Genomic DNA, 57,671 nt, shown 5'->3' on the forward strand with positions numbered 1-57,671 from the left:
CGCCTGCGCTGTGACTGGAGTCGCAGCGTTTTCCGTTAGTAAGGGTTTTGTCCAGATGCATGAATCTATGAGCCCCGTCGCGGTAAACAACCCCAGAAAAACCCTACAATTTCAGGCAGTACATATTGGCTAAGGAGCAGTGATATGCGTGTTACTGGTTTAACCCCGCAAGATCTCAAGGCTTATGGTATTCACGACGTCCAGGAAATCGTCTACAACCCCGACTACGATACGCTGTATCAGGAAGAGCTCAATCCAGCACTGGAAGGATACGAGCGTGGTGTGTTGACGAATCTTGGTGCTATCGCCGTCGATACCGGTATCTTTACCGGTCGTTCGCCGAAAGATAAGTATATCGTCCGAGACGAAACCACCCGCGATACGCTGTGGTGGGCTGACAAGGGCAAAGGGAAGAACGACAATAAACCGCTCTCTCCGGAAACCTGGCAGCACCTGAAAGGGCTCGTCACCCATCAACTTTCCGGCAAGCGTTTGTTTATTGTCGACGCTTTCTGCGGCGCTAACGCCGACACCCGTCTCTCCGTACGTTTTATCACCGAAGTGGCCTGGCAGGCGCATTTCGTGAAAAACATGTTTATTCGTCCAACCGACGAAGAGCTGCAGGATTTCACCCCTGATTTCATCGTGATGAACGGTGCGAAATGCACCAACCCACAATGGAAAGAGCAGGGTCTGAACTCCGAAAACTTTGTTGCCTTCAACCTGACCGAGCGTATCCAGCTGATCGGCGGTACCTGGTACGGCGGCGAAATGAAGAAAGGGATGTTCTCGGTCATGAACTACCTGCTGCCGCTGCGGGGCATCGCCTCCATGCACTGCTCGGCGAACGTCGGTGAAAAAGGCGACGTGGCGGTCTTCTTCGGCCTGTCCGGCACCGGGAAAACGACTCTGTCCACCGATCCAAAACGTCGTCTGATTGGCGATGACGAACACGGCTGGGATGACGACGGCGTATTCAACTTTGAAGGCGGCTGCTACGCGAAGACCATTCGCCTGTCTGAAGAGGCCGAGCCGGATATCTTCCACGCGATCCGTCGCGATGCGCTGCTGGAAAACGTCACCGTGCGTGCCGACGGCTCCATCGACTTCGACGATGCGTCGAAAACGGAAAACACCCGCGTCTCTTACCCGATCTACCACATCGACAATATCGTGAAGCCGGTGTCAAAAGCGGGTCATGCCACGAAGGTTATTTTCCTGACGGCGGATGCGTTCGGCGTGTTGCCTCCGGTGTCTCGCCTGACGGCCAGCCAGACGCAGTACCACTTCCTCTCCGGTTTCACCGCCAAGCTGGCGGGTACCGAGCGCGGCGTGACGGAGCCAACCCCAACCTTCTCCGCCTGCTTCGGTGCGGCCTTCCTGTCGCTGCACCCGACGCAGTATGCTGAAGTGCTGGTGAAACGCATGCAGGCATCCGGCGCGCAGGCATACCTGGTGAACACCGGCTGGAACGGCACCGGCAAACGTATCTCCATCAAAGATACCCGCGCCATTATCGACGCCATTCTGGATGGTTCTCTGGACGACGCCGAAACCTTCACTCTGCCGATGTTTGACCTGGCGATCCCAACGTCGCTGCCGGGTGTGGATACGCATATCCTCGACCCGCGCAATACGTACGGTTCGCCGGAGCAGTGGCGTGAGAAAGCGGAATCGCTGGCGAAGCTGTTTATCGAGAACTTCGAGAAGTACACCGATACCCCGGCGGGTGCTGCGCTGGTGAGTGCGGGTCCAAAACTGTAGTCCATGTCGGGTGGCGGCTTCGCCTTACCCGACCTACAAAAAAGGGTGGCTCGTGCCACCCTTTTTTCAACTCTCTTTCACCTGCCCTCGCGTCACCGGAACCGGCAACCAGGCGCGAATGCTCAACCCACCCCGCTCGCTGGTACCAATCTCCAGCAACCCGTTATGGTTATCCACAATACGCTGCACAATCGCCAGGCCTAAGCCCGTACCGCTGGTGCTGCGCGCGCTGTCGCCGCGCACAAACGGCTGGAACAGATGCTTACGCTGCTCGGGCTTGATGCCCGGACCGTCGTCTTCCACCTGGAACCAGGCGCGGTTGAGCTCAGAGCCGCTGCTGACCTTAATCCAGCCGTTGCCGTAGCGCGCCGCATTAACCACCATGTTGGCCACCGCGCGCTTAATGGAGAGCGGGTGCATACGTACCTGGATCTCGCCCGCCTGAAGGTCGGTATCGATCTCGCGCTCGTAGCCGCTTTCCGCCGCCACCACTTCGCCCAGCACCGCGTTCAGATCCGCCATCTCCATCGGCATCTCCTGACCGGTGCGCAGGTAGTCGATGAACTGCTCGATGATGGCGTTACACTCTTCGATGTCCTTATTGATGGACTCGGCAAGATAACCGTCCTCTTCTCCCATCATTTCCGTCGCCAGACGGATACGCGTCAGGGGGGTGCGCAGGTCATGGCTCACGCCCGCCATCAGCAGCGTACGGTCATCCGCCAGCTGCTTCACGCCTGCCGCCATATGGTTAAACGCGCGCGTCACCGAGCGGACTTCCGAGGCGCCATACTCGCGTAGCGGAGGAGGAATAATCCCTTTACCGACCTGCAGCGCAGCGTGCTCCAGGTCGACCAGCGGTCGGTTCTGTATACGGATAAATAGCCACGCGCCGCCTATCGCCAGCAGCATAATCGCCAGGGTGTAGCGGAACAGCGGCGAGAAGTCGCCCTGATGGATTTCGGTCAGCGGGACGCGCACCCAGATATTGGGTGACAGCCAGGTTTTCAGCCAGACGACGGGCGAGCTCTTGTTGACCTCAACGCGCACTTCCGTCGGGCCGCCCAGCTGCTGCGCCATCTGCTGGCTGAGAAATTCATAGTGCTGTGCCCAGCGCAGGCCCGCATCTTCCGCCGCTTCATTCGAGTAGAGCGAAATACCCAGTTCACGGTAGATTTCACGGCGAAACGCCGGGGGAACGACGAGCTGCGTGCCGTCCTCCAGCTGCAGTTTATCGGTCATCAGCATACGGACTTCGTAGGCCAGGACCTTATTAAACTGCTGGAGGCTCGGCAGGATCGCAAAGTTCAGCACCACCAGATAGGTCGTCACCAGGCTGACGAACAGCAGGGTGACGATCAGTAACAGGGTGCGGGCAAACGAGCTACGCGGCGAGAAGCGCATTCGCCTCATGCTTTAGAGCCGTCCGGGACGAACACGTAGCCCAGACCCCATACGGTCTGAATATAACGAGGATGCGCCGGATCTTCTTCCACCATGCGGCGCAGGCGGGAGATCTGCACGTCAATAGAGCGTTCCATTGCGGAGTATTCGCGACCGCGCGCCAGGTTCATCAGCTTGTCACGGGAAAGCGGTTCACGCGGGTGGCTGACCAGCGCTTTCAGGACCGCAAACTCGCCGCTGGTGAGCGGCATTGGCTCGTCTTCACGGAACATCTCGCGCGTACCGAGGTTCAGCTTGAACTTGCCGAAGGCGATGACGGCTTCTTCCTGCGACGGCGCGCCAGGCAGTTCGTTCGCCTGACGACGCAGCACGGCGCGAATACGCGCCAGCAGTTCACGCGGGTTAAACGGTTTTGGAATATAGTCGTCGGCGCCGATTTCGAGGCCCACGATACGGTCAACTTCTTCTCCCTTCGCCGTCACCATGATGATCGGCATCGGGTTGCTCTGGCTGCGCAGACGGCGGCAGATAGAAAGCCCGTCTTCGCCAGGCAGCATCAGGTCGAGAACCATCAGATGGAAAGATTCACGGGTCAGCAGACGGTCCATCTGCTCAGCGTTCGCGACGCTACGAACCTGGAAGCCCTGCTCGGTCAGATAACGTTCCAGCAGCGCACGCAGGCGCATGTCGTCATCCACGACCAGAATTTTGTAGTTCTCTTGCATTGTGTGTACTCCCAAAGGTTCGGATAGTCTTTGTAACAGCGTATTCTAAAAAAGTGCACGTATTCGACCAGCTAATTCTGGTATAAATTCTAGTCGAAATTGTTACAAAGCATATTTAACAGCAGCTTATCTGCTCATTTCATCACATAAATCATTATTAATCCTGTCTGTTACACTGTGTGGTACGTATTGTGCGCAAGACAGAAAACCGGCAGCAAAGGCTTTACCATGAAAACGCCCCTGATCACCCGCGAAGGGTATGAGAAGCTCAAAAAAGAGATGGATTACCTCTGGCGCGAAGAGCGTCCTGAGGTGACCAAAAAAGTGACCTGGGCCGCGAGCCTGGGCGATCGCAGCGAAAACGCTGACTACCAGTACAACAAAAAGCGGCTGCGCGAAATTGACCGCCGGGTTCGCTATCTGACGAAGTGCCTCGAGAATCTCAAAATTGTCGATTACTCCCCGCAGCAGGAGGGCAAAGTGTTCTTCGGCGCGTGGGTGGAGATTGAAAACGACGACGGTGACACCCTGCGCTTTCGCATTGTCGGCTACGATGAAATTTTTGGTCGTAAGGATTACATCTCCATCGACTCGCCGATGGCTCGCGCGCTGTTGAAAAAGGAAGTGGGCGATCTGGCCGTCGTGCAGACCCCAGCCGGCGAAGCCAGCTGGTACGTCAATGAGATCGTCTACGTAAAATAGTCCGAGAGCGCCCTCCCCGGCTGGCATTTTGCCGTGTCAGCCCGTATAACTATCCCCTGATTTTTGACCCACAAGATGATAAAGCCATGATGAAAGATTCGCTCTGCCGCATTATTGCGGGTGATATTCAGGCCAGAGCCGAACAGGTAGAAGCTGCCGTTCGCCTGCTTGATGAAGGGAACACCGTGCCATTTATTGCGCGCTATCGTAAGGAAGTCACCGGCGGTCTGGATGACACGCAGCTGCGTAACCTGGAAACCCGTCTCGGTTATCTGCGCGAACTGGAAGAACGTCGTCAGGCGATCCTTAAGTCCATCGGCGAACAGGGCAAGCTGACCAGCGAACTGGAAAGCGCCATCAACGGCACCCTGAGCAAAACCGAACTCGAAGACCTCTATCTGCCGTATAAACCGAAGCGCCGCACGCGCGGACAGATTGCGATTGAAGCGGGTCTTGAGCCGCTGGCCGACCTGCTGTGGAACGAACCGTCCCACGATCCGGATACCGAAGCGGCGAAATTCATCGACGCCGACAAAGGCGTAGCGGATACCAAGGCCGCCCTCGACGGCGCGCGCTATATTCTGATGGAGCGCTTCGCCGAAGACGCCGCCCTGCTCGCCAAAGTGCGTGATTACCTGTGGAAGAATGCCCACATCGTCTCTACCGTCGTCGCGGGTAAAGAGGAAGAAGGCGCGAAATTCCGCGACTACTTCGATCACCACGAACCGATCTCTACCGCCCCTTCCCACCGCGCGCTGGCGATGTTCCGCGGCCGCAACGAAGGCGTGCTGCAGCTCTCCCTGAACGCCGACCCGCAGTTTGACGAGCCGCCGAAAGAGAGCCACTGCGAGCAGATTATCATCGACCATCTTGGCCTGCGCCTGAACAACGCCCCGGCGGACAGTTGGCGCAAAGGCGTGGTGAGCTGGACCTGGCGCATCAAGGTGCTGATGCACCTCGAAACCGAGCTGATGGGCACCGTGCGCGAGCGCGCCGAAGATGAAGCGATCAACGTCTTCGCCCGTAACCTGCACGACCTGCTGATGGCCGCCCCTGCTGGCCTGCGCGCCACCATGGGTCTCGATCCGGGTCTGCGCACCGGTGTAAAAGTCGCTGTGGTTGACGGCACCGGCAAGCTGGTGGCGACCGATACCATTTATCCGCACACTGGCCAGGCAGCGAAAGCGGCCGTGGTAGTAGCGGCGCTGTGCGAAAAATACAACGTAGAGCTGGTTGCCATCGGCAACGGTACGGCCTCACGTGAGACCGAGCGTTTCTACCTCGACGTGCAGAAGCAGTTCCCGAAAGTGACGGCGCAGAAAGTGATCGTCAGCGAAGCGGGGGCATCCGTCTATTCCGCATCCGAGCTGGCGGCACAGGAGTTCCCGGACCTGGACGTTTCCCTGCGCGGCGCGGTCTCGATCGCTCGCCGCCTGCAGGATCCGCTGGCGGAGCTGGTGAAGATCGACCCGAAATCCATCGGCGTGGGCCAGTATCAGCACGACGTGAGCCAGACTCAGCTGGCACGCAAGCTGGATGCTGTCGTGGAAGACTGCGTTAACGCCGTCGGCGTTGACCTGAACACCGCCTCCGTTCCGCTGCTGACCCGCGTGGCGGGCTTAACCCGCATGATGGCGCAGAACATCGTCGCCTGGCGCGACGAGAACGGCCAGTTCCAGAACCGTCAGCAGCTGCTGAAGGTGAGCCGTCTGGGGCCAAAAGCCTTTGAGCAGTGCGCGGGCTTCCTGCGCATCAACCACGGCGATAACCCGCTGGATGCCTCTACCGTTCACCCGGAAGCGTACCCTGTGGTGGAGCGTATTCTGGCCGCCACCCAGCAGGCGCTGAAAGATCTCATGGGCGACAGCAGCGCCCTGCGCAATCTGAAAGCCGTTGATTTCACCGATGACAAATTTGGTGTCCCAACCGTTACCGACATTATCAAAGAGCTGGAAAAGCCGGGCCGCGATCCGCGTCCTGAGTTCAAAACGGCGACCTTTGCTGACGGCGTGGAAACCATGAACGACCTGCTGCCCGGCATGGTGCTGGAAGGCGCGGTGACCAACGTCACCAACTTTGGCGCGTTTGTGGATATCGGCGTGCATCAGGACGGTCTGGTCCATATCTCCTCCCTTGCCGACAAGTTCGTTGAAGACCCGCACACCGTGGTCAAAGCGGGCGACATCGTGAAGGTCAAAGTGCTGGAAGTGGACCTGCAGCGCAAGCGTATCGCCCTGACCATGCGTCTGGACGAACAGCCTGGCGACGCCAACGCGCGCCGTGGCGGAAACGGCGGTGGCCGCGAGCAGCAGCGTCCGGCCGCGAAAGCGGCAAAACCGCGCGGACGTGATGCCCAGCCTGCAGGCAACAGCGCGATGATGGATGCGCTGGCGGCAGCGATGGGTAAGAAACGCTAAACCCTCACCCTAACCCTCTCCCCACAGGGGAGAGGGAATAATAATATCGTGCCGTAATATATGAAACCGATTGCACATCCATATTTAAACCACCAATTATCACCCCGTTAACAAATCCTCTCCTTTTCGTTTTCCAGGCATTTCAGCAAATATTGAGCAAGGTCAAAAAGGCCGTAAATTAATATCGCAAACAACATTCCGTCACAGTTTTAATATTGCTGATAAAAACTATTCTCATTATCATCCCATAGTAGATAATTTAACCTTTCGTGGAATCAGGCGTTATGCAATTCACTCCAGACAGTGCATGGAAGATTACCGGTTTTACCCGCGAAATTAGCCCGGCCTATCGGCAAAAGCTGCTGTCGCTGGGCATGCTGCCCGGCTCGTCCTTTCAGGTCGTACGCGTGGCGCCGCTAGGTGACCCGGTTCATATCGAAACCCGCCGCGTGAATCTGGTGCTGCGTAAGAAAGACCTCGCGTTAATAGAAGTCGAAGCCTTATCCCGATAACAAGCCAGCGGTTTCAGTGAGTCTAAAAAATGAAAAAGTTAACTATTGGCTTAATTGGCAATCCTAATTCCGGCAAGACTACGCTTTTTAACCAGCTGACTGGAGCCCGCCAGCGCGTGGGCAACTGGGCGGGCGTGACGGTTGAGCGTAAAGAGGGCCAGTTCACGACAACGGACAATCAGGTAACGCTGGTCGACCTTCCCGGCACCTACTCCTTAACCACCATTTCGTCGCAAACCTCGCTCGATGAGCAGATTGCCTGCCACTATATTCTTGGCGGCGACGCGGACCTGCTGATCAACGTGGTCGATGCCTCCAATCTCGAGCGTAACCTTTATCTGACGCTGCAGCTGCTGGAGCTGGGGATCCCCTGCATCGTGGCGCTCAACATGCTCGACATTGCGGAGAAACAAAAGCTGCGCATCGACGTCGATGCCCTCTCCGCGCGCCTGGGGTGCCCGGTCGTTCCGCTGGTCTCGACGCGCGCTCGCGGTATTGATGCGCTGAAGCTGGCCATTGACCGTCACGCAGGAAATCGTGACATTGAGCTGGTGCATTACGCGCAGCCTCTCCTGCGCGAAGCCAATTTGCTGGCGCAGGAGATGGACAACAGCATGCCTGCGAAACAGCGCCTGTGGCTTGGACTGCAGATGCTGGAAGGGGATATCTACAGCCGCGCTTACGCCGGGCATGCGGCCGATAAGCTGGACGTGACGGTGGCCCGGCTTAGCGACGAGCTGGACGACCCGGCGCTGCACATTGCCGACGCCCGTTACCAGGCCATCGCCTCGATTTGCGACGTTGTCAGTAACGCGCTGACGGCGGAACCTAGCCGCTTTACGGCGGCGGTGGATAAGGTTGTGCTTAACCGCTTCCTAGGTTTGCCGATCTTCCTGCTGGTGATGTACGTGATGTTCCTGCTCGCCATTAACATCGGTGGCGCGCTGCAGCCGATTTTTGACGCCGGTTCCGTCGCGGTCTTCGTCCACGGGATCCAGTGGGTGGGTTACACCCTGCACTTCCCGGAATGGCTCACCATCTTCCTCGCGCAGGGGATCGGCGGCGGTATCAACACCGTTCTGCCGCTGGTGCCGCAGATCGGCATGATGTATCTGTTCCTCTCGTTCCTGGAAGATTCCGGCTACATGGCGCGCGCCGCGTTCGTGATGGATCGTCTGATGCAGGCGCTGGGCCTGCCGGGTAAATCCTTCGTCCCGCTGATTGTCGGCTTCGGCTGTAACGTGCCGTCGGTGATGGGCGCACGCACCCTGGATGCGCCGCGTGAACGTCTGATGACCATCATGATGGCGCCGTTTATGTCCTGCGGTGCCCGGCTGGCGATCTTTGCGGTCTTTGCGGCAGCCTTCTTTGGCCAGCAGGGCGCGCTGGCGGTCTTCTCGCTGTATGTGCTGGGCATCGTGATGGCGATCCTCACCGGTCTGATGCTGAAGCACACCATCATGCGCGGTGAAGCGTCACCGTTTGTGATGGAGCTGCCGGTGTACCACGTGCCGCATCTGAAAAGCCTGGCGATCCAGACCTGGCAGCGCCTGAAAGGCTTTGTGCTGCGCGCCGGTAAGGTAATTGTCATTGTCAGCATTTTCCTGAGCGCGCTGAACAGCTTCACCCTCAGCGGGCAGGCGGCAGATAACATCAACGACTCTGCCCTCGCTTCCGTCAGCCGCGTCATCACGCCGGTCTTCAAACCGATTGGCGTGCATGAGGATAACTGGCAGGCAACCGTCGGGCTGTTCACCGGCGCGATGGCAAAAGAGGTGGTTGTCGGTACCCTGAACACGCTTTACACCGCTGAGAACATTCAGGAACAGGAATTTAATCCAGCAGAGTTTCATCTCGGTCATGAGCTGCTGGGTGCCGTAGAGGAAACCTGGCAGAGCCTGAAGGACACCTTCAGCCTGAGCGTGCTGGCGAACCCGATTGAAGCGAGCAAAGGCGACGGCGAAATGGCGACGGGTGCCATGGGCGTGATGGGCGAGAAATTTGGCAGCGCGTCCGCGGCCTACAGCTACCTTATCTTCGTTCTGCTCTATATTCCGTGCATCTCGGTGATGGGGGCGATTGCCCGCGAGTCCAGCCGCGGCTGGATGGGTTTCTCCATCCTGTGGGGGTTAAACATTGCCTACTCGCTGGCGACGCTGTTTTATCAAACCGTTAACTTCAGCCAGCATCCGCGCTACAGCCTGGTCTGCATTCTCGCGGTTGTGCTGTTTAACGTGGTAGTGCTCGGTCTGCTGCGGCGGGCACGCAGCCGCGTCGATATCGACCTGCTGGCAAACCGTAAAACCGCCGCGACCTGCTGCAGCAGCCCGGCGGGCGACTGCCACTAAGGAGTACACCACATGGCATCGTTGATTCAGGTTCGTGACCTGCTGGCGCTACAGGGGCGGATGGAGGCGAAACAGTTGAGCCTCAGCCTGCATACGCCGCAGCCGATGATCGATGCCATGCTGGAAAGACTGGAAGCCATGGGGAAAGCCGTGCGGATTCAGGAAGACGCGGACGGCTGTCTCTCCGGCAGTTGTAAAAGCTGTCCGGAAGGAAAGGCCTGCCTCAGGGAGTGGTGGGCACTGCGCTAGTAAAGCCAGGCATCGCTGCCCGGCTTTATCGTATTACTTGTAGACGTCCGCCGTTGCGCGTACGTTCTTCGTGTCTTTGTTTGCACTGGTTACCACGTAGTACGTCCCACCCAGTTCATCCGCTTTCTTCGACAGCTCTCTGCGAGCATCCATCGGCGCGGTAGTATCAGACGTAGAGATCTCACCAACTTTGGTCAGATTCATGCCGGCAACTTTATCTTTTTCCAGCTCTTTTGCCGCAAAGACGCCAAATGAAAGTGACCCAATAACCAGAGAAGTGACAATACCTGTAACAAGTTTCATAACCTGACTCTCCATAGGATTGTTGTTTTGATTATCGTAAGCAGAACAACCGCAACGACATCTGGAGTATGGTTGCGGTGTGTAACTTTTTCCAGGCTGGATAGAAAATAATCAGTCGAAACGTTGACTTAACGCAATGAGCGCTGAACAAAACTCCGCCGGATGAGAGATGAACGGGGCATGTGCAGCTTTGGCAACGATCTGCGATTCGCTGTTCGGCCAAAGTGAATCCAGGAGTGGAACCACCTTGCGCGGCACAATTCCGTCGAGGTAACCGTAGATACGCAGGTGCGGCAGCGTCAGGGCGGCCAGCGGCTCTCGCAGGTCAACGGTTTTCAGGAGCTCAAGACCACCGTTAAGCACCTCAACCTCCGGCATCGGCAGCGACAGCACGGTCTGCTTCAGCGTGCGGGCATCCTTACGGGCGGTTTCAGTTCCCATCGTCTGCAGGGCGAGGAAGCGCTCTACGGTCCGCTGGAAATCTTCGCTCAGCTGCTGCTGGAATCCCGCCAGTACCTCGGGTTTTATCCCCGGCCACGCGTCCTGCGCGCTAAAACAGGGCGACGACGCCACCGTCACCAGCGCTTGTACGCGGTCTGGTCGCGACAGCGCAATCTGGCTTGCCACCAGCCCGCCCAGGCTCCAGCCCAGCCAGACAGCGTTTTGCGGCGCGGCGTCCAGAACCTGCTGCGCCATCTCATCAAGCGACAACGCGCCATATCCGCGGCTGCGGCCAAAGCCGGGTAAATCTACCAGATGCAGTGTGAAATGCGAGGCGAGTTCCTCACGTATGCAATGCCATATCTCCGCATTCAGGCCCCATCCGTGCAGCAGCACAAGATGGCAATTTCCTGTCCCTACAGTCTGCCACCACAGCGTCTTCATCAGTTACTGTTCTCTTTTTTTTCACATGGAGGTTGCACATGCTAACAGTACCTGGGTTGTGCTGGCTATGCCGAATGCCGCTGGCGCTCAGCGAGTGGGGCGTCTGCTCCGTCTGTACGCGTTCGCTGGAATGGCGTATCGGGATCTGTCCACAATGTGGTTTACCGGCCACAAATTCCTCTTTGCCCTGCGGCCGCTGCCTGAAGAAATCCCCGCCGTGGAGCGCGCTGGTGGCCGTAGATGATTATGTTCCACCGCTAAGCAGGCTGATTCACGCGCTGAAGTTTTCCGGGCAGAGCTCGCTTGCACCGCCCCTTGCCCGCCTGCTATTGCTGGCGGTTTTGCAGGCACGGCGTCATCGCGCACTGCCGAAAATTGACAGGGTGGTGAATGTCCCCTTATACCGACATCGGCACTGGCGGCGCGGCTATAACCAGAGTGACCTGATCTGCCGTCCCCTCGCACGGTGGCTCGGCTGTCGGTATGATGCCAGCGCGCTGACGCGTGTTCATGCCACCGCCATCCAGCATCAGCTCAGCGCGCGACTTCGCAAAAGAAACCTCAAAAATGCCTTTCGCCTTGAATTACCGGTCGACGGTCTCCATATCGCGATTGTGGATGATGTCGTCACCACGGGCAGTACTGTTGCTGAACTTTCCCGACTGCTTTTGCGAAGCGGCGCCGCGTCGGTTCAGGTATGGTGTCTGTGCCGTACCTTGTAGCCCTTCTTCAATGGGCGTATGATTATACCCAGGTAATTTAGTCAACTATTAGGCCAAAGCTATGATCCGTATTTCCGATTCTGCACAAGCGCACTTTGCCAAACTGCTGGCAAATCAGGAAGAAGGGACGCAGATCCGCGTGTTTGTGATTAATCCAGGCACTCCGAATGCAGAATGTGGTGTTTCTTATTGTCCTCCGGACGCTGTGGAAGCCACCGACACTGCCCTTAAATTTGAACAGCTCACCGCCTACGTTGATGAGCTGAGCGCACCGTATCTTGAAGATGCGGAGATCGACTTCGTCACCGATCAGCTGGGTTCTCAGCTGACCCTGAAAGCGCCGAACGCGAAAATGCGTAAAGTGTCTGACGATGCCCCGCTGATGGAGCGCGTCGAGTATCTGCTGCAATCCCAAATCAACCCACAGCTGGCGGGCCACGGCGGTCGTGTTTCCCTGATGGAAATCACGGAAGATGGCCTGGCGATCCTGCAGTTTGGCGGCGGTTGTAACGGTTGTTCAATGGTCGATGTCACCCTGAAAGAAGGGATCGAGAAGCAGCTGCTGAACGAGTTCCCGGAACTGAAAGGCGTGCGTGACCTGACCGAGCACCAGCGCGGCGAGCACTCCTACTACTGATTCAGTGCCCGTCTGTATTGCCCGGTGGCGCTGCGCTTACCGGGCCTACAAAACCCTGCTCCCCCTCTTCGTTCCCCTCTATATGTTGACCTGCGTCTCATAATTCACATTTTGCCTGCCAGGGTGATTCTCAATCACGTCATGTTACCCGTATCATTCTCATGGGCACTAAGCACACTCATAACAGCCGACTAAACTTAATGGTTTCCAAGGCATCAGTATTAGTGCCGTTACTTCTCTGTTCCCAGTTGGGGCAAACGGAATGTGTCGTTGAAACAATGACGTTACCCATAACAATTCAAAGGCCAGGTAAATCATGCCATTAGTCATCGTTGCTATCGGTGTTGTGTTATTACTGCTCTTGATGATCCGTTTCAAAATGAACGGATTTATCGCTCTGGTTCTGGTGGCACTTGCAGTCGGTCTGATGCAGGGTATGCCGCTGGTTAAAGTTATCAGTTCCATCAAAGCCGGTGTCGGCGGCACGCTCGGCAGCCTGGCGTTGATCATGGGCTTCGGCGCTATGCTCGGTAAAATGCTGGCGGACTGTGGTGGCGCCCAGCGTATTGCTACCACGCTTATCGACAAATTTGGTAAGAAGAATATTCAGTGGGCAGTGGTGTTAACCGGTTTTACCGTCGGTTTCGCGCTGTTCTACGAAGTGGGCTTCGTGCTGATGCTGCCGCTGGTGTTCACCATCGCGGCTGCCGCGAGCATCCCGCTGCTGTATGTTGGCGTGCCGATGGCTGCGGCGCTGTCCGTGACCCACGGCTTCCTGCCGCCGCACCCGGGTCCAACCGCTATCGCGACCATCTTCCACGCGGATATGGGTAAAACCCTGCTGTTCGGTACGATTCTGGCGATCCCGACGGTGATTCTGGCAGGCCCGGTTTATGCCCGCTTCCTGAAGGGCATTGATAAGCCAATCCCGGAAGGTCTGTACAGCGCCAAAACCTTCACCGAAGAAGAGATGCCTGGTTTTGGCGTCAGCGTCTGGACCTCTCTGGTACCGGTGATCCTGATGGCAATGCGTGCCGTGGCAGAGATGATCCTGCCGAAAGGTCATGCGTTCCTGTCCGTTGCGGAATTCCTGGGTGATCCGGTGATGGCAACGCTGATTGCCGTGCTGATCGCGATGTTCACCTTCGGTCTTAATCGCGGCCGTTCAATGGATCAGATCAACGACACGCTGACCTCGTCCATCAAAATCATTGCCATGATGCTCCTGATCATCGGCGGTGGCGGTGCATTCAAGCAGGTTCTGGTCGACAGCGGCGTGGACAAATACATCGCGGCCATGATGCATGAAACCAACGTGTCGCCGCTCCTGATGGCCTGGTCTATCGCTGCCGTGCTGCGTATTGCCCTAGGCTCTGCGACCGTTGCGGCGATTACCGCAGGCGGTATCGTTGCTCCGCTGATTGCTACCACGGGCGTGAGCCCTGAGCTGATGGTTATCGCCGTCGGTTCCGGTAGCGTGATTTTCTCTCACGTTAACGACCCGGGCTTCTGGCTGTTCAAGGAGTACTTCAACCTGACCATCGGTGAAACCATCAAGTCCTGGTCCGCGCTGGAAACCATTATTTCGGTGTGCGGTCTGGTCGGGGTGCTGCTGTTGAATATGGTGGTTTGATGTAAAAAAGCCGGGTGGCGCTGACGCTTACCCGGCCTACATTCTATTCCCTCTCCCCCTGGGAGAGGGTTAGGGTGAGGGTGAAACTACCGTTTCTTACCCACCGCCCTTCTGCGCTTGTCCAAATCCTTAATCAGCCTGTTCACCCCGTCATCGGCAAACATCTTCTCAAGCGTGGTGGACAGCTTGCGACGCCAGTTCTTGTACTGATAGCTGGTGCCCGGAATGTTCACCGGCTCCGCCATATCAATCCAGTCTTCCGGCTGCAGGCCCAGCAGGGCGCTGTTGCTGTCGGCAATATAGCGCTGCAAACCACGGTTGAGGGTCGCGGTCATCGACATCAACGACGCCTTATGCCCGGCGCGTTTCGGCAGACAGCCCTGCTTGTGCAGCGCATCCAGCAGCCCCTGCTTAGAAAGCTCGCGATCCTGATACAGGCCGCGCAGAACCTCTTCATCAGGATACAGTCCCAGCGTTTTGCCGAGCGTCAGATCGCCGCTTTCCCAATAGCCACGAAGCGTAGGAAGGTCATGCGTCGTCGCGACTGCCATTGACTGTTCAGGGTACGCTTTCGGCGCGCGGAAGGTTTTCTCATGGTCGTTTTCAAAATAGAGCACTTTATAGGAGTAGACGCCGCTGTCGCGGAGCTTGCTGACAATCTCCACCGGCACGGTACCGAGATCTTCACCGATCACCATGCACTGGTGACGCTTGCTTTCCAGCGCCAGGATCGACAGCAGATCGTCAACCGGGTACTGCACGTACGCCCCGTGATCCGCCGTTTCACCGTACGGGATCCACCACAGGCGCAGCACGGACATCACGTGGTCAATACGCAGCGCCCCGCAGTTCTGCATGTTAGCGCGCAGCAGGTCTATAAACGGCTCGTAGGCGCGCGCCGCCATGACGTGCGGATCCATTGGCGGCAATCCCCAGTTCTGACCGAGCGGGCCAAGGATATCCGGTGGCGCACCCACGGAGGCTTTCAGACAGTAAAGTTCACGATCGCACCAGGTTTCCGCGCCGCCTTCCGCCACGCCGACGGCCAGGTCACGATAGAGGCCGATCGGCATCTTATAGCCCTGGCTCACCTGCCAGCAGGCGGCAAACTGGCTGTACGCCAGCCACTGCAGCCACAGGTAGAAGTCCACCTCATCGGCATATTTTTTACAGAACGCTTTTACTTCCGGCGTGTCGACGGACTGATACGCTTCAGGCCAGACCGGCCAGCCCCAGCGCATTTCGTCCTCTTTCACCTGATACGCGTGCAGCGCATCAAACGCCGCCTGCCAGTACAGGCTCTCGCCCTCCTGCGTCACAAACTGACGGAACGCGGCCATCTGCTCGTCGTCACGCTGCGAAAAGCCTTTCCACGCCAGGCGCAGCGCGGCCATTTTCAGCGCCGTGACGGTGGAATAGTCCACCCAGTCTGCGTCGCGCGCCTGCTTCAGTGCCTGCTGCGTGGTGCTAAGTTTCCACCACGCCTGCGCCTCCTGGCTGTTTTTGAAGTCATCTAAGGCGTTAACGTCGATATAAATCACGTTCAGCCAGCGACGGGACGACGGGCTATACGGGCTGGCGCTCTCCGGGTTGGCGGGATAAAGCGCGTGGATCGGGTTGAGGCCGATAAACGCGCCGCCGCGCTCGCCCACGGATGCCAGCATGTTCTTCAGATCGCCAAAATCACCGATGCCCCAGTTGCTGTCGGAACGCAGGGTGTAGAGCTGCACGCAGGTGCCCCACAGCTTTTTGCCTTCAAGCAGCGCCTGCGGCTCGTAGCAGCGTTTTGGAGCGACGATCACCCGGCAGTGGAAACGCCGATCGTCCTGGGTGAGCGTGAGGGTGTGATAGCCCTCCGGCAGCTTCGCCGGAAGGTTTAACGTTTTGCCGCCGGTGGCGTGACCTTTGTGCTGATGCCCCTCTTCGGTGGTCAGCAGCCAGCTAAACTCGCCGCGCCCCTCCACCGCCAGCGGCATCTTTTTGCCTGCGGTGAATACCTTCACGTTCGGCACCGGCGCACCCGACGCTTTCGCGTCGGTTTTGTGCATAGCGTCCAGCAAACGTCTTTTGGTGTCGGCGCCAATAGACTGCGGTTTGCCGTGAGCATTAATGTAACTGAGGCTGATCCCCGCCGCCTGCGCGGCGCTGTCCAGACGTTTACTCTCCATCGCGCTTCCTTAGCGTTTTGCCTGCCAGATACGGGCCTGATAATCACGGATTGAACGGTCAGAGCTGAACATACCGCAGCGGGCGGTGTTCAGGATGCACGCCCGGGTCCACGCCTCCTGATCGCGATAGAGCACGTCGACCTGCTTTTGCGCTTCGACATAGGCCGTGAAGTCCGCCATCACCAGATACGGGTCACCGCCGTGTTTGTCCATGCTGTGCAGCATCTGGTCAAACGCGTGCTTGTCGCCGTCGCTGTATTTACCGCTTTCCAGCTCCTTCAGCACCGCATCAAGCACTTTGTCTTTCTTACGCCATTTCACCGGGTCATAGCCTTTGGCCTTGATGGCTTTCACCTCTTCCACGGTATGGCCGAAGATAAAGATATTCTCTTCCCCCACCTTCTCGGCGATTTCGACGTTGGCCCCGTCGAGCGTACCGACGGTAAGCGCGCCGTTCAGCGCCAGCTTCATGTTGCCGGTACCGGACGCTTCTTTCCCTGCGGTAGAGATCTGCTCGGAGATATCCGCCGCCGGGATCAGCATTTCAGCCGCCGAGACGCAGTAATCCGGCAGGAACACCACCTTCAGCTTGTCGCCCACTTTCGGATCGCTATTGATCGCCGCCGCCACTTTGTTGATGGCGAGGATGATGTTTTTCGCCAGGTAGTAACCCGGCGCCGCTTTCGCACCGAACAGGAACACGCGCGGCACGCGGTCAGCCTGCGGGTTCTCGCGGATCTCTTTGTACAGCGCCAGAATGTGCAGCAGGTTCAGGTGCTGGCGTTTGTACTCGTGCAGACGCTTGATCTGGATATCGAAAATCGCATTCGGGTTGATTTCAATCCCGGTACGCATTTTCACGAACTCCGCCAGGCGAACCTTGTTCTCCAGCTTGATCGCACGGTACTGCTCGCGGAATTTCGCGTCGTCGGCCTGTTTTTCCAGGTTGATGAGCTGGTCCAGATCGTTGGCCCACTCTTTCTTCAGGGTCTTATCCAGCAGGCTGGCCAGCAGCGGGTTGCACTGCTTGATCCAGCGACGCGGCGTGATGCCGTTGGTCACGTTGTGGAATTTGGTTGGCCACAGCTGGTGGTATTCAGGGAATAGATCTTTCACCACCAGATCTGAGTGCAGCGCCGCCACGCCGTTCACCGCAAAGCCGCTGACTACGCACATGTTTGCCATGCGCACCTGCTTATCGTGAACCACCGCCAGCTTCGCCCAGACCGCTTTGTTGCCCGGCCAGGTTTTATCCACGAGCTTTTTAAACTGGTCGTTAATCTTGTTGATGATCTGCATGTGGCGCGGCAGCAGCGCTTTCACCAGCTTCTCATCCCAGCACTCGAGCGCTTCCGGCATCAGGGTGTGGTTGGTGTAGGCAAAGGTACGGCTGGTGATGGCCCAGGCGTCATCCCAGCTCAGCTGATGCTCGTCGATCAGCACGCGCAGCAGTTCCGGGATCGCAATCGTCGGGTGCGTGTCGTTGAGCTGAATCACTTCGAAGTCCGGCAGCTGCGCCAGCTTGCGGCCCGCCAGGTGATGGCGACGCAGAATGTCCGCCACGGAGCAGGCGCACTGGAAGTACTGCTGCATCAGGCGCAGCTTTTTACCGGCCAGGTGGTTGTCGTTCGGATAGAGGACTTTGGTCAGCTTCTCGGCGTCGATACCCTGCTGCTCGGCGCGCAGGAAATCGCCGTCGTTGAATTTGGTCAGGTTAAACGGATGGGCGTGCTTCGCCTGCCACAGACGCAGCGGCTGCGCCACGCCGTTACGGTAGCCAAGCACCGGCAGATCCCAGGCTTCACCGGTGATGGTGAACGCTGGCTCCCAGAGCCCCTGCTTTGTCACTTTCCCGCCAATGCCAACCTGCACATCCAGCTGCGTGTTGTGGCGGAACCACGGATAGGTATTGCGATGCCAGTCGTCCGGCGCTTCCATCTGATGTCCGTCGGCAAACGACTGACGGAACAGGCCGTACTGGTAGTTCAGGCCGTAGCCAATCGCCGACTGGCCGACGGTCGCCATGGAGTCCAGGAAACAGGCCGCCAGACGTCCCAGGCCGCCGTTGCCCAGCGCCGGGTCAATCTCTTCTTCCAGCAGGTCGGTCAGGTTAATGTCGTGCTCTTTCAGCACATCACCGACTTCCTGATACCAGCCGAGGTTCAATAGGTTGTTGCCCGTCAGACGGCCAATCAGGAACTCCATTGAAATGTAGTTTACATGGCGCTGGCCTTTTACCGGTTTTGCCAGGGGTTGAGCATCCAGCTGCTCTGCGAGCGCACCGCTCACTGCCTGCCACCACTGGTGAGGCGTCATTTCGTTTGCAGCATGAAGGCCAAAACGCTGCCACTGACGCGTCAGGGCAGCCTGGAATTGAGCTTTGTTGAAGGTAGGCTGTGACATAGGGGATCGGCATCCTTTAGAAAGAAAACACAAGTTGGCGCTAGTGTGCCTGGCTCATTTCCCCTCTTCCTCCTCCCGTGGGGGATTAGACAGGGAGGAGTAGCGGGGATGAGCAGAAAAGTGTGATCGAGGCCACTCTCAGAGCATAGTTCGAGTGTGCCCGGAAGATAAAAAAGTAACCGAGGATAATGTCAAAGAAATGAAATGCAGTTTCGGGTGAAATCAAACCCCACCGAAATAATTACTTACGTAGAATAATATTTCTGCAATCGGGTAATCGCTAAGGAGATTATTAATCTCCCTTAACTTTACCAGCAGTATATTAAATTTGACGTCACTATCCCTTTCTGAAACCAGTTTCAGCGCAGCGGTAACCAGTACAGACAAGCCAGCAGTGACGCGGCGTCAAAGACCTTTCCAGAAAGTTCCATCTTCTTCCTGAATGTTTTGTGACAGAGTGCAAATTCACAGCCACCAAATCCAGACATAACTTGCAATAGTTAACTTATTGGCCGACCTTATATCCATTAATTACGAAGCGCAAAAAAAATAAAATCTCTCGTTCCCCACAGTGAAGTGAAACCTATGTTGATTCCGTCTAAATTAAGTCGCCCGGTTCGCCTTGACCATACAGTGGTCCGCGAACGTCTGTTGGCTAAACTTTCCGGCGCGCATAATTTCCGACTGGCGCTGGTTACGAGCCCTGCAGGTTATGGAAAAACAACGCTCATTTCGCAATGGGCCGCAGGTAAGAGCGATCTTGGCTGGTACTCCCTCGATGAGGGCGATAACCAGCAAGAGCGTTTTGCCAGCTATCTGATTGCTGCCATACAGCAAGCCACCCATGGACACTGCGTCGCCAGTGAGATGATGGTGCAAAAGCGCCAGTATGCCAGCTTGTCTTCCCTTTTCTCTCAGCTGTTTATCGAACTGGCCGAATGGCATCGCCCGCTTTACGTGGTGATTGATGATTATCATCTCATCACTAACCCGGTGATTCATGAATCGATGCGTTTCTTCCTGCGCCATCAGCCGGAAAACCTGACTTTAGTCGTGCTGTCACGCAACCTGCCGCAGCTGGGTATTGCCAACCTGCGCGTGCGCGATCAGCTTCTGGAAGTGGGCAGCCAGCAGTTGGCCTTTACCCACCAGGAAGCAAAACAGTTCTTTGACTGCCGCCTGACCTCACCGATTGAGGCCGCCGAAAGCAGCCGTCTGTGTGATGACGTTGCGGGCTGGGCCACGGCGCTGCAGCTTATCGCCCTCTCTGCCCGGCAAAACAACAGTCCGGCGCATCAGTCTGCGCGGCGTCTGGCGGGCATCAACGCCAGCCACCTTTCTGACTACCTGGTGGATGAGGTGCTGGACAGCGTCGATCCCTCGACGCGTAATTTCCTGCTGAAAAGCTCTCTGCTGCGTTCCATGAATGATGCGCTCATCGTGCGGGTGACGGGCTGTGAAAACGGTCAGCTGCAGCTCGAAGAGATTGAACGTCAGGGCCTTTTCCTGACGCGCATGGACGATCCGGGCGAGTGGTTTAGCTATCACCCGCTGTTTGGTAGCTTCCTGCGCCAGCGCTGTCAGTGGGAACTGGCGGTTGAACTCCCGGAGATTCACCGTGCCGCCGCTGAAGGCTGGATGGCACAAGGTTTCCCGAGCGAGGCCATCCACCACGCGCTGGCCGCCGGTGATGCCAGCATGCTGCGCGATATCCTCCTCAACCATGCATGGGGCCTGTTTAACCACAGCGAACTGACGCTGCTGGAAGAGTCCCTCAAAGCCCTGCCGTGGGAAAGCCTGCTGGAGAACCCGCGTCTGGTGCTGCTGCAGGCCTGGCTGATGCAGAGTCAGCATCGTTACAGCGAAGTGAACACCCTGCTGGCGCGCGCCGAGCAGGAGATGGAAAGCGAAATGGATACCACCCTGCACGGCGAGTTCAACGCGCTGCGCGCTCAGGTGGCCATTAACGACGGCGACCCGGACGAAGCTGAACGGCTGGCGATGGTCGCGCTGGATGAACTGCCGCTGGCTAACTTCTACAGCCGCATCGTGGCGACCTCGGTGCACGGCGAAGTGCTGCACTGCAAAGGCGATCTCACGCGTTCGCTTTCACTGATGCAGCAAACCGAGCAGATGGCGCGTCGTCATGATGTCTGGCACTACGCGCTGTGGAGCCTGATCCAACAGAGTGAGATTTTATTCGCGCAGGGGTTCCTGCAGGCCGCCTGGGAAAACCAGGAAAAAGCGTTCCAGCTGATTCGTGAACAGCATCTGGAACAGCTGCCGATGCACGAGTTCCTGTTGCGTATTCGCGCTCAGCTGCTGTGGGCATGGTCGCGTCTGGATGAAGCAGAAAGCTGCGCCCGTCAGGGTGTAGACGTGCTCTCCAGCTTCCAGCCGCAGCAGCAGCTGCAGTGCCTGGCGCTGCTGGTGCAGTGCTCGCTGGCGCGCGGCGATCTCGATAACGCCCGCAACCATCTGAACCGCCTGGAGAACCTGCTCGGCAACGGCCAGTATCATAGCGACTGGGTATCGAACGCCGATAAGGTTCGGGTGATTTACTGGCAGATGACCGGCGACAAAAAATCCGCCGCCAACTGGCTGCGCCAGACGCCAAAACCGGAATTTGCCAACAACCACTTTCTGCAGAGCCAGTGGCGCAACATCGCCCGCGCGCAGATCCTGCTCGGTGATTTAGAGCCCGCAGAGATTGTCCTGGAGGAGCTGAACGAGAACGCGCGCAGCCTGCGCCTGATGAGCGACCTGAACCGCAACCTGCTGCTGCAGAACCAGCTCTACTGGCAGGCGGGTCGTAAAAATGATGCCCAGCGCGTGCTGCTGGAGGCGTTGCAGCTGGCTAACCGCACCGGGTTTATCAGCCACTTTGTGATTGAAGGTGAAGTGATGGCGCAGCAGCTGCGTCAGCTTATTCAGCTCAACACGCTGCCGGAGCTGGATCAGCATCGCGCCCAGCGTATTCTGCGCGAGATTAACCAGCATCATCGGCACAAGTTCGCGCACTTCGATGAGAACTTCGTTGAACGTCTGCTGAACCACCCGGAAGTGCCGGAGCTTATTCGCACCAGCCCGCTCACCCAGCGCGAATGGCAGGTTCTGGGGCTGATCTATTCAGGCTACAGCAATGAGCAGATTGCCGGTGAGCTTGCGGTGGCGGCGACCACCATCAAAACGCATATCCGCAACCTGTACCAGAAGCTGGGCGTGGCGCATCGTCAGGATGCGGTACAGCATGCACAGCAGCTGTTGAAGATGATGGGGTACGGAGTTTAGGTTTTGTGCGGCCTGATGCCCTCACCCCGACCCTCTCCCACAGGGAGAGGGAGAACGGCTTTTCAACACAACTCTAACTGCAAATTATTATCTTTAATCACCTGCATCACGCCCGCCGGCGGCATCACGTCGGTGTAGACCGCATCCACCATGCTGATGCTGCCCATGTTCACCATCGCGTTACGGCCAAACTTCGAGTGGTCTACCACCAGCATCACGTGGCGAGAGTTTTCAATGATCGCACGCTTGGTGCGCACCTCGTGGTAATCAAACTCCAGCAGCGAGCCGTCGCTGTCGATGCCGCTGATCCCCAGAATGCCGAAGTCGAGGCGGAACTGAGAGATAAAATCGAGGGTCGCTTCGCCGATAATCCCGCCGTCGCGGCTTCGCAGTTCGCCGCCCGCGAGGATGATGCGGAAATCATCTTTCTGCATCAGGGTGTTGGCCACGTTCAGGTTGTTGGTGACCACGCGCAGGTTCTCGTGATCCAGCAGGGCATGGGCGACCGCTTCCGGCGTGGTGCCGATATCAATAAACAGCGTTGCCCCGTTCGGGATCTGGCTGGCGACCTTGCGGGCAATACGCTCTTTCTCCGCCGTCTGCGTGGCTTTACGGTCGTGCCAGGAGGTGTTAACCGAGCTGGACGGCAGCGCCGCGCCGCCGTGGTGGCGAAGAATACGGTTCTGATCGGCCAGGTCGTTCAGGTCACGACGGATGGTTTGTGGGCTGACGGCAAACTGCTCCACCAGCTCTTCGGTGCTGACGTATCCCTGTTTTTTTACCAGTTCGATAATGGCGTCATGACGTTGTGTTTGTTTCATCAATTATCCCTGAGAATTATGTTCGTTTTCGCGCATGGAGCGTGTCGGCAAACGCCATCGCCAGCCCCACGGCCAGCCCGGCGACGTGTGCACCGTTGGCGATAGACATACCAAACAGATCAAACCATCCGGCAATTAGCCATATTAACGCAAAGGTTATTAATCCGCGTTGCAGATAGATGCCGCTTTCCGGGTCGCGCTCCCCGCGAAGCCAGACGTAGCCCATCAGGGCATACACAACGCCCGATAGCCCGCCGAACCACGGCCCGCTGAACTTGTGCTGCACGTAGCCGCTCAGCAGGGCGCTGATAAGGGTGATAACGATCAGCTTGCCGCTGCCCAGACGCTTTTCAACGGCACCGCCGAGATACCACCACCAGAGCAGGTTAAAGAGGATATGCATCACCGAGAAGTGCATCAGCGCGTGGCTAAAGTAGCGCCAGACGTCAAACTCAAGTGACGGATCATAGGGCCACGCCAGGGCAATCATCACGCTCTGGTCGCCGACCACGTTCATGATAATGAAGACAATGATGCAGGCCGCCATCAGCAGCAGCGTAAACGGGCCCGCGCGCTCGCGAATGGTGGCGATGAAGGGAAAGCGGCTGTAGTGCAATCCGCTGCCGGTCTGGCCGGACTGCCAGCTTGCCGCCAGATAGCGCGGGTCGCCAGGGTTCTCAAGAAAACGCGCCAGCTCCTCGTTTACCCGCCCGGCCTGGCTCTCATCGGCCAGCCAGACGTCGGTCTGCGTATGTTGCTGAATAGTCAGAATAACGCCCTGCGTCGCCATATAGTCGACAAACGCCTGGGCGACGCGCGGGTTGGTAAAAGAGGTGATCATCAACATGGGCAGCGGTCGCTTATTTCCACACAAAAGGGGACAGTATAGCGGGATCAGCGCTCAAAAGCGTATTCCACTTCTGCCGGGAAATGACGATGCCAGGCATCGAAGCCGCCGTCGACGCTGTATACCGCGTCGTAGCCCTGCTGAAGCAGATACTGCGCCGCGCCTTTGCTGCTGTTGCCGTGATAGCACATGACCATCACCGGCGTGTCGAAGTCGTTATCGCGCATAAACGCGCCCAGCGTGTCGTTGGTGAGATGGAACGCGCCCGGCGTATGGCCCATCGCAAAACTCTGCGGATCGCGGATGTCCACCAGCACCGCTTTTCCCTGGTGCATCTTCTGGTGGGCTTCTTCTACGTTAATACATTCAAACTGATCCATGGTGTTCTCTTTACAGTGGTCAACGACAAGATTTTACCTCGTAGTGTACGTCCTGGCGGCGGGTAAACGCCATTATGTTATCCATATCACTCTAAATTGTTTTTTTGATGTTACCAAAAGCGCGTTCCTTTGCTATTATGAGCGATATCGAACATTTCTGAGCTTTAACGAAAGTGCATGAGGGTGTTATGGAAACCAAAGATCTGATTGTGATAGGCGGTGGCATCAACGGTGCCGGTATTGCGGTCGATGCCGCAGGACGCGGTTTATCCGTACTGATGCTGGAAGCTAACGATCTCGCCTGCGCGACGTCGTCCGCCAGCTCCAAACTGATTCACGGTGGCCTGCGCTACCTGGAACACTACGAATTCCGTCTGGTCAGTGAAGCGCTGGCCGAACGTGAAGTGCTGCTGAAAATGGCCCCGCATCTGGCGATTCCGATGCGCTTCCGCCTGCCCCATCGCCCGCATCTGCGTCCGGCGTGGATGATCCGAATTGGTCTGTTTATGTACGATCATCTGGGTAAACGCACCAGCCTCCCGGGTTCGAAAGGTTTGCGTTTTGGCTCAGAATCGGTCCTTAAGCCTGAAATCGTGCGCGGATTCGAATATTCCGACTGCTGGGTGGACGATGCCCGTCTGGTGCTGGCGAACGCGCAGATGGTTGAGAAGAAAGGCGGCGAGGTGAAAACCCGCACCCGCGCGACCTCTGCCCGCCGTGAAAACGGCCTGTGGATTGTCGAGGCGGAAGATATCGATACCGGCGAGAAATTCAGCTGGAAAGCGCGCGGCCTGGTGAACGCCACTGGCCCGTGGGTGAAACAGTTCTTTGACGAGGGCATGCATCTGCCTTCCCCGTACGGCATCCGCCTGATCAAAGGCAGCCACATTGTGGTGCCGCGCGTGCATACCCAGAAGCAGGCGTACATTCTGCAGAACGAAGACAAGCGCATCGTGTTTGTGATCCCGTGGATGGACGAATTCTCGATCATCGGCACCACCGACGTGGAGTACAAAGGCGATCCGAAGAACGTCGAGATCGACGAGAGCGAAGTGAACTACCTGCTTAAAGTGTATAACGCGCACTTTAAGAAACAGCTGTCGCGCGACGACGTGGTCTGGACTTACTCCGGCGTGCGTCCGCTGTGCGATGACGAATCTGACTCACCGCAGGCCATCACCCGCGACTATACGCTCGATATTCACGACGTAGACGGCCAGGCGCCGCTGCTGTCCGTGTTTGGCGGCAAGCTCACCACCTACCGCAAGCTGGCCGAGCACGCGCTGGAAAAACTGGCGCCGTACTACAAAGGCATTGGCCCGGCATGGACCAAAGGCGCGGTGCTGCCCGGCGGTGATATCGGCGGTAACCGCGATGATTACGCCGCGAAGCTGCGCCGTCGCTTCCCGTTCATCACCGAAGGGATGGCGCGCCACTATGCCCGCACCTACGGCAGCAATACCGAGCTGTTCCTGGGCGATGCGAAGGACATTGCGGATCTGGGCGAGCATTTCGGCCACGAGCTGTATGAAGCCGAGCTGCGCTACCTGGTTGAGCACGAGTGGGTGCGTCGTCTGGACGATGCTATCTGGCGCCGTACCAAAGAAGGGATGTGGCTCAACGCCGAGCAGCAGTCTCGCGTGGCGCAGTGGTTGCTGCAACATGCGGGAAAGCGTGAGCTGTCGCTGGCGTCTTAATGCGATCGGTGCGGGCTGATGCCCTCACCCTGACCCTCTCCCACAGGGAGAGGGAACAAACACTAAAAACGGCAACCGAGGTTGCCGTTTTGCTTTTATAACCTCACCGGATCAATATGCCAGATCGTCTCGGCATACTCCTTGATGGTCCTGTCAGACGAGAAATACCCCATATTGGCGATGTTATACATCGCGGCGCTGGTCCACTTCTCCGGCTGGCGATACAGTTCGTCCACCTTGTCCTGACAGTCCACGTAGCTGCGATAATCCGCCAGCACCTGATAGTGATCGCCAAAGTTAATCAGCGAATCCACCAGATCGCGGTAGCGGCTCGGTTCATCCGGGCTAAACACGCCGGTCGCGATCTGCGTCAGCACCTGACGCAACTCTTCATCCCCTTCGTAATATTGACGTGGCGAGTAGCCTTTTCTGCGCAGCGCCTCCACCTCTTCCGTCGTATTACCGAAGATAAAGATATTGTCTTCACCCACGTGCTCCAGCATCTCGACGTTCGCCCCGTCAAGCGTACCGATGGTCAGCGCGCCGTTAAGGGCAAACTTCATGTTACTGGTGCCGGATGCCTCCGTCCCCGCCGTGGAAATCTGTTCAGAGAGATCCGCCGCCGGGATGATCAGCTGCGCCAGGCTGACGCTGTAGTTTGGAATGAACACCACCTTCAGCTTGTCGCCAATGTCCGGATCCTGGTTAACCACCTTCGCCACGTCGTTGATGAGATGAATAATGTGCTTCGCCATGTAGTAGGCCGACGCCGCCTTACCGGCAAAGATCTTCACGCGCGGCACCCATTCGGCCGTCGGATCGGCCTTGATGCGGTTGTAATGGGTGATCACGTGCAGCACGTTCATCAGTTGACGCTTATATTCGTGGATGCGTTTGATCTGCACGTCGAACAGCGCTTTCGGGTTTGCCACCACGTTGAGGTGCATCGCCAGCCAGACCGCCAGACGCTTTTTGTTCAGCAGCTTGGCTTCGCGCACGGCTTTGTTCACCGTCGGGAAATCAATATGCTGTTCCAGCTCGCTCAGCTGGCTCAAATCGGTACGCCAGGTGCGGCCGATATTCTCGTCCAGTACCTCAGAGAGCGGCTGGTTGGCCAGCGCCAGCCAGCGGCGCGGGGTGACGCCGTTGGTCACGTTGCAGAACCGCGTCGGGAAGATCTTCGCAAAGTCCGCAAACAGCGACTGCACCATCAGGTTCGAGTGGAGCTCGGACACGCCGTTGACCTTGTGGCTGATGACAACCGCCAGCCAGGCCATGCGCACGCGACGACCGTTGGACTCATCAATGATGGACGCGCGGCTCAGCAGGCCAGTATCGTTCGGATACTGCTCCTGCAGCGTCTTGAGGAAGTAGTCGTTAATCTCAAAGATAATCTGCAGATGGCGCGGCAGGATTTTGCCGAGCATGTCCACCGGCCACGTTTCCAGCGCTTCGCTCATCAGCGTGTGGTTGGTGTACGAGAACACCTGGCAGGTCACCTCAAAGGCGTCGTCCCAGCTGAATTTATGCTCGTCGATCAGCAGGCGCATCAGCTCCGGAATAGAGAGCACCGGGTGGGTGTCATTAAGGTGGATCGCGGTTTTCTCCGCCAGGTTGGCGTAGGTTTTGTGCAGCTGATGGTGACGGCTAAGGATGTCCTGAATGGTCGCCGAAACAAGGAAGTACTCCTGACGCAGGCGCAGCTCGCGGCCCGAGTAGGTCGAGTCATCCGGGTACAGCACGCGGGATACGTTCTCGGAGTGGTTTTTATCCTCCACCGCCGCGAAGTAGTCACCCTGGTTAAATTTACCGAGGTTAATTTCGCTACTGGCCTGGGCGCTCCACAGCCTCAGCGTGTTGGTGGCGTCGGTGTCGTAGCCGGGGATAATCTGGTCGTAGGCCACGGCCAGGATCTCTTCCGTTTCCACCCAGCGGGATTTTTTCCCTTCCTGCTGAATACGCCCGCCAAAGCGCACCTTGTAGCGCGTGTTGTGGCGCTTGAACTCCCACGGGTTACCGTACTCCAGCCAGTAGTCCGGGGACTCTTTCTGACGCCCGTCGACGATGTTCTGCTTGAACATGCCGTAATCGTAGCGAATACCGTAGCCGCGGCCCGGCAGCGCCAGCGTCGCCAGCGAGTCGAGGAAGCAGGCGGCGAGACGTCCCAGACCGCCGTTACCGAGGCCCGGGTCGTTCTCTTCGTCGATCAGTTCTTCTAAATCTAACCCCATCTCTTCCAGTGCGGTTTTGACGTCGTCATAAATACCGAGCGACAACAGCGCATTGGACAGCGTGCGGCCAATCAAAAATTCCATCGACAGGTAGTAAACCTGACGCGTCTCCTGCGAGAGCTGGGCGCGGTTTGAGCGCAGCCAGCGTTCAACTAAGCGGTCACGTACGGCAAACAGGGTGGCGTTCAGCCACTCGTGCTTGTTGGCAATAACCGGATCTTTCCCGATGGTGAACATCAGCTTGTAGGCGATGGAGTGCTTTAACGCCTCAACGCTGAGCGTGGGTGAAGAGTAGCTAAATGGAGCGTTCATATCAGTAACTTCGCCTCGTTACATCAAGCGTTGATAGAGATCGCGGTATGACTGCGCCGCGACGTGCCAGCTAAAGTCCATGGACATCGCCTGACGTTGTACGTAACGCCACAGCGATGGACGGGACCACAAGACGAAAGCACGCCGAATCGCCCGAAGCAGCGACCAGGCATTACTGTCCTCAAAGACAAATCCGCTGGCGATACCGTCCGCCAGGTTTTCCAGAGAGCTGTCGGATACGGTATCCGCCAGTCCGCCCGTGCGGCGTACCAGCGGCAGGGTGCCGTATTTCAGGCCGTACAGCTGCGTCAGGCCGCAGGGTTCGAAACGGCTTGGCACCAGAATGACGTCCGCGCCGCCCATAATGCGGTGCGAGAACGCTTCGTGGTAGCCAATCTGCACGCCCACCTGCCCCGGGTGTTCCGCGGCGGCGGCAAGGAAACCTTCCTGCAGCACCGGGTCGCCCGCGCCGAGCAGCGCCAGCTGTCCCCCCTGCTCCAGTAAACCGGGCAGCGCCTCCAGCACCAGATCCAGCCCTTTCTGGCTGGTCAGGCGGCTCACGACGGCGAACAGCGGCACTTTGTCGTTCACCTTCAGGCCCATCGCAATCTGCAGCTGGCGTTTGTTCTCCGCTTTGTCTTCCACGGAATCACGACCGTAGCGCGCCGCCAGCAGGAGATCGGTTTCCGGGCTCCAGATCTGTTCATCCACGCCGTTCAGGATGCCCGACAGGCGGCCTTCGCGATGGCGCTGCTGCAGCAACCCTTCCATGCCGTAGCCAAACGCCGGCTGGGTGATCTCACGCGCGTAGGTTGGGCTCACCGCCGTGATGTGATCGGCGTAGTACAGCCCCGCCTTCAGGAACGAGATCTGCCCGTTAAATTCCAGACCGTGCATGTTAAAGAACGACCATGGCAGATCGATGTCATTCATGTGATGGGCGTAGTACATCCCCTGATACGCCAGGTTATGCACGGTAAAGACCGATTTCGCCGGGTGGCCGCGCGCGGCGAGATACGCCGGGGCAAGCCCGGCGTGCCAGTCGTGCGCGTGCACCACATCCGGACGCCAGAACGGATCCAGCCCCGTCGCCATTTCGGCGCCGACCCAGCCGAGCAGCGCAAAGCGCAGCACGTTGTCGGTGTAGGCGAACAGGTTCGTATCGTGATACGGGCTGCCCGGGCGATCGTATAAATGCGGCGCGTCGATCAGATAAATCCCTACGCCATTGTAATGTCCAAACAGCAGGGTAATGCGTCCGGCAAACGTTTCACGGCGGGTCACCACTTTCGCATCGGGTATACCGCGCCGGATATCCGGAAAGGCGGGCAGCAGGACTCGGGTATCCACGCCTCCGGCGATTTGCGCCGCCGGTAATGCGCCAAGCACATCTGCCAGTCCGCCCGTTTTTAATAACGGGAACATCTCAGAACATACGTGTAAAACCTGCATCATCGCTCCTGTTTGATCTGCAGCTTCCGCAACATTTCCCGTGTGACTAACACGATCCCCTCTTCCGAACGGTAGAAACGACGCGCGTCTTCTTCCGCATTCTCCCCAATAACCATCCCTTCAGGGATGACGCAGGCACGGTCGATCACGCAACGACGCAGACGACACGAGCGCCCTACCCAGACATCCGGCAACAAGACTGCCGAATCGATATTACAGAATGAATTTATCCGCACACGCGGGAACAGCACCGACTGCACCACCACCGAACCGGAGATAATGCACCCGCCGGACACCAGCGAGTTCAGCGTCATACCGTGGCTGCCGGAGCGGTCCTGGACGAACTTGGCCGGCGGCAGCGACTCCATATGGGTACGAATCGGCCAGTTCTGGTCATACATATCCAGTTCAGGCGTGACCGATGCCAGATCGAGGTTCGCTTTCCAGTACGCTTCCAGCGTGCCCACGTCGCGCCAGTAGGGTTCCGCATTCGGGTCGGACTGCACGCAGGACAGCGGGAAAGGATGTGCATACGCCATGCCAGCTTTCGTGATTTTCGGAATGATGTCTTTACCGAAGTCGTGGCTGGAGTTTTCGTCTTTGTCGTCTTCTTCCAGCAGCTCATAAAGATAATCTGCGTCAAAGACATAGATCCCCATGCTGGCGAGTGATTTGGTGTCATCGCCCGGCATGGTTGGCGGGTTCGCCGGTTTTTCAACGAAGTCGATAATTTTGTCGTCGGCATCCACGTGCATGACGCCAAACGCCGTCGCTTCAGCAACGGGCACAGGCAGACACGCCACGGTGCAGCGCGCCCCTTTTTCGACGTGGTCGATCAGCATGTGGGAGTAATCTTGCTTGTAGATGTGGTCCCCGGCGAGGATCACGATGTATTCCGCGTTGTAGCGACGAATGATGTCGAGGTTCTGGGTCACCGCATCCGCCGTACCGCGATACCAGTTCTCGCCGTGGACGCGTTGCTGCGCAGGAAGGAGATCGACAAACTCGTTCATCTCTTCGCTGAAGAATGACCAGCCGCGCTGGATATGCTGAACCAGCGTATGCGACTGATACTGCGTAATGACGCCGATGCGGCGAATGCCCGAGTTCAGGCAGTTGGAGAGCGCAAAGTCGATGATACGGAACTTACCACCAAAGTGAACAGCCGGTTTGGCGCGCTTGATGGTCAAATCTTTCAGACGGGTACCACGCCCGCCCGCAAGTATCAGGGCAACCGTTTTTAATGGTAGCTGGCGTGCCAACATTAAGGGATCGTTCTTCTCTAATCTAACCATGACTAACTCCTTTTTTATCATCTTTGGAATACGCACACTCCGTGCGCAGGCCCGTGCCAGACAGCCATTACTACCGGATTATCCGCTCCGGCAAAGGGAGGAACGGCGCGCCATTCCCCTTCAGGTAAAACAATCTCTGCGACGTCATCCGTCGCGTTCAGCGTGACCAGCCATTTATCCGACAGCAGGATTTGCAGGCGTGGTACGCCGTGTTGCCACTCTTGCGCGCTTAACGGTTGCGCGTCTTTATTCAGCCAGCGAACGTTGCCGTCACCCTCTTCCCACCAGCTGTTGGCGGTCAGCGCGGGGATCTGCTGGCGAAGATGGATCAGCGCAGCGGTAAAATGAATCAGCCCGCTGTTGGCTTCACCCCAGTCGAGCCAGGTTAAGGTGTTGTCCTGGCAATAGGCGTTGTTGTTACCGTGCTGGCTATGACCATGCTCGTCGCCTGCCAGCAGCATCGGCGTGCCCTGCGACAGTAAAAGCGTTGTCAGCAGCGCATGAACGCTGGCGCGTCGCCGCTCTATCACATCCAGACTTCCGCCTAACCCTTCTATACCATGATTGAAGCTATGGTTATTGTTAGTGCCATCGCGATTCTCTTCGCCGTTCGCCTCATTGTGTTTCTGATTGAAACAAACGCAGTCCCTGAGCGTAAAACCGTCGTGCGCCGTCAACAGATTGACGGTGGCCGACGGGCGTTTGCCGTCGCGCTTAAAGAGATCGCTCGACGCGGCAAAGCGCCCGGCAAATTCCCCCAGCGACAGGTTCCGCTCCAGCCAGAAGCGGCGCACGGCGTCGCGGTAGTGGTCGTTCCACTCGGCAAACAGCGGCGGGAAATTCCCGACCTGATAACCGCCTTCACCGATGTCCCACGGCTCGGCAATGAGCTTCACCTGCGAGAGCACCGGGCAGTTTTTTATCGCCTCAAACAGCGGCGCCTGCTGGCTGAACGCCGGCGTGCGCCCCATCACCGGCGCCAGGTCGAAACGAAAACCGTCGACGTGGAACGTCTCCACCCAGTATTTCAGGCATTCATATGCAAAATGCGTGACCGCCGGATGGCTGAGATTGAGCGTGTTGCCGCAGCCGGTCCAGTTCTCGTAATCGCCATCCTGCCTGATCCAATAATAGCTACGGTTATCAATTCCGCGCATGGAGAGCGTCGGGCCGTCGAGATCGCTTTCGGCGCTGTGGTTCAGCACTACGTCCAGAATGACCTCAATGCCCGCCGCGTGGAGCGCCTTCACTGCATCGCGGAACTCGTCGCGCGCCTTTTCCGGATGGACGGCATAGCGCGGTTCGAGCGCGAACATCGCCAGCGGGTTATAGCCCCAGTAATTGCTCAGCCCCAGCCGCTGCAGACGCGGCTCGCTGGCAAAATGGGCAACGGGGAGCAGTTCCAGGGCGGTGATGCCGAGGTGTTTCAGGTAGGCGATCATGGTGGGATGCCCGAGCGCCTTGTAGGTGCCGCGCATCTCTTTGGGGATCGACGGATGCAGGTAGGTCAGCCCTTTGACGTGGGCTTCATAAATCACGGTATTGCCCCACGGCGTCTGCGGCGGGGCATCGTCTTCCCAGTCATAAAGATCGTTCACCACCACGCTTTTTGGCGCGACGGGCGCGCTGTCGCGGTGGTCGGGATCGCCGTAACCCACGTGGAAGAGCGGGTCGTCTTTAAATTCGCCGTCCACGCGGTGCGCGCACGGGTCAATCAACAGCTTCGCCGGATTAAACCAGTGACCCTGCGCCGGATCCCACGGACCGTGTACGCGAAAGCCATAGTGCAAGCCTGGCCGCCCTCCGGCCAGGTAGCCGTGCCAGGTATCCCCCGTGCGCGCGGGTAAATCGTAACGGTGCTCGTTGCCTTCCCCGTCAAACACGCACAGTTCTACCCGCTCAGCGTGAGCGGAAAAGAGGGTGAAATTGACCCCCTTCCCGTCAAAACGCGCCCCGAGCGGTTCGGGTTTACCTGCCGTAAGCTGCGTCATTCGCCCTCCCGCATTAGCCAGATGGTGCCAAGCGGCGGCAGCGTCAGGCTCAGGGAGTTGGGTCGTCCGTGGCTTTCGATGGAGTCGCTCTGTACCAGCCCGCCGTTACCGGCGTTACTGCCGTGGTAGTGCATCGAGTCGGTATTCAGAATTTCGCGCCATTTGCCCGGCTGGTTAATGCCGAAGCGGTAGTGTTCGCGCGGCACCGGCGTAAAATTGCTGGCGACGATGATCTCGTTACCCGCCTTGTCACGACGCACAAAGACAAACACCGAGCGCTCATGGTCGTCCACCACCAGCCATTCAAAGCCGTACGGATCGAAGTCGAGCTCGTGCAGCGCTTTGTGGTGGCGATAGGTCAGGTTCAGATCGCGCACCAGACGCTGCACCCCGTGGTGCCAGTTGTCACCGCCTTCCAGCAGATGCCAGTCGAGGCTGGCGTCGTGGTTCCACTCGCGCCCCTGGGCGAACTCATTGCCCATGAACAGCAGTTTCTTGCCCGGGAAGGCAAACATCCAGCCGTAATAGGCGCGCAGGTTGGCAAACTTCTGCCACGCGTCGCCCGGCATGCGGTCGAGAATCGATTTTTTGCCGTGTACCACCTCATCGTGCGACAGCGGCAGCATGAAGTTTTCGGTGTAGTTGTAGAGCATCCCGAACGTCAGCTTATCGTGATGATACTTACGGTGAACCGGATCCAGCTTCATGTAGTCGAGCGTGTCGTGCATCCAGCCCAGGTTCCACTTATACCAGAACCCCAGGCCGCCCAATGAAGGCGGACGGGAGACGCCCGCAAAGTCGGTCGACTCTTCCGCCATGGTCACGGCACCGTCCACCTGCTCGCCGATAATGCGGTTGGTATTACGCAGGAATTCAATCGCTTCCAGGTTTTCGCGGCCGCCAAACTCGTTCGGGATCCACTCCCCCTCTTTGCGGCTGTAGTCGCGGTAGATCATCGACGCCACCGCATCCACGCGCAGGGCATCGATGCCAAACCGCTCGATCCAGTACAGGGCATTCCCGACCAGGTAGTTTGCGACCTCACGGCGACCGTAGTTGTAGATCAGCGTGTTCCAGTCCTGGTGATAGCCTTCGCGCGGATCGCTGTGCTCGTACAGCTTCGTGCCGTCAAACTCTGCCAGCGCGAAATCATCCGCGGGGAAATGGCCCGGCACCCAGTCGAGGATGACGTTCAGCCCGGCGGCGTGCGCGGCATCAATGAAATAGCGGAAGTCGTCGCGCGTGCCGAAGCGGCGCGTTGGCGCATACAGCCCGGTGGGCTGATAGCCCCAGCTGCCGTCGAACGGGTGCTCGTTGACCGGCAGCAGCTCCAGGTGGGTAAAGCCCATCCATTTGGCATACGGCACCAGCTGGTCGGCAAGCTCCCGGTAGCTCAGCCAGAAGTTGTTATCGGTGTGGCGACGCCAGGAGCCGAGATGGACTTCATAGACGGAGATCGGCGCATCAAAGCGGTTGGCCTGCTTGCGCTCCTCCGTCTGAACGACCTTCTCCGGCAGGCCGCAAATCAGCGACGCGGTATCCGGGCGCATCTGCGCTTCGAAGGCATACGGGTCGGCTTTAATGCGCAGCTTGCCGCGGGCGTCAATCATCTCGAATTTATAAAGCTGCCCGTGGTGCGCCCCGGGGATAAACAGCTCCCAGATGCCGGTTTCCCGGCGCAGACGCATCGGGTGGCGGCGGCCGTCCCAGTAGTTGAACTGCCCGACAACGGAGACGCGCTGGGCATTGGGCGCCCACACGGAGAAGCGCGTGCCGGTAATGCCGTCCATGGTATCGGCATGGGCACCCAGCGTTTCATAAGGACGAAGATGCGTCCCTTCGGAGAGCAGCCAGGCGTCCATCTCTTTAAGCAGAGGGCCAAAGCTGTAGGGATCGTCAATCAGGTTTTGCTGACCGTGCCAGAGAACGGCGAGCTGGTAGCGAAACGGGTTTTTACGACGGGGCATTACGCCCGAGAAGAAGCCACGGGAATCGAGGCATTCAAGATTACCCACCTTGCGGCCGGTTTTGGGTTCAATCACCCAGACTTCTGTGGCATCCGGTAACAGTGCCCTAACTTCCAGACCGGCCTCAGTACGGTGCATCCCAAGTACAGAAAAGGGGTCAGCGAAATGACCCGCAATAAGCGCATTAATCACGTCTCTATCCACACGATCGGACATGGTATTCATCCTGTTTTTTATGTCGTCCTTTTTAAGCGCTCCGGGACGACTTTTAATGTGACCTGAACGGGACAGCACAAAAATGTGCATCCAATCTGCTCCGTTCGAACCTCAGGTAAGAAATGACTCTTCCTTAAAGCATAGCCAACGCTCTAGATGACTCCTGATAAAAAATAAGACATACGCGTGTTACTCCATGTAGTACGCAAAAAAAAGGGGTGAAAATCACCCCCGGTATTTAACAAATTATTACGCCAGCTGGCGCAGCATGCGGCGCAGCGGCTCGGCAGCGCCCCACAGGAGCTGGTCGCCAACGGTGAACGCGGAGAGATACTCCGGCCCCATGTTCAGCTTGCGCAGACGGCCAACCGGCGTGGTCAGCGTGCCGGTAACGGCAGCCGGGGTCAGCTCGCGCATGGTGATATCGCGATCGTTTGGCACCACTTTCGCCCACGGGTTGTGCGCTGCCAGCAGCTCTTCCACGGTCGGAATAGACACATCTTTTTTCAGTTTAATGGTGAAGGCCTGGCTGTGGCAGCGCAGTGCGCCGATACGTACGCACAGACCGTCAACCGGAATGGTGTTCGCGGTATTGAGGATTTTGTTGGTCTCAGCCTGGCCTTTCCACTCTTCGCGGGTCTGGCCGTTATCCAGCTGCTTGTCGATCCACGGGATCAGGCCACCGGCCAGCGGTACGCCAAAGTTATCCACCGGCAGTTCGCCGCTGCGGGTCAGTTGGGTCACTTTACGCTCGATATCCAGAATAGCGGATGCCGGGTTTGCCAGCTCGGTCGCAACGCTCTGGTGCAGTTGGCCCATCTGGGTCAGCAGCTCGCGCATGTGACGCGCACCGCCGCCGGACGCCGCCTGGTAGGTCGCCACGGAGACCCACTCCACCAGATCCTGCGCGAACAGGCCGCCGAGGGACATCAGCATCAGGCTGACGGTGCAGTTGCCGCCGACAAAGGTTTTCACTCCATTGTTCAGGCCATCGGTGATCACGCCCTGGTTAACCGGGTCGAGAATGATGATGGCATCGTCTTTCATGCGCAGCGACGAGGCCGCGTCAATCCAGTAGCCCTGCCAGCCGCTTTCACGCAGCTTTGGATAGATTTCGTTGGTATAATCGCCGCCCTGGCAGGTCACAATAATGTCGAGCGCCTTCAGCGCTTCCAGATCGTAAGCATCCTGCAACGTGCCTGTGGTACAACCAAAGGACGGAGCAGCCTGGCCGAGCTGGGAAGTGGAGAAGAAGACCGGGCGGATAGCGTCGAAATCGCGCTCTTCAACCATGCGTTGCATGAGTACAGAGCCGACCATACCGCGCCAGCCGATAAAACCAACGTTTTTCATAGCATTTTTTTCCTGCTGAGGGTGTGTGCTGTTTGTGCAAGCCAGTATTGAACTGGGATATGCTTCACATTACAAAATGCTGCCAAAGTCGCAAGCGAAATTAATCGATGATTGCCCGGCAATCAGAAATACAGCTAATTATCATAATAACCATAGAGAATTTCAGGGATAATTTACATGAGTGAAATCATTTCCGCAGCGGTTTTATTGATTCTGATAATGGATCCACTGGGTAACCTGCCGATCTTCATGTCGGTGCTGAAGCACACCGAGCCGAAGCGCCGCCGGGCGATCATGATCCGCGAGCTGCTCATCGCCCTGCTGGTGATGTTTATCTTCCTGTTTGCCGGGGAAAAGATCCTCGCATTCCTGAACCTGCGCGCCGAAACCGTGTCGATTTCCGGCGGGATTATTCTGTTCCTGATTGCCATTAAGATGATTTTCCCGAGCGCGGAAGGCAGCAGCAGCGGCCTGCCTGCGGGTGAAGAGCCGTTTATTGTGCCGCTGGCGATCCCGCTGGTTGCCGGGCCAACGATTCTGGCGACGCTGATGCTGCTGTCGCATCAGTATCCAAACCAGATGAGTCATCTGGTGATTGCCCTGCTGATCGCCTGGGGCGGGACGTTTATTATCCTGCTGCAGTCGTCCCTGTTCCTGCGCCTGCTGGGTGAGAAAGGGGTGAACGCGCTGGAACGCCTGATGGGGCTGATTCTGGTCATGATGGCGACGCAGATGTTCCTGGACGGGATCCGGGCGTGGATGAAAGGATGACTTTCTCCCTCTCCCCGTGGGAGAGGGTCGGGGTGAGGGCATCAGGCCGCAGAGGGCAGCCCATCTACCCCTTACGAATCAAATACCGGTACGGCAGCGCCTCGGTCTGCTGTGCCACCAGCTCATGTTCCATAAAGGTACAAAAACCGGGAATATCGCGGGTTGTGGCCGGGTCATCGGCAATAATCAACAGCGTTTCACCGGTCTGCATATTGCGCACGGTCTTACGTACCATCATTACCGGTTCCGGGCAGCGAAGGCCCTGGGCATCAAGGGTGTGGTCTGGGCTGGAAAACAGGTCGGTCATGATCTTCTCGGTCAGATAAAAACGGCTGTAGTTTACGCCCGGTTGCGATCAATGCAAACCAGGTTAACGATTGCGTAAAAACTAACCATTGCAATGTCCTGCCAAAGCAGTATCATGCTGCGGTTTTTATTGGGTTCCCTCACCCCAACGTATAAAAAGGTCACAATATGACGTCGTTTTCCGAATCTCAGCGCGTAAAAGCGTTGTTCTGGCTTTCGCTTTTCCATTTGCTGGTGATCACCTCCAGCAACTATCTGGTGCAGCTCCCGATCTCCATCTTTGGTTTTCATACCACCTGGGGCGCGTTCAGTTTTCCGTTTATTTTCCTCGCGACCGATTTGACCGTGCGTATCTTTGGCGCACCGCTGGCTCGCCGCATTATTTTTTCGGTCATGCTCCCGGCGCTGTTCATCTCGTACGTGATTTCGTCTCTGTTTTATATGGGAAGCTGGCAGGGCTTTGAGGCGTTAACCCACTTTAACCTGTTTGTCGCCCGTATCGCCGCCGCCAGCTTTATGGCCTACGCGCTGGGGCAGATCCTCGACGTGCACGTGTTTAACCGCCTGCGGCAAAATCACCGCTGGTGGATGGCGCCCACCGCCTCCACGCTGTTCGGTAACGTGAGCGATACGCTGGCCTTCTTCTTCATCGCCTTCTGGCGCAGCCCGGATGCGTTCATGGCCGAACACTGGATGGAAATCGCGCTGGTGGACTACTGCTTCAAGGTCCTCATCAGCATTGTCTTCTTCCTGCCGATGTACGGCGTACTGCTCAATATGCTGCTGAAAAGGCTGGCAGATAAATCTGAAATCACCGCATTGCAGGCAGGTTAAAGGTTCGCTTTATCAGTTGTGATAAGATGAGCGAATGAGCCGTTATGGCCGTTTATCGAAAGGAAGAAGTCAATGCGCAATCTGGTTAAATATGTCGGGATTGGCCTGCTGGTTGTGGGTCTTGCAGCCTGTGATAACAGCGACACGAAAACGCCTGCTCAGGGCGCATCCGCAGAGAGCAACGCGACCGGCCAGCCGGTTAATCTGATGGATGGCAAACTCAGTTTCTCTCTGCCAGCCGATATGACTGACCAGAGCGGCAAGCTGGGCACCCAGGCGAACAACATGCACGTTTACTCCGACGCAACCGGGCAGAAAGCGGTCATTGTGATTGTGGGCGACGACACCAGCGAAGATCTGGCCGTTCTGTCCAAACGTCTGGAAGATCAGCAGCGCGGCCGCGACCCGCAGCTGCAGGTCGTGACCAATAAATCCATCGAGCTGAAAGGTCATAAGCTGCAGCAGCTGGACAGCATCATCTCTGCAAAAGGCCAGACAGCTTACTCCTCTGTCGTGCTGGGCAAGGTCGATAACAAACTGCTGACCCTGCAGATCACCCTGCCAGCGGAAGATCAGCAGAAAGCGCAGACGGCTGCTGAAAACATCATTAACACCATCGTGATCCAGTAACGTTTCACGGCGATGACGTGGCCTCCGGTGCCTGCACCGGGGGCCATTTTTTTAGCCGCCACGTCAGCAGCAGCGCAATAATCACCAGACCCGCCGCGGCAAGATAGATCACCGGCACGCCTGCCCAGGCCATCACCAGCCCCGCCAGCGGGCCGGTAATGCCTAAAGACATATCCATAAACACCGTATAGGTCGCCAGCGCCGCCCCCTGATTCTGCTGCGGCACGGCTTTAACCGCCACCACGCCCAGCGCCGGGAAGACCAGAGAAAAGCCTGCCCCCGCGAGGAATACGCCCACTTTCGCGACCCAGGGCACCATCGCTATTCCGGTCAGCAGCAGCCCGACAATCTCTATCGCAAAGCAGATCATCGCCACGTTCAGCCCGCCCAGACGGTTGATGCCGTTAGGGAAAAGCAGGCGCGCGCCAACAAACGCACAGCTGAACAGGGTTAACGCAAAGGCCGCGCCGTCCCAGCCTTTGGCGTCATAGAACAGAGTAATGAAGGTGGCTATCACGCCGAAACCGGTGGTCGCCAGCGCCAGGGCCATGCCGTACGGCCAGACGCGCCCCAGCACCGCCCGAAACGGCAGCGGCTTGCCTTTGCTGGCCTTCACCTTCGGGCGCGGCAGCGCAAAGAGGATCGCCAGCAGCGCGACCGCCATAATGGTGATGGCCAGCCCATGCAGCCCGCCCAGCGCATAGCAGGCCACGCCGAGCGGCGCACCGAGCGCCATCGCACCGTAGGTGACAATCCCGTTCCAGGAGATCACCCGGCCAATGTGCGGCGCGCCGACAACCCCCACGCCCCACAACGTCGAGCCGGTTCCCGCCAGACTTTGCCCAATGCCCAGAATGACGCGCCCCAGGCAGAGCAGCGCCAGGCTGACCAGCGGCCAGTGGCTGGTTGCGGCAGCCAGAAGATAGCTCAGGCCGCTGAGGAAGCAGCCGCACAATCCCACCACCACGATGCTTTTTGGACCGAACGTGTCCGCGTAGCGCCCGGCATGCGGGCGGCTGAGGAGCGTGGCGAAATACTGCAGGCTAATCACCAGCCCCGCCCAGAAGGCGCTGAAGCCCATCACGTCATGGACATAGCCCGGCAGGACCGCCAGCGGCAGGCCAATGGTCAGATAGCTGGCAAAGTTGAAAATCACAACGGAAACGATGCGCAGATTGAGGCGCAGTCCGCTCAGTGCCGGTTCAGCGGCAGGTTCGGGCATGGGGTTCTACCTGGATTTTTTACAACAGTGTTTCACTATTACCACGCCCCAATAAGAAAATCAGCCCCGACTTTCAGATTAACGGCCCCAGACGAAGCGGAGCCCGGACACTACACTTATCGGGTCATCACATTAAGGAACACGCATGATCGCTAACCCGTCCGACAAAGCAGGGCTCCATATCTTATTAAAACTCGCCTGTCTGGTGGTTATCCTTGCGGGTATCCACGCTGCCGCTGACATTATTGTCCAGCTCCTGCTGGCGCTCTTTTTTGCCATTGTGCTTAATCCGCTGGTCACCTGGTTTTTACGCCGGGGCGTCAGCCGTCCGGTCGCCATCACCATCGTCGTCATCGTGATGCTGATTGCCCTGACGGCGCTCTTTGGCGTGCTGGCGGCCTCGCTGAGCGAATTCTCCACCATGCTGCCGCAGTACAACAAAGAGCTGACTCGTAAGATTGTCGCACTCCAGGAGATGGTGCCCTTTCTTAATCTGCATATCTCACCCGAACGGATGCTGCGCCGGATGGATTCCGAGAAGGTCATGACCTACGCCACCACGCTGATGACGGGGCTTTCCGGCGCGATGGCCAGCATTCTGCTGCTGGTCATGACGGTGGTGTTTATGCTGTTCGAAGTCCGCCACGTCCCCTATAAGCTGCGCTTTGCATTAAATAATCCACAAATTCATATTGCTGGCTTACACCGGGCACTGAAGGGCGTTTCCAAATATCTGGCGCTGAAAACGCTGCTGAGCGTCTGGACGGGGATCATTGTCTGGCTGGGGCTGATGCTGATGGACGTGCAGTTCGCGCTGATGTGGGGCGTGCTGGCGTTTCTGCTCAACTACGTGCCCAATATTGGCGCGGTGCTTTCCGCCGTGCCGCCGATGATTCAGGCGTTCCTGTTTAACGGCTTCTACGAATGCATGCTGGTCGGCGCGCTGTTCCTCGTCGTGCATATGGTGCTGGGCAATATTCTTGAGCCGCGCATGATGGGACACCGGCTGGGCATGTCGACGCTGGTGGTGTTTTTATCCTTACTGATTTGGGGATGGCTGCTGGGCCCGGTCGGGATGCTGCTGTCGGTCCCCCTGACCAGCGTATGTAAAATCTGGATGGAAACCACCAAAGGCGGCAGCAAGCTAGCGATCCTGCTCGGGCCGGGGAGGCCGAAAAGCCGGCTACCCGGGTAACCGGCCTACCTGTACAGGTAGGTTTAAAGCGTCAGTAATACACCGTAAATTACCGCGTCCCTAATCCGTCGCGGTATTTTTATTTGCGTTAAGGCGATATTCACCCTGTCTTTATTTACGCCACGCGCATTATGTTGAAACGCAATTAATGATTTAACGCAAATTATAAAAAATGAAATTCTTATTTATTTTCCATGTTATTATGCCCGCCTTCGCGTCAACGCAATGCAAACATTAATATTGATTAAAAATACATCTGGCGGCTTAAAAAAGCCGGATGCGTATTATTTGTAAAAACCACTACCTTTAATTGTTATTATTGATATGGAGTTGTTGATGAAAAAGATCGTTAAATGGTGTACTGCTGCCGTATTCGTGGGTGCACTGGCAGGCTGTGCGCGTACCGCCCCAATCGCTCAGGTTCACTCTATTGTCAGCGCGGGTCATACTGCCGATCAGGTAAAAACGGCAATTTTGAAAGCAGGCCAAAAGCGTGACTGGATCATGACGGAAGCGGGTCCTGGGATGATTAAGGGACGTCTGCAGTCACGCGATCACTCGGTCCAGGTGAGTATTCCGTACACGGCAACAAGCTATTCAATCAACTATGAAAACAGCCTTAACCTGAAAGCGGCAGACGGTAAAATTCACAAGAATTATAACCGCTGGGTGAATAACCTCGACCACGATATTCAGCTGAACCTCTCCGCTGGCGCCGCGCTGTAATATTTTTCTAAAGTCGGGCCGCGTATGGCCCGATAACCTCTCTTTATTGCCCTAAAAGGTTACGCAGTAATGTACGAAAAGGACACACTCAGCGCACTGGATGCCATTACCGAAGCGCAACGCATCGCCTTTGCCCCGATGTTATTCCAGACTGCGCTTTGTCTGCGTAACTCTGGCGTTCTCGCCTGGCTCGATAAACAAGGCAAAGAGGGAGCTACCCTCGAGGAAATAACCGAAAACAGCACCCTGAGTAGCTATGGTGTCAGCGTCCTGCTGGATATGGGATTAAGCGGGCGCATCGTTACCCAACAGGATGGACGTTATTTTCTGGCGAAAGTGGGACATTTTTTACTGCACGACGCAATGACCCGCGTAAATATGGATTTCACTCAGGACGTTTGTTATCAGGGGCTATTTCACCTGGCGGACGCCCTGCAGGAAGAAAAGCCGGCCGGATTAGCCGTGTTTGGCGACTGGCCAACCATCTACCCGGCATTATCCCAATTACCGGCTCCGGCGAAAGAGAGCTGGTTCGCCTTTGATCATTACTATTCTGACGCCGCTTTTGACGCTGCGTTACCATATATATTCGCAAGCTCGCCGACAAAATTGTACGATGTGGGCGGAAATACGGGTAAATGGTCGTTACGCTGCTGCCGCTATGACGAAAATGTTGCCGTGACGATCCTCGATCTGCCGCAGCAGATAGCGCTGGCGCAGGAAAACATCGTAAAAGCAGGTTTTTCTCATCGTATTGGATTCCATGCTGTCGATATGCTTAGCCCAGCAGCATTGCCGGGTGACGCCGACGTCTGGTGGATGAGCCAGTTCCTGGATTGTTTCTCTCCGGATCAGATTGTCGCCATGCTGACGCGCGTCGCACAGGTCATGAAGCCAGGCGCACGTTTGTGCATCATGGAGCTTTTCTGGGATGCCCAGAAGTTTGAAGCGGCCTCTTTCAGCCTGAATGCCACCTCGCTCTATTTCACCTGTATGGCGAATGGTAATAGCCGGTTTTACAGCGTAGAGAAGTTTTATCGCTACCTGGAGAGCGCAGGTTTCAGCGTTGAACAGCGGCTGGACAACCTTGGGGTCGGTCATACCCTGCTGATATGCACCAAACGTGAACAACAGAGCAGCGTAGCTGCCCGGGTGGCCCAGCCTGCCCTTTGAATACGGTTTTTTTCGCGGACGCGCGTAGATGAAATTTTCACTGAACATTATCGACTGGCAGGCAAGAGCGCCGGGACTCAGCGATGCCACAGAGTGGCAGGCGTGGTCGCGCCTGCAGTTGGCCGTTGACCCAGCGGCACCGCTTCCCCGGCTGACCGCTTTACCTATGATGACCGCGCGCCGCCTCAATTCAGGCAGTAAGCTGGCGGTGGACATTGGTCTTGCCATGCTGCAAAAGCACGCCATTGATGCCGTCGTCTATTCCAGCCGTCACGGCGAGCTGGAGCGCAACTACCGTATTCTGCATGCTCTGGCGACCGGGCAGTCCGTTTCCCCCACCGATTTCGCCATGTCCGTGCACAATTCCGCGGTGGGCAATCTCACGATTACCGCACGCCAGGCCATCGTCTCGTCATCCATCTCAGCCGGACTGGACACCTTCCAGCAGGCCTTATGTGAAGTGCTGAGCCTGCTGCATGCGGGCTATTCCCGCGTCCTGCTGGTCGATTTTGACGGCGCGCTGCCGGAATTTTACCATCCGGCGTTACCGCCGCAGATGCCCACCTGGCCATACGCGCTGGCGCTGGTGATTGAATCCGGCAACGGATTGCAGTGTGAAACCCGCAGCGGCAGCACGGGTGAAGAACCCGCCCTGCCGCAAAGCCTGTTGTTCCTGCAACGCTATCTCAGCGAGGCACGGCAGTTTGTGGTGCCCGGGGAACGATTGCTGTGGCAATGGACGCGCGCATGAACCGCCTGGCTGCCCGTATCAACTGGTTATGGCGTCTGGTGATGACCGGCTTCTGCTTCGCGCTGTTTGGCGTGGGCGGGCTGCTGCTGTCGCTGGTCTGGTTCAACCTGCTGCTGATCGTCCAGCGCGACCGCGCCAGCCGTCGTCGCCTGGCGCGTCGCAGCATTGCGGCCAGCTTCCGCTTCTTCCTGACCGTTGCTCGCAGTCTCGGAGTACTGGACTATCGCATTCACAATCTTGACGCGCTGCGCAGCGATCGGGGTTGTCTGGTGGTGGCTAACCACCCCACGTTAATTGACTACGTGATTCTGGCGTCGGTGATGCCGGAAACCGACTGTCTGGTGAAGAGCGCGCTGCTGCGCAACCCGTTTGTCAGCGGTGTTATCCGCGCGGCGGATTACCTGATTAACAGCGAAGCCGAGCCCCTGCTCGCGGCCAGCCAGCAGCGTCTGGCTCAGGGCGACACGCTTTTAATCTTCCCGGAAGGCACACGTACCCGATTTGGCGAGGCTATCTCTCTCCAGCGCGGCGCGGCAAATATCGCCGTGCGCTGTAACAGCGATCTGCGGGTGGTGCTGATCCACTGTAGCGAACATCTGCTGGATAAAAAAAGTCACTGGTATGATGTACCGCCAGAAAAACCTGTTTTCACCGTGGATGTCCGCGACCGCGTGAACATCGACGAATTTTACGATGCAACTGAACAAGAACCGGCGCTGGCGGCAAGGCAGTTAAACCGGCATCTACAGCATCGATTAACATCAGGCCTTCAATCTTTGTCAGGAATTAATGATGCAAGCGCTTTATCTTGAAATTAAGAATCTCATTATCACCACGCTGAATCTGGACGAGCTTACCGCAGAGGATATTGATACCGATGCCGCGCTGTTTGGCGATGGGCTGGGTCTCGACTCTATCGACGCGCTGGAACTAGGGCTGGCCGTGAAAAACCAGTATGGCGTGGTGCTTTCCGCCGAAAGCGAAGAGATGCGCCAGCACTTCTTTTCCGTCGCCACGCTGGCGTCCTTTATCAACGCTCAACGCGCCTGAGATGTGATCACGATGACCGAACAAGAAACCATTTATCAGGAAGTCTGTGGCCTTTTGACCAAGCTCTTTGAAATCGACCCGCAGGATATTACGCCCGAAGCCCGTCTTTACGAAGACCTGGAGCTGGACAGCATTGATGCGGTGGACATGATTGTTCATCTGCAGAAAAAAACGGGCAAGAAAATCAAGCCGGAAACCTTCAAATCGGTTCGTACCGTTCAGGATGTGGTAGACGCCGTCGAACAGCTTCTGCGCGAAGAGTAAGACATTGTGCGTGGTGGACGGACGTTCCCGGTCATCCCACTGCTGACGGGGCTGATGCTGCTGGCGTGGCCCTTCCTGATTGGATTTGGGCTGACGCACAACAGCCTGCAATGGCTGTTACCGGTGATGGCGCTGGTATTGCTGCTGCGGCTGCGTCAGGCGCAGCGAAACACCGGCCCGATGCGGTACGTGGTGCAGTGTGTTGCGCTGGCGGGCATCGTGCTCTGCGCGGCCAGCTATCTGCTGAAAACCCATCAGTGGCTGTTGCTCTACCCGGTGGTCGTCAACCTGGTGATGCTGGCCGTGTTCGGGGGTTCGCTGTGGACCGCGATGCCGCTTGTCGAACGACTGGCGCGCTTGCGCGAGCCAGATTTGCCCCCGGAGGGCGTGCGCTATACCCGCAGGGTGACTCTCGTCTGGTGCGGCTTTTTCATCGGTAACGGCGCGATGGCGCTGTTCACCGTCCTCCACGGCGACATGCATCTGTGGACGCTGTGGAACGGTATGGTGGCTTACATCCTGATGGGGACGCTGATGGCGACAGAGTGGCTGGTGCGCCAGCGGGTGATAAAAAAAGAGATGCACAATGACTAACCCCCTTCCACTGGGCCAGTGGTTAAACGCGCCGCGCCCTGACGATACGCCCGTTGCCTGGCTTGACGATCGTACCTGGACGCTGGGCCAGCTGCGCCACGACGTGACCTTACTGGTCGACACCCTGCGTCAGCAGGAAGGCGAGCGCTGGGCGCTGTGCTTTGAAAATAGCTACCTGTTTATTGTTGCGCTGCTGGCCTCGCTGCATGCCGGTAAAACACCGGTCATTCCCGGCCATAGCCGCGTCTCGCAGCTTGAAGAACAGCAGGCGTTGTTTAGCGGCGTTCTGAGCGATCGGACTCTCGCTTTCCATGGGAAGCTGATTGTGGTGGCCTCCCACCATCAGACAATTAACCACTGGGCGCCCCTGCCGGAGATTGACGAAAGCCGCTTCGTAGAGCTGTTCACCTCCGGCTCCACGGGTACCCCGCGCCGGGTGATTAAGCACATCGTCAGTCTGGATCGCGAAGCCCGTCTGCTGGCTGACCGCTTCGGCGATCGTCTGGCCGGCTGTAGCATTGTCGCCTCGGTCGTACCGCAACATCTGTACGGCCTGACTTTCCGCATCGTATTGCCGATGGCGCTGGGCCTGCCGCTGCATGCCGCGATGCTCTACTACGCAGAGCAGCTGGCCGCCCTTCCTCATGACAGGCATTACCTGTTCATCAGCAGCCCGGCGTTTCTGAAGCGCCTGGATACCGAGCTGGCCGCGCCGCCCGTCAGGATGCTGATTTCCGCAGGCGGAATGCTGCCCTGGTGTGACGTCGCCACCACCGCTGGCTGGCTTAACATCTGCCCGGATGAAATTTATGGCAGTACCGAAACCGGGATCCTCGCCTGGCGCCATCGCCAGCAGGATAACGTCCCGTGGCTGGCGTTCCCCGGCGTGATCTTCCATCAGGAAGATGAAGCCTGTCGCGTCACGTCGCCACTGATCCATGAGGCTGAAGGACTCCAGCTGGACGATATCCTCCACTTCGACAGCGAGGGGCTTTTCAGCATCGCCGGTCGTCGCGGGCGGGTGGTCAAAATTGAAGAAAAGCGCATCTCGCTTAACGAGATCGAACGTCGCCTGCTGGAGCTCGACGGCATTTGCGAAGCGGCTGTACTGCCGGTCACGCGCGGAGGCCGTCAGGGGATTGGTGCACTGCTGGTCCTGGACGAAGCGCTTCGTCAGCGCGGGTATATGCAGGATAAAAAAGCGCAGGAGTTCGCCTGGCGTCGCGCCCTGCTGCCCTGGCTTGAGCCGGTCGCCGTTCCACGCTACTGGCGCATTGTCGATGAAATGCCGGTAAACAGTATGAACAAGCGTGTCTATGCGCAGTTAGAGGAGTTGTTTCATGAAAATTCATGAAATTGAGCGCCACCAGACACAGCCGGAGAAGCTGGAAATCACTTTGCATCTCGACGCGGCGCTGTTCTGGTTTCAGGGCCATTTTGCCGTACAACCGCTACTGCCCGGCGTTGCTCAGCTTGACTGGGTGATGCACTACGCCACGACATTACTGGCACCGGGCTACCGCTTTCACAGCATTCAAAACGTGAAGTTCCAGGCGCCTTTGCTGCCGGAAACCACGGTCACGCTGGTGCTTGAGTGGCATGCCGAACGTCAGATGCTGACCTTCAGCTACCAGCGTCACGCCGGGGATGAGCGCCATACCGCCAGCAGCGGAAAGATTCGTCTATGTCAGTAATCTTTCGCCCCTGCGTTCTAATCCCGTGCTACAACCACGGCGCCATGATCGCCAGCGTGCTGTCGCGTCTCGCACCGTTCGGCCTGCCGTGCCTGGTGGTGGATGACGGCAGCGAAGCTGTCACCCGTCAGGAGCTCGAACGCCTGGCGGCGGCGGAGCCACAGATGACGCTGGTCCGTCTGGCGCAAAACGCCGGGAAAGGTGCCGCAGTCATCAGGGGGCTGGAGGAGTGTGCGCGCGCGGGTTATACCCACGCCGTGCAGGTGGACGCGGACGGCCAGCACGCCATCGAAGATATCCCCAAACTGCTGGCGCTGGCAGAGCGCCACCCGGACGCGCTGATTTCCGGCCAGCCCATTTACGATGATTCCATTCCACGCTCGCGACTCTACGGTCGCTGGGTAACCCACGTCTGGGTGTGGATTGAGACCTTATCCCTGCAGCTTAAAGACAGCATGTGCGGCTTTCGGGTCTACCCGGTCTCCCCCACGCTGCGGCTGGCAGCGCGTGAACCGCTCGGTAAACGCATGGACTTTGACACCGAAGTGATGGTCCGTCTCTACTGGCAGGGCAACACCAGCGTCTTTCTGCCCACCCGCGTCACCTATCCGAAGGACGGGTTGTCCCACTTCGATGCGTTAAAAGATAACGTGCGGATCTCCCTGATGCATACCCGACTCTTCTTCGGCATGCTGCGCCGCATGCCCGGCCTGCTTTTCCGTCGACGCCGCCAGCACTGGGCGCAGCAGGACGAAGTCAAGGGTCTGTGGGGGATGCGCCTGATGCTGCGCGTCTGGCAACTGCTGGGGCGGCGGGCCTTTGCCGTGCTGCTGTGGCCGGTGATCGGCGTGTACTGGCTTATCGCGCGTCCGGCGCGGCAGGCCTCGCGGCAGTGGATTGCGAGAGTGAAGCAAGAACTGCGTCAGCGGAGCATGCCTGTTCCCTCACGGCTCAACAGCTTTTTCCATTTTATGCGCTTCGGCAATGCGATGCTGGATAAAGTCGCCAGCTGGCGCGGTGAGCTGAAGTTTGATCGCGACGTGATCTTTGCTCCCGGCGCGAGCGAAGCGCTAGATATCGCGGCGCCGCAGGGCAAGCTCCTGCTCGCCTCGCACCTTGGCGACGTAGAAGCCTGCCGGGCGCTGGCTCAGCTGGAAGAGAGCAAAATCATCAACGCCCTGGTTTTCAGCGAGAACGCCCAGCGCTTTAAGCAAATCATGAGCGAAATGGCGCCCCAGGCCAGCGTAAATTTGATGTCGGTTACCGACATCGGCCCGGACACCGCGATTGCCATCAAAGAGAAGCTTGAGCGCGGAGAGTGGGTCGCGATTGTGGGCGATCGCATCGCAGTGAATCCGCAGCGTGGCGGCGACTGGCGCGTGATCTGGAGTCCGTTCATGGGCCAGCCTGCGCCGTTCCCACAGGGGCCGTTTATTCTGGCCTCCATCCTGCGCTGCCCGGTGGTGCTGATTTTTGCCCTGCGCCAGCAGGGGAAGCTCACCCTGCACTGCGAACCGTTTGCCGACCCGCTGCGCCTGCCGCGCGGTGAACGCCAGCAGGCGCTGCAGGATATCGTCGATCGCTACGCGCAGCGGCTGGAGCACTACGCCCTCATGTCGCCGCTCGACTGGTTTAATTTTTTCGATTTCTGGCATCTGCCAGAGTCCAGAGAGAAGGAGTAAAGGGTGCTGACCGATCCCCGCTTTACGACTGAAGTCGAGATCACCGTTCCGTTCCACGACGTCGATATGATGGGCGTGGTCTGGCACGGTAACTATTTCCGCTACTTTGAGATCGCCCGCGAGGCGCTGCTCAATCAGTTTAACTATGGCTATCGCCAGATGAAGGCCTCCGGCTACGTCTGGCCCGTCGTCGATACCCGGGTGAAATACCGCGATGCGGTGACCTTTGAGCAGCGAATTCGCGTCCGCGCACACATTGAAGAGTATGAAAACCGCCTGCGCATTGCCTATCAAATTTTCGATGCGCAGACCGGCAAACGCACCACCACCGGTTACACAATCCAGGTGGCAGTAGAAGAAGCCACCCGCGAAATGTGCTTTGTGAGCCCGGCAATACTGTTTGAACGAATGGGAGTGACGCCATGAAATGGTTGCCTTTGCTGGCGCTGATCGTCAGCCCGCTGGTCAGCGCCGTGACGCTGGATGAACTGCAGCAGCGCTTCACCGAGCAGCCTGTCGTGCGTGCGCACTTCGAACAGGTTCGCACGATAAAAGATATGCCGCAGCCGCTGCGCTCGCAGGGCGAGATGCTGATCGCCCGCGACAGTGGCCTGCTGTGGGATCAAAAAGCGCCGTTTCCGATGACGCTCCTGCTGGACGACAAGCGGATGGTTCAGGCGATCAACGGCCAGCCGCCGCAGACCATCACTGCCGACAATAATCCGCAGATGTTCCAGTTCAACCACCTTCTGCGGGCCCTGTTCCAGGCCGACCGCAAGGTGCTTGAAGAGAACTTCCGCATCGATTTTAAAGACCAGGGAGCAGGCCGCTGGTCGCTGGTGCTCACGCCAAAAACGACGCCGCTGGACAAGATTTTCGCCACCCTCGATCTGGGCGGCGCGACCTATCTGGAGACGATTCGCCTCAACGACAAACAGGGTGACCGTACCGATATCGCCCTTTCACGCCACCAACTGACGCCCGCCAGCCTGACCGATGACGAACGCCAACGCTTTGCCGCACCGTAAATCCCTGCGCCCGGCGCTGCTGTGGGCCACGCTATGCCTGATCCTGCTGGGCGTGCTGCTGTCGCGGCTGCCCGGCGCGCGGCTGAACAGCAGCGTGCTGGCCATGCTGCCGAAACAGACGCTGGGGGCGATCCCGCCGGCGCTTAACGACGGGTTTATGCAGCGTCTCGACCGCCAGCTGGTCTGGCTGGTTAGCCCCGGCAAAGAGCCGGATTCGCGCGTGGCGCAGCAGTGGCTGGCGATGCTGCAAAGCAGTGACGCGCTCAGCGAGGTCAAAGGCCCGATGGACGCCGCCGGGCAAAAAGCCTGGGGAGAGTTCTTCTGGCAGCACCGCAACGGCCTTATCGATCCCGCCACCCGCGCCCGCCTGCAAAACGGCGGAAACGCGCAGGCGCAGTGGATTTTATCTCAGCTCTATTCAGCCTTTTCCGGCGTCAGCGGCAAAGAGCTGCAAAACGATCCCCTGATGCTGATGCGCGGCTCGCAGCTCGCTCTGGCGCAAAACGGCCAGAAGCTGCGGCTGATGGACGGCTGGCTGGTCACAAAAGATGAGGCGGGAAACTACTGGTATCTGCTTCACGGTGAACTGGCGGGCTCGTCATTTGATATGCAGCAGACCCACCGGCTCGTGACGACGCTTAACGCGCTGCAGGAGACGCTCAAAGCCCGTTACCCGCAGGCACAGCTGCTTTCCCGCGGAACCGTGTTTTACAGCGATTACGCCAGCCAGCAGGCCAAACGCGACGTCTCAACGCTGGGCATCGCCACCCTGCTTGGCGTGTTCCTGCTCATCGTGGCGGTGTTCCGCTCTCTGCATCCGCTGCTGCTGAGCGTGCTCTCGATTGCCATCGGCGCGCTGGCGGGCACGGTGGTAACGCTGCTGCTCTTTGGCGAGCTGCACCTGATGACGCTGGTGATGAGCATGAGCATCATCGGTATTTCAGCCGACTACACGCTCTACTACCTGACCGAACGGATGGTGCACGGCGCGGAGCATTCCCCCTGGCAAAGCCTGGGGAAAGTGCGCAATGCGCTGCTGCTGGCGCTGCTGACGACCGTCGCCGCCTACCTGATTATGATGCTGGCCCCCTTCCCCGGGATCCGCCAGATGGCGGTGTTCGCCGCCGTGGGATTGAGCGCCTCCTGCCTGACGGTGATTTTCTGGCATCCATGGCTGTGCCGGGGTTTACCGGTGCGCCCGGTTCCGCTGATGGTCCCGATGATGCGCTGGCTGGCCGCCTGGCGACGCAATAAAAAATTGTCCGTTGGTTTGCCCGTCGCGCTGGCGCTGCTCTCCGCCGTGGGGATGAGCACCCTGAGGGTGGACGACGATATCGCCCAACTACAGGCCCTGCCAAAAGATATTCTGGCGCAGGAGAAGGCCATTACCGCCCTGACCGGACAGAGCGTCGATCAGAAATGGTTTGTGGTCCATGGCGCCTCGCCTCAGCAAACGCTGGAGCGGCTGGAAGCCTTTACCCCGGCGCTGGCCGAGGCGCAAAAAGCAGGAGAGATCGCCCGCTGGCGTACCCTGCCGCTGAACTCGCTGGCCCGCCAGAAAAGCGATCTTACGCTGCTGCGCGACGCTGCCCCTGCGGTAACGAACGTGCTGCAAAGCGCCGGGCTCAACGCCGTCTCCCCGAATCTCGACGCCATGCCGGTCAGCGTGGACGAGTGGCTTAAAAGCCCGGCCAGCGAAGGCTGGCGTCTGCTCTGGCTGACCCTGCCTGATGGAGAAAGCGGCGTGCTGGTGCCGGTGGACGGCGCGAAAAACAGCGCGCACCTCAGTGAACTGGCCGCGCGCCATGACGGCGTCGTCTGGGTCGATCGCAAAGCCAGCTTTGACAGCCTGTTTGCCCTCTATCGCACGCTGCTGACGGGGCTACTGTTTGCCGCGCTGGCAGTGATTGCCTGCGGGGCAATGCTGCGCCTCGGCTGGCGTAAAGGGCTGATAAGCCTGGTGCCTTCCGTGCTGTCGCTGAGCTGCGGGCTGGCGGTCCTGGCCGCAACAGGCCATCCGGTGAATCTGTTTTCACTGCTGGCGCTGGTACTGGTGCTCGGCATTGGCATTAACTACACGCTGTTTTTCAGCAACCCGCGCGGTACGCCGCTGACCTCAATGCTGGCGATTACGCTGGCGATGATGACCACGCTGCTGACGCTGGGCATGCTCGTCTTCAGCGCCACCCAGGCCATCAGCAGCTTTGGTATCGTGCTGGTGAGCGGTATTTTTACCGCCTTCCTGCTGGCGCCGCTGGCGATGCCGGATAAGAAAGAGAGAAAACGTAAATGAACGCTTTTTACCGCGCCGCCGCGCTGGCCGCCGCGCTGCTGCTGGCAGGCTGCAGCCATTCGACCGATACCAAAGAGACGCGTCCCCAGGCCTGGCTCCAGCCGGGAACTAAAGTTACGCTCCCGCCACCCGGCATTAGCCCGACAGTAAGCTCCCAACAGCTGCTGACCGGCAGCTTTAACGGACAATCGCAGTCTCTGCTGGTGATGCTCAACGCGGATGCGCATAAAGTGACGCTGGCCGGACTCTCTTCCGTGGGCATTCGTCTGTTCCTCGCGACGTACGATGAGACCGGTATTCATACCGAACAGTCGATCGTCGTGCCGCAGCTGCCGCCAGCCAGCCAGGTGCTGGCCGACGTGATGCTCAGCCACTGGCCAATTAGCGCCTGGCAGCCACAGTTGCCGAAGGGCTGGACGTTAACGGACAATGGCGATCGACGCGAGCTGCGCAACGCCAGCGGCAAGCTGGTGACGGAGATTGTCTACCTGCAGCGCAAAGGCAAGCGCGAGCCGATCAGCATCGAGCAACACGTATTCAAATACCACATCACCATTCAATATCTGGGTGACTGAGATGATTTATATTTCCGCTGTTGGCATGGTCAACGCGCTGGGCAACTCGCCTGATGAGATTGCCGCGAACCTGACGGCAGGCGTGGCGCCGGGGATGCATGCCCGGACCGGCTGGCTGCAGGGCTCACCCGAAGCCGTACTGGGCGGCGTGGAAGGCGAGCTGCCGACCATCCCGGACACCTACTCCGCACACCGCACCCGCAACAACCAGCTGCTGCTGGCCGCGCTGGCGCAGATTCAGTCGACCGTCGACGAGGCTATCGCCCGCGTCGGTCGCGACCGCGTGGCCGTGGTGCTGGGAACCAGTACCTCCGGGCTGGATGAAGGCGATGAGCATGTGCGCCGCATGACCGACGGCGAGATCAGCACGCGCTGGCAGTATCCGCAGCAGGAGCTTGGCGATCCGTCCCGCTTCCTTGCCAACTGGCTTCAGCTTGAGGGCCCGGCCTATACCATCTCGACGGCCTGCTCTTCCAGCGCGCGGGCGATGCTCGGCGGCAAACGCCTGATCGACGCCGGACTGGTGGATATCGCCATTGTCGGCGGGGCCGATACCCTGAGCCGAATGCCCGTCAACGGTTTTAACAGCCTTGAATCCTTCTCCCCTACGCTCTGCGAGCCGTTCGGTCGCGATCGCCGGGGGATCACCATCGGTGAAGCCGCCGCGCTGATGGTGCTGAGCCGTGAGCCCGCCGATGTGGCGCTGCTCGGAACGGGCGAATCCAGCGATGCTTACCATATTTCCGCTCCGCATCCGCAGGGCGAAGGGGCGATCAGGGCCATTACGCAGGCACTTAACGAAGCGGGTATGCAGCCGGATGATATCGGCTACATCAACCTGCACGGCACGGCCACGCCGCTCAACGATCAGATTGAATCGCAGGTGATACACGATCTCTTCGGGGAAAGCGTGCCGTGCAGCTCAACCAAACACCTTACCGGCCATACGCTGGGCGCTGCCGGCATTACCGAAGCGGCCCTGAGCTGGCTGATTCTGACGCGCAATCTGCCCTTGCCGCCGCAGGACTTCGCCCGCTACGCACCAGACGACACGCTGGCGCCGTGCGGCCTGCTGCACCAGAGTGCCGCTCTGAAAAAACCGGTCATTTTGTCTAATTCGTTCGCGTTTGGCGGCAATAACGCCAGCATTCTGCTGGGGAGAGCGTCATGAGCTACTTATCACCCGTCGACTATTTGCCGCACGATGCGCCAATGATGCTGCTCGAGTCCGTTGAGTGCGTTACGGATGACACGGCGGTATGCCGCGTTGTGGTCGACAGGCAAAGCGTACTGGCGCCGTTTCTGAATGCCGATGGCGATCTGCCGGGCTGGTACGCGCTCGAGCTGATGGCGCAGACCGTCGGCGTCTGGTCAGGCTGGCATCGCCAGCAGCAGGGGCAGGATCATATTGCGCTGGGCATGGTGCTCGGCGCGCGCGAGCTGGTCTGCGCCAGCGGGCGTTTTACGCAAGGTCTGACGCTGGAAATCACCGTAAAACTGCTGATGCAGGACGAACGCTTCGGCAGTTTTGAATGCGCGATTTCCGCTGATGAAGAGACGCTGGCCACGGGCCGCGTCAACACCTTCCAGCCGAGCGCAGAAGAATTAACCTCGCTTTTTAATCAGGGATCTAACGCATGAGTCGTTCCGTACTGGTCACAGGGGCCAGCAAAGGCATAGGGCGTGCCATCGCCCGCCAGCTCGCCGCCGACGGGTTTACCGTAGGCGTGCATTACCATCGTGATGCCGCAGGCGCGCAGGAGACGCTGGACGCCATCACGCAGGCGGGTGGCAACGGTCGTTTACTCGCCTTTGATGTGGGCAACCGCGAACAGTGCCGCGAGGTGCTGGAGCAGGACATTGAAGCCCATGGCGCATGGTATGGCGTGGTCAGCAACGCCGGTATCACTCGCGATGGCGCCTTTCCGGCATTGAGTGAAGACGACTGGGACAGCGTGATCCACACCAATCTCGACAGTTTTTATAACGTCATTCACCCCTGCATTATGCCGATGATTGGCACCCGTAAAGGGGGACGTATTATCACCTTATCGTCCGTATCCGGCGTGATGGGCAACCGCGGGCAGGTGAACTATAGCGCGGCAAAAGCGGGCATTATCGGTGCCACCAAAGCGCTGGCGATTGAGCTGGCAAAACGCAAAATCACCGTGAACTGCATTGCCCCGGGGTTGATTGATACCGGCATGATTGAGATGGAAGAGGCCGCGCTGAAAGAAGCGATGTCCATCATTCCAATGAAACGCATGGGCCAGGCTGAGGAGGTCGCCGGGCTGGCAAGCTATCTGATGTCAGATATTGCGGGCTACGTCACCCGCCAGGTCATTTCCATTAACGGAGGAATGCTATGACGCGTCGCGTGGTGATTACGGGCATGGGCGGCGTGACCGCCTTTGGCGAAAACTGGCAATCCGTGTCCAGCAGACTGCTGGCGTATGAAAATGCGGTGCGTAAAATGCCGGAATGGCAGGTGTATGATGGCCTGCACACCCTGCTGGGCGCGCCGATCGATGATTTCACGCTGCCGGAACACTATACCCGCAAGCGTATTCGCGCCATGGGCCGGGTGTCGTTGATGTCGACCCGCGCCACCGAGCTGGCGCTGGAGCAGGCGGGATTGATTGGCGAAGCGGTGCTCACCAACGGGCAAACCGGTATCGCCTACGGTTCTTCTACAGGCAGTACCGGACCGGTCAGCGAATTCGCGACCATGCTCACCGAAAAGCACACCAATAACATCACCGGGACAACCTACGTGCAGATGATGCCGCACACGACCGCGGTGAATACCGGCCTGTTCTTTGGGCTACGTGGCCGCGTCATCCCGACGTCGAGCGCCTGTACGTCCGGCAGCCAGGCGATTGGCTACGCCTGGGAGGCGATTCGCCACGGCTACCAGACCGTTATGGTTGCGGGGGGTGCTGAGGAGCTGTGCCCGTCTGAAGCGGCGGTGTTTGACACGCTGTTTGCCACCAGCCAGCGTAACGACGAACCCAAAACCACCCCTTCACCGTTCGATACGCAACGCGATGGTCTGGTGATAGGGGAAGGCGCAGGTACCCTGATACTCGAAGAGCTGGAGCATGCCAAAGCGCGTGGAGCCAGGATCTACGGCGAAATCGTGGGCTTTGCCACTAACTGTGACGCGGCCCATATCACCCAGCCTCAGCGTGAAACCATGCAGATTTGCATGGAGCAGTCGCTGGCCATGGCGGGATTAAACGCCCTGGATATGGGGTATATCTCCGCGCACGGTACCGCCACCGATCGCGGTGATATCGCCGAAAGTCAGGCCACTGCCGCTATCTATGGTGACAACGTGCCGGTCTCCTCGCTGAAGAGCTATTTTGGCCATACGTTAGGGGCCTGCGGCGCGCTGGAAGCGTGGATGAGCTTGCAGATGATGCGTGAAGGCTGGTTTGCCCCGACGCTCAATTTAACGCACCCGGATGAGCAATGCGGTGCTTTAGATTATATTATGGGGGAAGCCCGACAGATCGATTGCGAATATCTGCAGAGTAATAACTTCGCGTTCGGCGGCATTAACACCTCGATTATCATTAAACGCTGGGCGTAACTATGTACCAGTTTGTACTGGGAAAGATCTCCACCCTTAGCGCGGACCCGCTGGCGTCAACGCTCGCACACAGGGCACCTCAGGGTGCCCAACATGCCTCCTGGCTGGCCGGGAGGACGCTGCTCGCCAGAACGTTATCCCCTCACCCGCTCCCCGACATCATTTACGGTGAGCAGGGGAAACCAGCCTTTGCGAAGGATCATCCACTGTGGTTCAACCTGAGCCACAGCGGTGACGATATCGCCTTACTGATGAGCGATGAAGGCGAAGTCGGCTGTGATATCGAAGTGATTCGTCCAAGGAAGAACTGGCAGGCGCTGGCTAATGCGGTATTCAGCGTGACAGAGCATGATGAGCTGGAGCGTGAAGCGCCCGAGGAACGGCTTTCTGCGTTCTGGCGTATCTGGACGCGGAAAGAAGCGATTGTGAAACAGCGTGGCGGCAGTGCCTGGCAGATTGTCAGCATCGACAGCACTGCGCAGACACATGCGGTCAGTCAGCTACAGGTCGGCTCGCTGAGCCTTGCCGTCTGCACATCGACCCCTTATACCCTGACCAACGAG

General features: G+C 58.1%; 51 protein-coding genes (1 of these 51 only partly in view). 34 read left to right on the forward strand and 17 right to left on the reverse strand.

What is annotated here, in order from left to right; genetic code table 11:
* The first annotated feature begins 144 nt into the window (after positions 1-144).
* On the forward strand, positions 145-1,764 hold the full coding sequence (pckA, locus tag AC0TOY_RS02930; protein WP_023309493.1) for a phosphoenolpyruvate carboxykinase (ATP): 1,620 nt from the start codon (positions 145-147) through the stop codon (positions 1,762-1,764).
* A gap of 66 nt (positions 1,765-1,830) precedes the next feature.
* Here pckA and envZ read toward each other — a convergent pair whose 3' ends face one another.
* The gene (envZ, locus tag AC0TOY_RS02935) at positions 1,831-3,177 is read right to left on the reverse strand and encodes a two-component system sensor histidine kinase EnvZ (protein WP_008503047.1); all 1,347 of its coding nucleotides are present in this window, start codon (positions 3,175-3,177) and stop codon (positions 1,831-1,833) included.
* Positions 3,174-3,893 carry an osmolarity response regulator transcription factor OmpR gene (ompR, locus tag AC0TOY_RS02940; protein WP_001157751.1) on the reverse strand — a complete coding sequence of 240 codons (720 nt, stop codon included), beginning with the start codon at positions 3,891-3,893 and terminating at the stop codon, positions 3,174-3,176. Before ompR ends, envZ begins: the two co-directional genes overlap by 4 nt.
* Positions 3,894-4,121: 228 nt before the next feature.
* On the opposite strand from ompR, the gene greB reads away from it, so the two are divergent.
* The 5 genes from greB (at position 4,122) to feoC (ending at position 10,121) form a co-directional block, all read left to right on the forward strand.
* Complete coding sequence (gene greB, locus AC0TOY_RS02945) at positions 4,122-4,595, forward strand: transcription elongation factor GreB (RefSeq protein ID WP_014885539.1); 474 nt, start codon at positions 4,122-4,124, stop codon at positions 4,593-4,595.
* Positions 4,596-4,681: 86 nt separating this feature from the next.
* Positions 4,682-7,012, forward strand: coding sequence for a Tex family protein (locus AC0TOY_RS02950; protein WP_048989708.1), 2,331 nt, complete (start codon positions 4,682-4,684; stop codon positions 7,010-7,012).
* 284 nt (positions 7,013-7,296) lie between these two features.
* Complete coding sequence (gene feoA, locus AC0TOY_RS02955) at positions 7,297-7,524, forward strand: ferrous iron transporter A (RefSeq protein WP_008503050.1); 228 nt, start codon at positions 7,297-7,299, stop codon at positions 7,522-7,524.
* A gap of 29 nt (positions 7,525-7,553) precedes the next feature.
* Entirely contained in the window at positions 7,554-9,872 is a 2,319-nt protein-coding gene (gene feoB, locus AC0TOY_RS02960; protein WP_473721472.1) for a Fe(2+) transporter permease subunit FeoB, read from the forward strand.
* A 12-nt stretch (positions 9,873-9,884) separates the two neighbouring features.
* Positions 9,885-10,121 (forward strand): [Fe-S]-dependent transcriptional repressor FeoC, encoded by a 237-nt coding sequence (gene feoC, locus AC0TOY_RS02965; protein ID WP_024907906.1) that lies wholly within the window; start codon positions 9,885-9,887, stop codon positions 10,119-10,121.
* A 33-nt stretch (positions 10,122-10,154) separates the two neighbouring features.
* Here feoC and AC0TOY_RS02970 read toward each other — a convergent pair whose 3' ends face one another.
* On the reverse strand, positions 10,155-10,424 hold the full coding sequence (locus AC0TOY_RS02970; RefSeq protein WP_024907905.1) for a YdgH/BhsA/McbA-like domain containing protein: 270 nt from the start codon (positions 10,422-10,424) through the stop codon (positions 10,155-10,157).
* 111 nt (positions 10,425-10,535) lie between these two features.
* Positions 10,536-11,309, reverse strand: coding sequence for a pimeloyl-ACP methyl ester esterase BioH (gene bioH, locus AC0TOY_RS02975; RefSeq protein ID WP_090420601.1), 774 nt, complete (start codon positions 11,307-11,309; stop codon positions 10,536-10,538).
* Positions 11,310-11,347: 38 nt separating this feature from the next.
* On the opposite strand from bioH, the gene gntX reads away from it, so the two are divergent.
* From gntX to gntT, 3 genes are all read left to right on the forward strand, one after another.
* The gene (gene gntX, locus AC0TOY_RS02980; protein ID WP_407820769.1) at positions 11,348-12,031 is read left to right on the forward strand and encodes a DNA utilization protein GntX; all 684 of its coding nucleotides are present in this window, start codon (positions 11,348-11,350) and stop codon (positions 12,029-12,031) included.
* Between the two features lie 61 nt (positions 12,032-12,092).
* Positions 12,093-12,668 carry a Fe-S biogenesis protein NfuA gene (nfuA, locus tag AC0TOY_RS02985; protein ID WP_003861601.1) on the forward strand — a complete coding sequence of 192 codons (576 nt, stop codon included), beginning with the start codon at positions 12,093-12,095 and terminating at the stop codon, positions 12,666-12,668.
* A 316-nt stretch (positions 12,669-12,984) separates the two neighbouring features.
* Positions 12,985-14,301 carry a gluconate transporter gene (gntT, locus tag AC0TOY_RS02990; protein ID WP_024907902.1) on the forward strand — a complete coding sequence of 439 codons (1,317 nt, stop codon included), beginning with the start codon at positions 12,985-12,987 and terminating at the stop codon, positions 14,299-14,301.
* Positions 14,302-14,387: 86 nt separating this feature from the next.
* On the opposite strand, the gene malQ is transcribed toward gntT, so the two are convergent.
* Positions 14,388-16,469 carry a 4-alpha-glucanotransferase gene (gene malQ / locus AC0TOY_RS02995; RefSeq protein ID WP_473721473.1) on the reverse strand — a complete coding sequence of 694 codons (2,082 nt, stop codon included), beginning with the start codon at positions 16,467-16,469 and terminating at the stop codon, positions 14,388-14,390.
* Between the two features lie 9 nt (positions 16,470-16,478).
* Positions 16,479-18,872: a maltodextrin phosphorylase gene (gene malP / locus AC0TOY_RS03000; RefSeq protein WP_473721474.1), complete on the reverse strand. Its 2,394-nt coding sequence runs from the start codon at positions 18,870-18,872 to the stop codon at positions 16,479-16,481.
* Between the two features lie 585 nt (positions 18,873-19,457).
* Here malP and malT point away from each other — a divergent pair.
* Positions 19,458-22,163, forward strand: a complete 2,706-nt coding sequence (gene malT, locus AC0TOY_RS03005; protein ID WP_090420592.1) for an HTH-type transcriptional regulator MalT — start codon at positions 19,458-19,460, stop codon at positions 22,161-22,163.
* A 62-nt stretch (positions 22,164-22,225) separates the two neighbouring features.
* On the opposite strand, the gene AC0TOY_RS03010 is transcribed toward malT, so the two are convergent.
* Genes AC0TOY_RS03010 through glpE form a run of 3 tightly spaced genes read right to left on the reverse strand, consistent with a single transcriptional unit; the run spans position 22,226 to position 24,211 of the window.
* A complete protein-coding gene (locus AC0TOY_RS03010) occupies positions 22,226-22,984 on the reverse strand; it encodes a DeoR/GlpR family transcriptional regulator (RefSeq protein WP_008503060.1) in 759 nt (252 codons plus the stop codon).
* Positions 22,985-23,000: 16 nt separating this feature from the next.
* On the reverse strand, positions 23,001-23,831 hold the full coding sequence (gene glpG, locus AC0TOY_RS03015; protein ID WP_048991798.1) for a rhomboid family intramembrane serine protease GlpG: 831 nt from the start codon (positions 23,829-23,831) through the stop codon (positions 23,001-23,003).
* A gap of 47 nt (positions 23,832-23,878) precedes the next feature.
* The gene (gene glpE, locus AC0TOY_RS03020; RefSeq protein WP_008503062.1) at positions 23,879-24,211 is read right to left on the reverse strand and encodes a thiosulfate sulfurtransferase GlpE; all 333 of its coding nucleotides are present in this window, start codon (positions 24,209-24,211) and stop codon (positions 23,879-23,881) included.
* A 188-nt stretch (positions 24,212-24,399) separates the two neighbouring features.
* On the opposite strand from glpE, the gene glpD reads away from it, so the two are divergent.
* Entirely contained in the window at positions 24,400-25,908 is a 1,509-nt protein-coding gene (glpD, locus tag AC0TOY_RS03025) for a glycerol-3-phosphate dehydrogenase (RefSeq protein WP_290094168.1), read from the forward strand.
* Between the two features lie 95 nt (positions 25,909-26,003).
* Here the strand turns inward: glpD and glgP are convergent, their stop codons facing one another.
* From glgP to asd, 6 genes are all read right to left on the reverse strand, one after another.
* Positions 26,004-28,451, reverse strand: coding sequence for a glycogen phosphorylase (glgP, locus tag AC0TOY_RS03030; RefSeq protein ID WP_032648304.1), 2,448 nt, complete (start codon positions 28,449-28,451; stop codon positions 26,004-26,006).
* Between the two features lie 18 nt (positions 28,452-28,469).
* Complete coding sequence (gene glgA, locus AC0TOY_RS03035; RefSeq protein WP_008503065.1) at positions 28,470-29,903, reverse strand: glycogen synthase GlgA; 1,434 nt, start codon at positions 29,901-29,903, stop codon at positions 28,470-28,472.
* Positions 29,903-31,198 carry a glucose-1-phosphate adenylyltransferase gene (gene glgC / locus AC0TOY_RS03040; protein ID WP_008503066.1) on the reverse strand — a complete coding sequence of 432 codons (1,296 nt, stop codon included), beginning with the start codon at positions 31,196-31,198 and terminating at the stop codon, positions 29,903-29,905. Before glgC ends, glgA begins: the two co-directional genes overlap by 1 nt.
* A 17-nt stretch (positions 31,199-31,215) precedes the next feature.
* A complete protein-coding gene (glgX, locus tag AC0TOY_RS03045; RefSeq protein WP_473721475.1) occupies positions 31,216-33,189 on the reverse strand; it encodes a glycogen debranching protein GlgX in 1,974 nt (657 codons plus the stop codon).
* Positions 33,186-35,372 (reverse strand): 1,4-alpha-glucan branching enzyme, encoded by a 2,187-nt coding sequence (glgB, locus tag AC0TOY_RS03050; protein WP_473721476.1) that lies wholly within the window; start codon positions 35,370-35,372, stop codon positions 33,186-33,188. Before glgB ends, glgX begins: the two co-directional genes overlap by 4 nt.
* A gap of 249 nt (positions 35,373-35,621) precedes the next feature.
* Positions 35,622-36,725 carry an aspartate-semialdehyde dehydrogenase gene (gene asd / locus AC0TOY_RS03055; RefSeq protein ID WP_473721477.1) on the reverse strand — a complete coding sequence of 368 codons (1,104 nt, stop codon included), beginning with the start codon at positions 36,723-36,725 and terminating at the stop codon, positions 35,622-35,624.
* Positions 36,726-36,902: 177 nt separating this feature from the next.
* Here asd and yhgN point away from each other — a divergent pair, with 177 nt between their 5' ends.
* Positions 36,903-37,496 carry an NAAT family transporter YhgN gene (gene yhgN, locus AC0TOY_RS03060; RefSeq protein ID WP_003861574.1) on the forward strand — a complete coding sequence of 198 codons (594 nt, stop codon included), beginning with the start codon at positions 36,903-36,905 and terminating at the stop codon, positions 37,494-37,496.
* 64 nt (positions 37,497-37,560) lie between these two features.
* Here the strand turns inward: yhgN and tusA are convergent, their stop codons facing one another.
* Entirely contained in the window at positions 37,561-37,803 is a 243-nt protein-coding gene (gene tusA / locus AC0TOY_RS03065; RefSeq protein ID WP_008503071.1) for a sulfurtransferase TusA, read from the reverse strand.
* Between the two features lie 167 nt (positions 37,804-37,970).
* On the opposite strand from tusA, the gene AC0TOY_RS03070 reads away from it, so the two are divergent.
* On the forward strand, positions 37,971-38,636 hold the full coding sequence (locus AC0TOY_RS03070; RefSeq protein ID WP_032648297.1) for a 7-cyano-7-deazaguanine/7-aminomethyl-7-deazaguanine transporter: 666 nt from the start codon (positions 37,971-37,973) through the stop codon (positions 38,634-38,636).
* A 72-nt stretch (positions 38,637-38,708) separates the two neighbouring features.
* Positions 38,709-39,266: a DcrB family lipoprotein gene (locus AC0TOY_RS03075; protein ID WP_008503073.1), complete on the forward strand. Its 558-nt coding sequence runs from the start codon at positions 38,709-38,711 to the stop codon at positions 39,264-39,266.
* A gap of 4 nt (positions 39,267-39,270) precedes the next feature.
* Here the strand turns inward: AC0TOY_RS03075 and AC0TOY_RS03080 are convergent, their stop codons facing one another.
* Positions 39,271-40,488, reverse strand: a complete 1,218-nt coding sequence (locus AC0TOY_RS03080; RefSeq protein ID WP_473721478.1) for an MFS transporter — start codon at positions 40,486-40,488, stop codon at positions 39,271-39,273.
* Positions 40,489-40,633: 145 nt separating this feature from the next.
* On the opposite strand from AC0TOY_RS03080, the gene AC0TOY_RS03085 reads away from it, so the two are divergent.
* The 20 genes from AC0TOY_RS03085 to acpT all read left to right on the forward strand — a co-directional run.
* Positions 40,634-41,683, forward strand: a complete 1,050-nt coding sequence (locus AC0TOY_RS03085; protein WP_024908881.1) for an AI-2E family transporter — start codon at positions 40,634-40,636, stop codon at positions 41,681-41,683.
* Between the two features lie 336 nt (positions 41,684-42,019).
* Positions 42,020-42,409 (forward strand): hypothetical protein, encoded by a 390-nt coding sequence (locus AC0TOY_RS03090; RefSeq protein WP_473721479.1) that lies wholly within the window; start codon positions 42,020-42,022, stop codon positions 42,407-42,409.
* Positions 42,410-42,478: 69 nt separating this feature from the next.
* Entirely contained in the window at positions 42,479-43,582 is a 1,104-nt protein-coding gene (locus AC0TOY_RS03095) for a class I SAM-dependent methyltransferase (RefSeq protein ID WP_473721480.1), read from the forward strand.
* 28 nt (positions 43,583-43,610) lie between these two features.
* Positions 43,611-44,333 (forward strand): beta-ketoacyl synthase chain length factor, encoded by a 723-nt coding sequence (locus AC0TOY_RS03100; RefSeq protein ID WP_024908878.1) that lies wholly within the window; start codon positions 43,611-43,613, stop codon positions 44,331-44,333.
* Entirely contained in the window at positions 44,318-45,145 is an 828-nt protein-coding gene (locus tag AC0TOY_RS03105) for a lysophospholipid acyltransferase family protein (protein WP_410374677.1), read from the forward strand. The genes AC0TOY_RS03100 and AC0TOY_RS03105 overlap by 16 nt, the downstream gene beginning before the upstream one ends.
* Positions 45,126-45,383, forward strand: coding sequence for a phosphopantetheine-binding protein (locus AC0TOY_RS03110; protein ID WP_008503081.1), 258 nt, complete (start codon positions 45,126-45,128; stop codon positions 45,381-45,383). Before AC0TOY_RS03105 ends, AC0TOY_RS03110 begins: the two co-directional genes overlap by 20 nt.
* A gap of 12 nt (positions 45,384-45,395) precedes the next feature.
* Positions 45,396-45,647: an acyl carrier protein gene (locus AC0TOY_RS03115; RefSeq protein ID WP_024908875.1), complete on the forward strand. Its 252-nt coding sequence runs from the start codon at positions 45,396-45,398 to the stop codon at positions 45,645-45,647.
* A 6-nt stretch (positions 45,648-45,653) separates the two neighbouring features.
* On the forward strand, positions 45,654-46,241 hold the full coding sequence (locus AC0TOY_RS03120) for a COG4648 family protein (RefSeq protein ID WP_032648291.1): 588 nt from the start codon (positions 45,654-45,656) through the stop codon (positions 46,239-46,241).
* Complete coding sequence (locus tag AC0TOY_RS03125) at positions 46,234-47,595, forward strand: class I adenylate-forming enzyme family protein (RefSeq protein ID WP_473721481.1); 1,362 nt, start codon at positions 46,234-46,236, stop codon at positions 47,593-47,595. Before AC0TOY_RS03120 ends, AC0TOY_RS03125 begins: the two co-directional genes overlap by 8 nt.
* Positions 47,582-47,935 (forward strand): ApeI family dehydratase, encoded by a 354-nt coding sequence (locus AC0TOY_RS03130; protein ID WP_024908872.1) that lies wholly within the window; start codon positions 47,582-47,584, stop codon positions 47,933-47,935. The genes AC0TOY_RS03125 and AC0TOY_RS03130 overlap by 14 nt, the downstream gene beginning before the upstream one ends.
* Positions 47,926-49,617 carry a glycosyltransferase family 2 protein gene (locus AC0TOY_RS03135; RefSeq protein ID WP_061716357.1) on the forward strand — a complete coding sequence of 564 codons (1,692 nt, stop codon included), beginning with the start codon at positions 47,926-47,928 and terminating at the stop codon, positions 49,615-49,617. Before AC0TOY_RS03130 ends, AC0TOY_RS03135 begins: the two co-directional genes overlap by 10 nt.
* 3 nt (positions 49,618-49,620) lie before the next feature.
* Entirely contained in the window at positions 49,621-50,043 is a 423-nt protein-coding gene (locus AC0TOY_RS03140) for an acyl-CoA thioesterase (protein ID WP_061716356.1), read from the forward strand.
* The gene (locus AC0TOY_RS03145; protein WP_024908869.1) at positions 50,040-50,645 is read left to right on the forward strand and encodes an outer membrane lipoprotein carrier protein LolA; all 606 of its coding nucleotides are present in this window, start codon (positions 50,040-50,042) and stop codon (positions 50,643-50,645) included. Before AC0TOY_RS03140 ends, AC0TOY_RS03145 begins: the two co-directional genes overlap by 4 nt.
* Positions 50,614-52,938, forward strand: coding sequence for an MMPL family transporter (locus AC0TOY_RS03150; RefSeq protein ID WP_473721482.1), 2,325 nt, complete (start codon positions 50,614-50,616; stop codon positions 52,936-52,938). The genes AC0TOY_RS03145 and AC0TOY_RS03150 overlap by 32 nt, the downstream gene beginning before the upstream one ends.
* Entirely contained in the window at positions 52,935-53,513 is a 579-nt protein-coding gene (locus AC0TOY_RS03155; protein WP_090420561.1) for a DUF3261 domain-containing protein, read from the forward strand. The genes AC0TOY_RS03150 and AC0TOY_RS03155 overlap by 4 nt, the downstream gene beginning before the upstream one ends.
* Before the next feature lies 1 nt (position 53,514).
* Positions 53,515-54,684 (forward strand): beta-ketoacyl-[acyl-carrier-protein] synthase family protein, encoded by a 1,170-nt coding sequence (locus AC0TOY_RS03160; RefSeq protein WP_473721483.1) that lies wholly within the window; start codon positions 53,515-53,517, stop codon positions 54,682-54,684.
* Entirely contained in the window at positions 54,681-55,154 is a 474-nt protein-coding gene (locus tag AC0TOY_RS03165; RefSeq protein WP_032648277.1) for a hotdog family protein, read from the forward strand. Before AC0TOY_RS03160 ends, AC0TOY_RS03165 begins: the two co-directional genes overlap by 4 nt.
* The gene (locus AC0TOY_RS03170) at positions 55,151-55,882 is read left to right on the forward strand and encodes a 3-ketoacyl-ACP reductase FabG2 (protein WP_148769384.1); all 732 of its coding nucleotides are present in this window, start codon (positions 55,151-55,153) and stop codon (positions 55,880-55,882) included. Before AC0TOY_RS03165 ends, AC0TOY_RS03170 begins: the two co-directional genes overlap by 4 nt.
* Positions 55,879-57,108, forward strand: a complete 1,230-nt coding sequence (locus tag AC0TOY_RS03175; RefSeq protein ID WP_248166220.1) for a beta-ketoacyl-ACP synthase — start codon at positions 55,879-55,881, stop codon at positions 57,106-57,108. The genes AC0TOY_RS03170 and AC0TOY_RS03175 overlap by 4 nt, the downstream gene beginning before the upstream one ends.
* 2 nt (positions 57,109-57,110) lie before the next feature.
* Positions 57,111-57,671, forward strand: partial view of a 4'-phosphopantetheinyl transferase AcpT gene (gene acpT, locus AC0TOY_RS03180; protein ID WP_473721484.1) — the 5' portion only. 57 nt of this gene lie beyond the right edge of the window; only the first 561 of its 618 coding nucleotides appear in the window; its start codon is at positions 57,111-57,113; its stop codon lies beyond the right edge, outside the window.

The organism is Enterobacter sp. PL_is379 (assembly GCF_055817355.1).

Bases quoted from the DNA above. Each gene is read 5' to 3' on its own strand.
- nfuA (WP_003861601.1), top strand. From the start codon at position 12,093: ATGATCCGTATTTCCGATTCTGCACAAGCGCACTTTGCCAAACTGCTG.
- AC0TOY_RS03070 (WP_032648297.1), top strand. From the start codon at position 37,971: ATGACGTCGTTTTCCGAATCTCAGCGCGTAAAAGCGTTGTTCTGGCTT.
- asd (WP_473721477.1), bottom strand. From the start codon at position 36,725: ATGAAAAACGTTGGTTTTATCGGCTGGCGCGGTATGGTCGGCTCTGTA.
- AC0TOY_RS03115 (WP_024908875.1), top strand. From the start codon at position 45,396: ATGACCGAACAAGAAACCATTTATCAGGAAGTCTGTGGCCTTTTGACC.
- glgB (WP_473721476.1), bottom strand. From the start codon at position 35,372: ATGTCCGATCGTGTGGATAGAGACGTGATTAATGCGCTTATTGCGGGT.
- feoA (WP_008503050.1), top strand. From the start codon at position 7,297: ATGCAATTCACTCCAGACAGTGCATGGAAGATTACCGGTTTTACCCGC.
- gntT (WP_024907902.1), top strand. From the start codon at position 12,985: ATGCCATTAGTCATCGTTGCTATCGGTGTTGTGTTATTACTGCTCTTG.
- AC0TOY_RS03130 (WP_024908872.1), top strand. From the start codon at position 47,582: ATGAAAATTCATGAAATTGAGCGCCACCAGACACAGCCGGAGAAGCTG.
- malP (WP_473721474.1), bottom strand. From the start codon at position 18,872: ATGTCACAGCCTACCTTCAACAAAGCTCAATTCCAGGCTGCCCTGACG.
- AC0TOY_RS03095 (WP_473721480.1), top strand. From the start codon at position 42,479: ATGTACGAAAAGGACACACTCAGCGCACTGGATGCCATTACCGAAGCG.
- bioH (WP_090420601.1), bottom strand. From the start codon at position 11,309: ATGAAGACGCTGTGGTGGCAGACTGTAGGGACAGGAAATTGCCATCTT.
- AC0TOY_RS03150 (WP_473721482.1), top strand. From the start codon at position 50,614: ATGACGAACGCCAACGCTTTGCCGCACCGTAAATCCCTGCGCCCGGCG.
- AC0TOY_RS03080 (WP_473721478.1), bottom strand. From the start codon at position 40,488: ATGCCCGAACCTGCCGCTGAACCGGCACTGAGCGGACTGCGCCTCAAT.
- yhgN (WP_003861574.1), top strand. From the start codon at position 36,903: ATGAGTGAAATCATTTCCGCAGCGGTTTTATTGATTCTGATAATGGAT.
- malQ (WP_473721473.1), bottom strand. From the start codon at position 16,469: ATGGAGAGTAAACGTCTGGACAGCGCCGCGCAGGCGGCGGGGATCAGC.
- AC0TOY_RS03160 (WP_473721483.1), top strand. From the start codon at position 53,515: ATGATTTATATTTCCGCTGTTGGCATGGTCAACGCGCTGGGCAACTCG.
- gntX (WP_407820769.1), top strand. From the start codon at position 11,348: ATGCTAACAGTACCTGGGTTGTGCTGGCTATGCCGAATGCCGCTGGCG.
- malT (WP_090420592.1), top strand. From the start codon at position 19,458: ATGTTGATTCCGTCTAAATTAAGTCGCCCGGTTCGCCTTGACCATACA.
- AC0TOY_RS03110 (WP_008503081.1), top strand. From the start codon at position 45,126: ATGCAAGCGCTTTATCTTGAAATTAAGAATCTCATTATCACCACGCTG.
- AC0TOY_RS03075 (WP_008503073.1), top strand. From the start codon at position 38,709: ATGCGCAATCTGGTTAAATATGTCGGGATTGGCCTGCTGGTTGTGGGT.
- glpD (WP_290094168.1), top strand. From the start codon at position 24,400: ATGGAAACCAAAGATCTGATTGTGATAGGCGGTGGCATCAACGGTGCC.
- feoB (WP_473721472.1), top strand. From the start codon at position 7,554: ATGAAAAAGTTAACTATTGGCTTAATTGGCAATCCTAATTCCGGCAAG.
- AC0TOY_RS03100 (WP_024908878.1), top strand. From the start codon at position 43,611: ATGAAATTTTCACTGAACATTATCGACTGGCAGGCAAGAGCGCCGGGA.
- AC0TOY_RS02970 (WP_024907905.1), bottom strand. From the start codon at position 10,424: ATGAAACTTGTTACAGGTATTGTCACTTCTCTGGTTATTGGGTCACTT.
- glgX (WP_473721475.1), bottom strand. From the start codon at position 33,189: ATGACGCAGCTTACGGCAGGTAAACCCGAACCGCTCGGGGCGCGTTTT.
- glpE (WP_008503062.1), bottom strand. From the start codon at position 24,211: ATGGATCAGTTTGAATGTATTAACGTAGAAGAAGCCCACCAGAAGATG.
- AC0TOY_RS03145 (WP_024908869.1), top strand. From the start codon at position 50,040: ATGAAATGGTTGCCTTTGCTGGCGCTGATCGTCAGCCCGCTGGTCAGC.
- AC0TOY_RS02950 (WP_048989708.1), top strand. From the start codon at position 4,682: ATGATGAAAGATTCGCTCTGCCGCATTATTGCGGGTGATATTCAGGCC.
- greB (WP_014885539.1), top strand. From the start codon at position 4,122: ATGAAAACGCCCCTGATCACCCGCGAAGGGTATGAGAAGCTCAAAAAA.
- AC0TOY_RS03155 (WP_090420561.1), top strand. From the start codon at position 52,935: ATGAACGCTTTTTACCGCGCCGCCGCGCTGGCCGCCGCGCTGCTGCTG.
- AC0TOY_RS03170 (WP_148769384.1), top strand. From the start codon at position 55,151: ATGAGTCGTTCCGTACTGGTCACAGGGGCCAGCAAAGGCATAGGGCGT.
- AC0TOY_RS03175 (WP_248166220.1), top strand. From the start codon at position 55,879: ATGACGCGTCGCGTGGTGATTACGGGCATGGGCGGCGTGACCGCCTTT.
- AC0TOY_RS03165 (WP_032648277.1), top strand. From the start codon at position 54,681: ATGAGCTACTTATCACCCGTCGACTATTTGCCGCACGATGCGCCAATG.
- tusA (WP_008503071.1), bottom strand. From the start codon at position 37,803: ATGACCGACCTGTTTTCCAGCCCAGACCACACCCTTGATGCCCAGGGC.
- glpG (WP_048991798.1), bottom strand. From the start codon at position 23,831: ATGTTGATGATCACCTCTTTTACCAACCCGCGCGTCGCCCAGGCGTTT.
- AC0TOY_RS03135 (WP_061716357.1), top strand. From the start codon at position 47,926: ATGTCAGTAATCTTTCGCCCCTGCGTTCTAATCCCGTGCTACAACCAC.
- AC0TOY_RS03010 (WP_008503060.1), bottom strand. From the start codon at position 22,984: ATGAAACAAACACAACGTCATGACGCCATTATCGAACTGGTAAAAAAA.
- AC0TOY_RS03125 (WP_473721481.1), top strand. From the start codon at position 46,234: ATGACTAACCCCCTTCCACTGGGCCAGTGGTTAAACGCGCCGCGCCCT.
- AC0TOY_RS03085 (WP_024908881.1), top strand. From the start codon at position 40,634: ATGATCGCTAACCCGTCCGACAAAGCAGGGCTCCATATCTTATTAAAA.
- pckA (WP_023309493.1), top strand. From the start codon at position 145: ATGCGTGTTACTGGTTTAACCCCGCAAGATCTCAAGGCTTATGGTATT.
- AC0TOY_RS03105 (WP_410374677.1), top strand. From the start codon at position 44,318: ATGGACGCGCGCATGAACCGCCTGGCTGCCCGTATCAACTGGTTATGG.
- glgP (WP_032648304.1), bottom strand. From the start codon at position 28,451: ATGAACGCTCCATTTAGCTACTCTTCACCCACGCTCAGCGTTGAGGCG.
- glgA (WP_008503065.1), bottom strand. From the start codon at position 29,903: ATGCAGGTTTTACACGTATGTTCTGAGATGTTCCCGTTATTAAAAACG.
- ompR (WP_001157751.1), bottom strand. From the start codon at position 3,893: ATGCAAGAGAACTACAAAATTCTGGTCGTGGATGACGACATGCGCCTG.
- AC0TOY_RS03090 (WP_473721479.1), top strand. From the start codon at position 42,020: ATGAAAAAGATCGTTAAATGGTGTACTGCTGCCGTATTCGTGGGTGCA.
- glgC (WP_008503066.1), bottom strand. From the start codon at position 31,198: ATGGTTAGATTAGAGAAGAACGATCCCTTAATGTTGGCACGCCAGCTA.
- envZ (WP_008503047.1), bottom strand. From the start codon at position 3,177: ATGAGGCGAATGCGCTTCTCGCCGCGTAGCTCGTTTGCCCGCACCCTG.
- feoC (WP_024907906.1), top strand. From the start codon at position 9,885: ATGGCATCGTTGATTCAGGTTCGTGACCTGCTGGCGCTACAGGGGCGG.